Annotated in this window: 62 protein-coding genes and 1 other RNA gene (2 of these 63 only partly in view); 54 read left to right on the top strand and 9 right to left on the bottom strand. The window is 31.9% G+C overall.

Going from position 1 to position 57,671, the window contains the following annotated elements:
• The 24 genes from der to EP747_RS04620 form a co-directional block, all read left to right on the top strand.
• Positions 1–71 carry the end of a ribosome biogenesis GTPase Der gene (der, locus tag EP747_RS04505; RefSeq protein ID WP_129688705.1) on the top strand. It extends 1,240 nt beyond the left edge of the window, so 71 of the gene's 1,311 nt are visible here — the last part of the coding sequence; the start codon falls outside the window, past its left edge; its stop codon occupies positions 69–71.
• 42 nt (positions 72–113) lie between these two features.
• Positions 114–1,151 (top strand): NAD(P)H-dependent glycerol-3-phosphate dehydrogenase, encoded by a 1,038-nt coding sequence (locus EP747_RS04510; RefSeq protein WP_129688706.1) that lies wholly within the window; start codon positions 114–116, stop codon positions 1,149–1,151.
• Positions 1,152–1,297: 146 nt separating this feature from the next.
• Complete coding sequence (locus tag EP747_RS04515) at positions 1,298–1,564, top strand: stage VI sporulation protein F (protein ID WP_235832742.1); 267 nt, start codon at positions 1,298–1,300, stop codon at positions 1,562–1,564.
• A 443-nt stretch (positions 1,565–2,007) separates the two neighbouring features.
• Positions 2,008–2,205, top strand: coding sequence for a DUF2768 domain-containing protein (locus EP747_RS04520; RefSeq protein ID WP_056466707.1), 198 nt, complete (start codon positions 2,008–2,010; stop codon positions 2,203–2,205).
• A 20-nt stretch (positions 2,206–2,225) separates the two neighbouring features.
• Entirely contained in the window at positions 2,226–2,942 is a 717-nt protein-coding gene (locus tag EP747_RS04525) for a hypothetical protein (protein WP_129688707.1), read from the top strand.
• 196 nt (positions 2,943–3,138) lie between these two features.
• Complete coding sequence (spoIVA, locus tag EP747_RS04530) at positions 3,139–4,617, top strand: stage IV sporulation protein A (RefSeq protein ID WP_129688708.1); 1,479 nt, start codon at positions 3,139–3,141, stop codon at positions 4,615–4,617.
• Positions 4,618–5,087: 470 nt separating this feature from the next.
• Positions 5,088–5,360, top strand: a complete 273-nt coding sequence (locus tag EP747_RS04535; RefSeq protein WP_056466694.1) for an HU family DNA-binding protein — start codon at positions 5,088–5,090, stop codon at positions 5,358–5,360.
• Between the two features lie 244 nt (positions 5,361–5,604).
• The gene (folE, locus tag EP747_RS04540) at positions 5,605–6,177 is read left to right on the top strand and encodes a GTP cyclohydrolase I FolE (protein WP_088010688.1); all 573 of its coding nucleotides are present in this window, start codon (positions 5,605–5,607) and stop codon (positions 6,175–6,177) included.
• 172 nt (positions 6,178–6,349) lie between these two features.
• The gene (locus EP747_RS04545; RefSeq protein ID WP_165346842.1) at positions 6,350–7,021 is read left to right on the top strand and encodes a heptaprenyl diphosphate synthase component 1; all 672 of its coding nucleotides are present in this window, start codon (positions 6,350–6,352) and stop codon (positions 7,019–7,021) included.
• A 41-nt stretch (positions 7,022–7,062) separates the two neighbouring features.
• Complete coding sequence (locus tag EP747_RS04550; RefSeq protein WP_129688710.1) at positions 7,063–7,773, top strand: demethylmenaquinone methyltransferase; 711 nt, start codon at positions 7,063–7,065, stop codon at positions 7,771–7,773.
• Positions 7,774–7,817: 44 nt separating this feature from the next.
• Entirely contained in the window at positions 7,818–8,780 is a 963-nt protein-coding gene (gene hepT / locus EP747_RS04555; RefSeq protein WP_129688843.1) for a heptaprenyl diphosphate synthase component II, read from the top strand.
• A gap of 225 nt (positions 8,781–9,005) precedes the next feature.
• Positions 9,006–9,452, top strand: a complete 447-nt coding sequence (ndk, locus tag EP747_RS04560) for a nucleoside-diphosphate kinase (RefSeq protein WP_129688711.1) — start codon at positions 9,006–9,008, stop codon at positions 9,450–9,452.
• A gap of 249 nt (positions 9,453–9,701) precedes the next feature.
• Entirely contained in the window at positions 9,702–10,871 is a 1,170-nt protein-coding gene (aroC, locus tag EP747_RS04565; RefSeq protein ID WP_129688712.1) for a chorismate synthase, read from the top strand.
• Positions 10,871–11,956: a 3-dehydroquinate synthase gene (gene aroB, locus EP747_RS04570; RefSeq protein ID WP_129688713.1), complete on the top strand. Its 1,086-nt coding sequence runs from the start codon at positions 10,871–10,873 to the stop codon at positions 11,954–11,956. Before aroC ends, aroB begins: the two co-directional genes overlap by 1 nt.
• Positions 11,957–12,152: 196 nt before the next feature.
• Complete coding sequence (gene aroA, locus EP747_RS04575; RefSeq protein WP_205753801.1) at positions 12,153–13,436, top strand: 3-phosphoshikimate 1-carboxyvinyltransferase; 1,284 nt, start codon at positions 12,153–12,155, stop codon at positions 13,434–13,436.
• 17 nt (positions 13,437–13,453) lie between these two features.
• Positions 13,454–14,713 (top strand): tetratricopeptide repeat protein, encoded by a 1,260-nt coding sequence (locus tag EP747_RS04580; protein WP_129688715.1) that lies wholly within the window; start codon positions 13,454–13,456, stop codon positions 14,711–14,713.
• Positions 14,714–14,767: 54 nt separating this feature from the next.
• Positions 14,768–15,307 carry a ReoY family proteolytic degradation factor gene (locus EP747_RS04585; protein WP_069031873.1) on the top strand — a complete coding sequence of 180 codons (540 nt, stop codon included), beginning with the start codon at positions 14,768–14,770 and terminating at the stop codon, positions 15,305–15,307.
• A gap of 595 nt (positions 15,308–15,902) precedes the next feature.
• Entirely contained in the window at positions 15,903–16,352 is a 450-nt protein-coding gene (locus EP747_RS04590; protein WP_129688716.1) for a DUF2487 family protein, read from the top strand.
• Positions 16,353–16,495: 143 nt separating this feature from the next.
• On the top strand, positions 16,496–16,999 hold the full coding sequence (locus EP747_RS04595) for a ubiquinol-cytochrome c reductase iron-sulfur subunit (protein ID WP_129688717.1): 504 nt from the start codon (positions 16,496–16,498) through the stop codon (positions 16,997–16,999).
• Between the two features lie 2 nt (positions 17,000–17,001).
• A complete protein-coding gene (gene qcrB, locus EP747_RS04600; RefSeq protein ID WP_056466653.1) occupies positions 17,002–17,676 on the top strand; it encodes a menaquinol-cytochrome c reductase cytochrome b subunit in 675 nt (224 codons plus the stop codon).
• 63 nt (positions 17,677–17,739) lie between these two features.
• Positions 17,740–18,516 (top strand): menaquinol-cytochrome c reductase cytochrome b/c subunit, encoded by a 777-nt coding sequence (locus EP747_RS04605; RefSeq protein WP_088010677.1) that lies wholly within the window; start codon positions 17,740–17,742, stop codon positions 18,514–18,516.
• A 151-nt stretch (positions 18,517–18,667) separates the two neighbouring features.
• Positions 18,668–19,252 carry a DUF1405 domain-containing protein gene (locus tag EP747_RS04610; protein WP_235832743.1) on the top strand — a complete coding sequence of 195 codons (585 nt, stop codon included), beginning with the start codon at positions 18,668–18,670 and terminating at the stop codon, positions 19,250–19,252.
• A 59-nt stretch (positions 19,253–19,311) separates the two neighbouring features.
• Positions 19,312–20,094, top strand: coding sequence for a sporulation protein YpjB (locus EP747_RS04615; RefSeq protein ID WP_129688718.1), 783 nt, complete (start codon positions 19,312–19,314; stop codon positions 20,092–20,094).
• Positions 20,095–20,152: 58 nt separating this feature from the next.
• On the top strand, positions 20,153–20,833 hold the full coding sequence (locus tag EP747_RS04620; RefSeq protein ID WP_129688719.1) for a zinc metallopeptidase: 681 nt from the start codon (positions 20,153–20,155) through the stop codon (positions 20,831–20,833).
• Positions 20,834–20,902: 69 nt separating this feature from the next.
• Here the strand turns inward: EP747_RS04620 and EP747_RS04625 are convergent, their stop codons facing one another.
• Complete coding sequence (locus EP747_RS04625; RefSeq protein ID WP_088010674.1) at positions 20,903–21,775, bottom strand: YitT family protein; 873 nt, start codon at positions 21,773–21,775, stop codon at positions 20,903–20,905.
• Positions 21,776–21,911: 136 nt separating this feature from the next.
• Here EP747_RS04625 and EP747_RS04630 point away from each other — a divergent pair, with 136 nt between their 5' ends.
• From EP747_RS04630 to EP747_RS04710, 17 genes are all read left to right on the top strand, one after another.
• Positions 21,912–22,241, top strand: a complete 330-nt coding sequence (locus EP747_RS04630; RefSeq protein ID WP_056466635.1) for a nucleotide pyrophosphohydrolase — start codon at positions 21,912–21,914, stop codon at positions 22,239–22,241.
• A gap of 1 nt (position 22,242) precedes the next feature.
• Positions 22,243–23,046, top strand: coding sequence for a 4-hydroxy-tetrahydrodipicolinate reductase (gene dapB / locus EP747_RS04635; RefSeq protein WP_129688720.1), 804 nt, complete (start codon positions 22,243–22,245; stop codon positions 23,044–23,046).
• Positions 23,047–23,060: 14 nt separating this feature from the next.
• A complete protein-coding gene (mgsA, locus tag EP747_RS04640; protein WP_129688721.1) occupies positions 23,061–23,423 on the top strand; it encodes a methylglyoxal synthase in 363 nt (120 codons plus the stop codon).
• 20 nt (positions 23,424–23,443) lie between these two features.
• Positions 23,444–24,145, top strand: a complete 702-nt coding sequence (gene bshB1, locus EP747_RS04645; protein ID WP_129688722.1) for a bacillithiol biosynthesis deacetylase BshB1 — start codon at positions 23,444–23,446, stop codon at positions 24,143–24,145.
• A 30-nt stretch (positions 24,146–24,175) separates the two neighbouring features.
• Complete coding sequence (gene bshA / locus EP747_RS04650) at positions 24,176–25,306, top strand: N-acetyl-alpha-D-glucosaminyl L-malate synthase BshA (protein WP_129688723.1); 1,131 nt, start codon at positions 24,176–24,178, stop codon at positions 25,304–25,306.
• Between the two features lies 1 nt (position 25,307).
• The gene (locus EP747_RS04655) at positions 25,308–26,501 is read left to right on the top strand and encodes a CCA tRNA nucleotidyltransferase (protein WP_129688724.1); all 1,194 of its coding nucleotides are present in this window, start codon (positions 25,308–25,310) and stop codon (positions 26,499–26,501) included.
• Positions 26,486–27,469 carry a biotin--[acetyl-CoA-carboxylase] ligase gene (locus tag EP747_RS04660; protein WP_129688725.1) on the top strand — a complete coding sequence of 328 codons (984 nt, stop codon included), beginning with the start codon at positions 26,486–26,488 and terminating at the stop codon, positions 27,467–27,469. Before EP747_RS04655 ends, EP747_RS04660 begins: the two co-directional genes overlap by 16 nt.
• Positions 27,470–27,849: 380 nt before the next feature.
• Positions 27,850–28,692: a 3-methyl-2-oxobutanoate hydroxymethyltransferase gene (gene panB / locus EP747_RS04665; protein ID WP_025671413.1), complete on the top strand. Its 843-nt coding sequence runs from the start codon at positions 27,850–27,852 to the stop codon at positions 28,690–28,692.
• Entirely contained in the window at positions 28,689–29,534 is an 846-nt protein-coding gene (gene panC, locus EP747_RS04670; RefSeq protein WP_129688726.1) for a pantoate--beta-alanine ligase, read from the top strand. The genes panB and panC overlap by 4 nt, the downstream gene beginning before the upstream one ends.
• 26 nt (positions 29,535–29,560) lie before the next feature.
• On the top strand, positions 29,561–29,944 hold the full coding sequence (gene panD / locus EP747_RS04675; RefSeq protein ID WP_025671415.1) for an aspartate 1-decarboxylase: 384 nt from the start codon (positions 29,561–29,563) through the stop codon (positions 29,942–29,944).
• Between the two features lie 251 nt (positions 29,945–30,195).
• Positions 30,196–32,985, top strand: a complete 2,790-nt coding sequence (dinG, locus tag EP747_RS04680; RefSeq protein ID WP_129688727.1) for an ATP-dependent DNA helicase DinG — start codon at positions 30,196–30,198, stop codon at positions 32,983–32,985.
• 107 nt (positions 32,986–33,092) lie between these two features.
• Complete coding sequence (locus EP747_RS04685) at positions 33,093–33,263, top strand: YpmA family protein (RefSeq protein WP_129688728.1); 171 nt, start codon at positions 33,093–33,095, stop codon at positions 33,261–33,263.
• 11 nt (positions 33,264–33,274) lie between these two features.
• Positions 33,275–33,739 carry a DUF5590 domain-containing protein gene (locus tag EP747_RS04690; RefSeq protein WP_129688729.1) on the top strand — a complete coding sequence of 155 codons (465 nt, stop codon included), beginning with the start codon at positions 33,275–33,277 and terminating at the stop codon, positions 33,737–33,739.
• Between the two features lie 15 nt (positions 33,740–33,754).
• Positions 33,755–34,942, top strand: a complete 1,188-nt coding sequence (locus EP747_RS04695; protein WP_129688730.1) for a pyridoxal phosphate-dependent aminotransferase — start codon at positions 33,755–33,757, stop codon at positions 34,940–34,942.
• A gap of 286 nt (positions 34,943–35,228) precedes the next feature.
• Complete coding sequence (locus EP747_RS04700; protein WP_419179255.1) at positions 35,229–35,939, top strand: DnaD domain protein; 711 nt, start codon at positions 35,229–35,231, stop codon at positions 35,937–35,939.
• 134 nt (positions 35,940–36,073) lie between these two features.
• A complete protein-coding gene (gene nth, locus EP747_RS04705; RefSeq protein WP_129688732.1) occupies positions 36,074–36,736 on the top strand; it encodes an endonuclease III in 663 nt (220 codons plus the stop codon).
• The gene (locus EP747_RS04710) at positions 36,726–37,229 is read left to right on the top strand and encodes a YpoC family protein (protein ID WP_129688733.1); all 504 of its coding nucleotides are present in this window, start codon (positions 36,726–36,728) and stop codon (positions 37,227–37,229) included. The genes nth and EP747_RS04710 overlap by 11 nt, the downstream gene beginning before the upstream one ends.
• Positions 37,230–37,355: 126 nt before the next feature.
• Here the strand turns inward: EP747_RS04710 and EP747_RS04715 are convergent, their stop codons facing one another.
• Both EP747_RS04715 and recU read right to left on the bottom strand, forming a co-directional pair.
• Positions 37,356–40,070, bottom strand: a complete 2,715-nt coding sequence (locus EP747_RS04715; protein WP_129688734.1) for a transglycosylase domain-containing protein — start codon at positions 40,068–40,070, stop codon at positions 37,356–37,358.
• Positions 40,071–40,120: 50 nt separating this feature from the next.
• Positions 40,121–40,729 carry a Holliday junction resolvase RecU gene (gene recU, locus EP747_RS04720; RefSeq protein WP_129688735.1) on the bottom strand — a complete coding sequence of 203 codons (609 nt, stop codon included), beginning with the start codon at positions 40,727–40,729 and terminating at the stop codon, positions 40,121–40,123.
• A gap of 94 nt (positions 40,730–40,823) precedes the next feature.
• On the opposite strand from recU, the gene EP747_RS04725 reads away from it, so the two are divergent.
• Both EP747_RS04725 and EP747_RS04730 read left to right on the top strand, forming a co-directional pair.
• Positions 40,824–41,831 carry a DUF2515 family protein gene (locus EP747_RS04725; protein WP_129688736.1) on the top strand — a complete coding sequence of 336 codons (1,008 nt, stop codon included), beginning with the start codon at positions 40,824–40,826 and terminating at the stop codon, positions 41,829–41,831.
• A gap of 539 nt (positions 41,832–42,370) precedes the next feature.
• Complete coding sequence (locus EP747_RS04730; protein ID WP_098234187.1) at positions 42,371–42,622, top strand: hypothetical protein; 252 nt, start codon at positions 42,371–42,373, stop codon at positions 42,620–42,622.
• A 129-nt stretch (positions 42,623–42,751) separates the two neighbouring features.
• Here EP747_RS04730 and yppF read toward each other — a convergent pair whose 3' ends face one another.
• Complete coding sequence (gene yppF, locus EP747_RS04735) at positions 42,752–42,928, bottom strand: YppF family protein (RefSeq protein ID WP_088010656.1); 177 nt, start codon at positions 42,926–42,928, stop codon at positions 42,752–42,754.
• A gap of 200 nt (positions 42,929–43,128) precedes the next feature.
• Here yppF and EP747_RS25180 point away from each other — a divergent pair, with 200 nt between their 5' ends.
• Complete coding sequence (locus tag EP747_RS25180; RefSeq protein WP_328590703.1) at positions 43,129–43,920, top strand: YppG family protein; 792 nt, start codon at positions 43,129–43,131, stop codon at positions 43,918–43,920.
• Positions 43,921–43,974: 54 nt separating this feature from the next.
• Here EP747_RS25180 and EP747_RS04745 read toward each other — a convergent pair whose 3' ends face one another.
• Entirely contained in the window at positions 43,975–44,703 is a 729-nt protein-coding gene (locus tag EP747_RS04745) for a GntR family transcriptional regulator (RefSeq protein WP_129688737.1), read from the bottom strand.
• A 682-nt stretch (positions 44,704–45,385) separates the two neighbouring features.
• Between EP747_RS04745 and EP747_RS04750 the strand changes: the two genes are divergently transcribed.
• The 4 genes from EP747_RS04750 to EP747_RS04765 all read left to right on the top strand — a co-directional run bounded on the left by EP747_RS04750 (position 45,386) and on the right by EP747_RS04765 (position 48,101).
• The gene (locus tag EP747_RS04750; protein WP_129688738.1) at positions 45,386–45,952 is read left to right on the top strand and encodes a DUF1273 domain-containing protein; all 567 of its coding nucleotides are present in this window, start codon (positions 45,386–45,388) and stop codon (positions 45,950–45,952) included.
• A gap of 76 nt (positions 45,953–46,028) precedes the next feature.
• Complete coding sequence (gene gpsB / locus EP747_RS04755; RefSeq protein ID WP_088010652.1) at positions 46,029–46,334, top strand: cell division regulator GpsB; 306 nt, start codon at positions 46,029–46,031, stop codon at positions 46,332–46,334.
• A 78-nt stretch (positions 46,335–46,412) separates the two neighbouring features.
• Positions 46,413–46,798: RNase P RNA component class B (gene rnpB / locus EP747_RS04760), an RNA gene on the top strand.
• Positions 46,799–46,949: 151 nt separating this feature from the next.
• On the top strand, positions 46,950–48,101 hold the full coding sequence (locus tag EP747_RS04765; RefSeq protein WP_129688739.1) for a THUMP domain-containing class I SAM-dependent RNA methyltransferase: 1,152 nt from the start codon (positions 46,950–46,952) through the stop codon (positions 48,099–48,101).
• Between the two features lie 130 nt (positions 48,102–48,231).
• Here EP747_RS04765 and EP747_RS04770 read toward each other — a convergent pair whose 3' ends face one another.
• Positions 48,232–48,450 (bottom strand): hypothetical protein, encoded by a 219-nt coding sequence (locus EP747_RS04770; protein WP_129688740.1) that lies wholly within the window; start codon positions 48,448–48,450, stop codon positions 48,232–48,234.
• 168 nt (positions 48,451–48,618) lie between these two features.
• Here EP747_RS04770 and EP747_RS04775 point away from each other — a divergent pair, with 168 nt between their 5' ends.
• Positions 48,619–49,545 carry a Gfo/Idh/MocA family protein gene (locus EP747_RS04775; RefSeq protein WP_129688741.1) on the top strand — a complete coding sequence of 309 codons (927 nt, stop codon included), beginning with the start codon at positions 48,619–48,621 and terminating at the stop codon, positions 49,543–49,545.
• Between the two features lie 245 nt (positions 49,546–49,790).
• Positions 49,791–51,722: an ATP-dependent DNA helicase gene (locus tag EP747_RS04780; RefSeq protein ID WP_129688742.1), complete on the top strand. Its 1,932-nt coding sequence runs from the start codon at positions 49,791–49,793 to the stop codon at positions 51,720–51,722.
• Between the two features lie 27 nt (positions 51,723–51,749).
• Here EP747_RS04780 and EP747_RS04785 read toward each other — a convergent pair whose 3' ends face one another.
• Positions 51,750–52,370 carry an NAD(P)-dependent oxidoreductase gene (locus EP747_RS04785; RefSeq protein ID WP_129688743.1) on the bottom strand — a complete coding sequence of 207 codons (621 nt, stop codon included), beginning with the start codon at positions 52,368–52,370 and terminating at the stop codon, positions 51,750–51,752.
• Positions 52,371–52,538: 168 nt separating this feature from the next.
• Between EP747_RS04785 and EP747_RS04790 the strand changes: the two genes are divergently transcribed.
• The 3 genes from EP747_RS04790 (at position 52,539) to EP747_RS04800 (ending at position 55,617) form a co-directional block, all read left to right on the top strand.
• Positions 52,539–54,053 (top strand): carboxypeptidase M32, encoded by a 1,515-nt coding sequence (locus tag EP747_RS04790; RefSeq protein ID WP_129688744.1) that lies wholly within the window; start codon positions 52,539–52,541, stop codon positions 54,051–54,053.
• A 360-nt stretch (positions 54,054–54,413) separates the two neighbouring features.
• Entirely contained in the window at positions 54,414–54,617 is a 204-nt protein-coding gene (locus EP747_RS04795) for an aspartyl-phosphate phosphatase Spo0E family protein (protein ID WP_129688745.1), read from the top strand.
• A 538-nt stretch (positions 54,618–55,155) separates the two neighbouring features.
• The gene (locus EP747_RS04800; protein ID WP_129688746.1) at positions 55,156–55,617 is read left to right on the top strand and encodes an RDD family protein; all 462 of its coding nucleotides are present in this window, start codon (positions 55,156–55,158) and stop codon (positions 55,615–55,617) included.
• A gap of 64 nt (positions 55,618–55,681) precedes the next feature.
• On the opposite strand, the gene EP747_RS04805 is transcribed toward EP747_RS04800, so the two are convergent.
• Positions 55,682–56,200: an SRPBCC family protein gene (locus EP747_RS04805; protein ID WP_129688747.1), complete on the bottom strand. Its 519-nt coding sequence runs from the start codon at positions 56,198–56,200 to the stop codon at positions 55,682–55,684.
• Positions 56,201–56,389: 189 nt separating this feature from the next.
• Positions 56,390–56,701 (bottom strand): ArsR/SmtB family transcription factor, encoded by a 312-nt coding sequence (locus EP747_RS04810; RefSeq protein WP_129688748.1) that lies wholly within the window; start codon positions 56,699–56,701, stop codon positions 56,390–56,392.
• Between the two features lie 233 nt (positions 56,702–56,934).
• On the opposite strand from EP747_RS04810, the gene EP747_RS04815 reads away from it, so the two are divergent.
• A protein-coding gene (locus EP747_RS04815; RefSeq protein ID WP_129688749.1) for a carboxypeptidase M32 crosses the window boundary here: on the top strand, positions 56,935–57,671 show its beginning. 793 nt of this gene lie beyond the right edge of the window; only the first 737 of its 1,530 coding nucleotides appear in the window; its start codon is at positions 56,935–56,937; the stop codon falls past the right edge of the window.

Consider the following 57,671-nt stretch of genomic DNA (forward strand, 5'->3'; position numbering starts at 1 on the left):
AAAATCGTATTAGAGATGCTTTTGATTTTGAGGGATCTCCAATTAAAATTATCGGTCGTGCAAGAGCGTAATTCGATGTAAAATATGGATTCTTTATGAAGGGGAGTGTTGATTTGGAAAAAATCGCTGTTTTAGGTGCAGGTAGTTGGGGAACTGCTTTAGCCATGGTTTTATCAGATAATGGGCATACAGTTACTTTATGGGGAAATAAATCCGAACAAATAAATGAAATAAATGAACAGCATACTAATAAAAGATACTTGCCAGAAATTAATTTGCCTCAAAATTTAAAGGCATCGGTCAATTTAAAGGAAGCTATATATGGAGCTAACTATATTTTGCTTGTTGTACCGACCAAAGCAATAAGAGAGGTTTGTCAGCAATTAAATAAAGAATTAACGAATGAGGTTACGATAATCCATGCAAGTAAAGGGATTGAGCCAGACACTTCTAAGCGTGTTTCAGAAATGATCGCTGAAGAAATTGATTCGAAATTCTTAAAATCGGTAGTTGTATTATCAGGTCCAAGTCATGCTGAAGAAGTTGCTTTAAGACATCCAACGACTGTAACATCGGCATCAAAAAATATGGAAGATGCGGAAATCGTTCAAGAATTATTCTCAAATGGTTATTTCCGTGTGTACACAAACGAAGATGTAATTGGTGTAGAAATTGGTGGAGCATTAAAGAATATTATCGCACTTGCTGCTGGTATAACTGACGGACTTGGTTATGGCGACAATGCGAAGGCGGCTTTAATGACACGAGGACTTGCAGAAATAATTCGTTTAGGTAAGGCTATGGGAGCTAATACTCAAACTTTTGCTGGTTTAACAGGAATGGGCGACTTAATCGTAACTTGTACAAGTGTTCATAGCCGTAACTGGAGAGCGGGTAATTTATTAGGGAAAGGCAAATCTTTAGACGAAGTACTAGATAATATGGGTATGGTCGTTGAAGGAGTTCGCACGACTAAGGCTGCATATCAATTAGCAAAACAAGTAAATGTAGAAATGCCGATTGTTAATGAATTACACGCAGTATTATTTGAAAATAAAAATCCAAAATTAGCAGTTGATGCACTTATGTCTCGTGTAAAAAAACATGAAGGCGAAAGTACTTCAAATTATATTAGCGATCTTACTGATTAATTAATTTTATTAAAGTTTGTATATATAGATTAAAAGCATTAAAACTTTGTTTTAGTGCTTTTTCTATTGTGGACTAAAATAGGCGTTTCACCATTTCTCTTTTTTTGCATAGCATATGTTGTATAGAAAAGAAGGAGGTTTGAATGGTGACTAATAATAATCCAAATGGTTTCTTCGATAAGATTGAAAAGAAAGCAAATGTAAGTAAATCAGATATTTTTAAAGTCGCTGATTCAGTAAAAGATGCAAACTTTAAAGATGAAGCAACTGTTAGAAAACTAGTTCGTCAAATAGCATTGATGACAGGTCGTCAAGTTTCTAAGGAAAAAGAAGACAAAATCGTTCAAGCAATTGTTACAAATAATATGCCATTAGATTTTCAATCATTAACAAATATGTTTAAGCAAAAATAATTGGGCTTATTCTTCAGCGATGTATTTAGTGCATAATCATACATTTATGCATAATATAGAATGACTTATACCGGATGTATTCTGGTGGGTGTTAGTCGAAGAAGATGACGAAGCAATTGCCCCAGTTTGCTTCGAAGAAAGAAGGAGTATATTTTTACTTTTTCTTTCTTTTTATTTTGCATTATTAAATATGTGAATAGTCCTAAGGTCCTCCTTGATTGGTTTTTAACAAGGAGGTATTTTGATGGTGTTTGTTCGATTGTAACTAGTGAATATGTTCTAATGGATTTTTTAATGAAGCAGGAAATAAATTAATAACAGACAAGTATACTTAAGTATTAAATAAGTCGATAATGTCTTAATAGGATTAAAAAGATTTTAATTCAAATCATGTGATTATTTTGATACTATAATAAAGGTAGAAAATACATAGGGGGAACATAATGAACGCGGCACATATTAATGAAATTATTTCTTTTGTAGGAATCGGATTAATGCTTTTATCATTATTTTTAATTTTCTTGAGTAGAAACAAAATAAAAATAAAATTTTTAAAAATGATTACAGCCTTCATTGCATATATGTCTTTAATTATTTCAGGGATTTTAATTACATATATCGTATTAAGCTGGCCTAGTTAATGAGAATAAAGGGGACTAACATGAAAAAGCTATTTCTTTCCATTCTAATGTGCTTTGTAATAAGTGTATTAAGTGGCTGTTTATATCCACAAGATAAACTTGCACAAAATCAAGTACCATATGATGATCAATTGCAATCTGTTCAAACTGCAGTTAATAAATTTAAGGAAGACAATTCAGGTATGTTACCTATAAAAAACAAGGATATGAATACACCAATTTATATTAAATATCCAATTGATTTTACAAAACTAACACCTGGCTATTTAAGTGATGCACCTGGTAATTCTTATGAAAATGGTGGTATTTTTCAGTACGTATTAGTAGATGCAGAGAAGAATCCGACTGTTAAATTAGTCGATCTTAGAATTGCAGAAAAATTAAGAGATGTTTCATTAAGAGTACAAGTATATAAAGATAAACATACTTACCCACCTATCAAGAAAACATTGGCTAATGGTGTTTTTCTATTAAACTATAAAAAAATGGGTTTCAAGGAAGAACCGTTTGTAGTCAGTCCGTATAGCAATAAGAACTTACCAATCATAATGGGGAATGATGGGGAGTTTTATGTTGACTATTCAACTGATTTATATGCAAAAATTAAAGAAGCGAAAAATTATAAGTTCGGTGAAGATATTCGTTCTATTTTAGTAAAAGACTCACCAATCGTGCCTGCATACTCACTTCCATATACGATTAAAGATGGACAACCTGTGTTTTTAGAACAAAAATAAATAATATAAATCATAATCCTTTGATAAAAGAATACATTTTATCGAAGGATTTTTTTATTTGATCCCAAGTGAATAAAAAGAAAAAATAAAAAATCTTGTCATAACTCACTAGGACAACATCATAGAATGATATTGTCATAGGTATACTACTTCAAGTCAATTATTCCCATGTATTGATAAATCGGGAGGGGAACACATGGAAAAGATAGATATTTTTAAAGACATTGCCGAGCGCACAGGAGGAGATATCTACTTAGGTGTTGTAGGTGCTGTGCGTACTGGTAAATCAACATTTATTAAACGCTTTATGGAAGCAGTTGTAATCCCTAATATTCAAAATGAAGCGGATCGTGCTAGAGCACATGATGAATTACCTCAAAGCGCTGCAGGTAAAACAATAATGACTACTGAACCAAAATTCGTTCCGAATCAAGGAGTAAAAATTCATGTAGCGGATGGGTTAGATGTAAATATTCGATTAGTAGATTGCGTTGGTTATAGTGTGCCAGGCGCTAAAGGATATGAGGATGAAAATGGTCCTCGAATGATTAGCACTCCTTGGTATGAAGAACCGATTCCATTTAATGAAGCGGCAGAAATCGGTACAAGAAAAGTTATTCAAGAGCATTCTACAATTGGAGTTGTTGTAACAACTGATGGCACAATTGGAGAAATAGCTAGATATGATTATATCGAAGCAGAGGAACGAGTAGTTGCTGAATTAAAAGAAGTTGGAAAGCCTTTCATTATGGTGATCAACTCTTCTCAGCCATATCATCCTAATACAGAGGCACTTAGACAAGAACTATCTGAAAAGTACGATATTCCTGTCATCGCATTAAGTGTTGAAGCAATGCGCGAAGGAGATGTATTAAACGTACTTCGCGAAGCTTTATACGAATTCCCAGTCCTTGAAGTGAACGTAAACCTACCTAGCTGGGTATTAGTTTTAAAAGAAAATCACTGGCTACGCCAAAGCTACCAAGAAGCAATTCAAGAAACAGTTAAAGATATAAAGCGTTTAAGAGACGTAGACTATGTAGTTGGCCAATTTAGTGATTATGAATTTATTGAACATGCACAACTTGCTGGAATAGATATGGGGCAAGGGGTTGCAGAAATTGATTTATCTGCACCAGATGAGTTATATGATCAAGTCTTAAAAGAAGTTGTAGGAGTAGAAATTCGCGGTAAAGATCATTTATTAGAATTAATGCAAGATTTCGCTCATGCAAAACAAGAATATGATCAAGTAGCAGATGCTTTAAGAATGGTTAAACAAACCGGCTACGGTATTGCTGCACCTTCGCTTTTAGATATGAGCTTAGATGAGCCAGAAATTATACGCCATGGTTCAAGGTTTGGGGTCAAATTAAAAGCAGTAGCACCTTCTATTCATATGATTAAAGTTGATGTCGAGTCAACGTTTGAACCAATCATCGGAACTGAAAAACAAAGTGAAGAACTTGTTAAATACTTAATGCAAGATTTTGAAGATAATCCATTATCAATTTGGAACTCAGATATATTTGGACGTTCATTAAGTTCAATCGTGCGTGAAGGCATCCAAGCGAAACTTTCTCTAATGCCTGAAAATGCAAGATATAAATTGAAGGAAACTTTAGAAAGAATTATTAACGAAGGAAGTGGCGGATTAATTGCAATTATCCTTTAATTATTAATTGATCAGGTGGTAAAAACCATCTGATTTTTTTTGTGTTTGCTAAAAATAAAGATTAATCTATAAAAATCTATTAGTCATATTTTATATAAGGAAAAGAAATTTGAAAAAATCAAAGAAAATTAGTCAGATAAATTAAACGCCATTCGACAAAAAACAACAAAAATAAATTTATTAAAAATCATCAAAAAAATTAAAAAAATGCCGATTAATTCAGTAACCATCGTACTTTCACGAGTACTTATAGCAAAATTGAAGACGAAAAATGAATTTTTCAGAAAAATCACTACCTGTTTTCGAGTAATTCCAACATTTTCTTATAAAACATATTGAAAAAAGCCGTAGAATCGTATAATATAAGGCATGACAAAGAAATTAATTGGAATTTGTTGTATAAAATTTAAAATTTTGGTCACAAATGAAATTAAGAAACATTTCTAAAATTTTGGGAGGAGGTGAAAGACATGAACAAAACAGATTTAATCAATGCAGTTGCTGAAGCTGGTGAATTAACTAAAAAACAAGCTACTTTAGCAGTAGACGCTGTATTCGAATCAATTCTTGGTGCGTTACAAAACGGGGATAAAGTACAATTAATCGGATTTGGTAACTTTGAAGTTCGTGAGCGTGCAGCTCGTAAAGGACGTAATCCACAAACTGGCGAGGAAATCGAAATCGCAGCTAGTAAAGTTCCAGCTTTCAAACCTGGTAAAGCGCTTAAGGATGCAGTAAAATAATTACATAATTTAAGCGAAAAAGAAGGATGCTAAAAAAAGCATCCTTCTTTTTTTTCTAAAAAAAGTCCCATGATTTTTGGACCAATAATTAATTTTGGACAAAGAAAGCGTTGTTTCAGGTGGTCTAAAAGAAAGGAAAAAGAAAGTATCCTTCTTTTTTTTGCCTATAAAAAAAGAATTATGTTAAAATAAAACGAATCTGATAGTGAATATTAGAATTTTTTTTAGCATGGGGGATCAATTAATGAATGAAGTTAATTTAGAAAAAATTGAACAAGCGGTTCGTCTAATTCTCGAAGCTATCGGTGATGATCCAAATAGAGAAGGAATTTACGAAACGCCAAAGCGAGTTGCGAAAATGTATGCTGAAGTATTCTCTGGTATGCGCCAAGATGAAAAAGCTCATTTACATAAAGTATTTGGTGAAGATCATGAAGAGTTAGTTCTTGTAAAAGATATTCCATTCCATTCAATGTGCGAGCATCATCTATTACCTTTTTACGGAGTTGCACATGTAGCGTACATACCTAGAAATGGTAGAGTAACTGGTTTAAGTAAATTAGCACGTACTGTGGAAACAGTAGCTAAAAGACCTCAGTTACAAGAGCGTATTACTGCTTCAGTAGTAGATGCAATTATGGATGTACTACAGCCTCACGGAGCAATGGTAGTTGTAGAAGCAGAACATATGTGTATGTCTATGCGTGGAGTAAGAAAGCCAGGCTCAAAAACTGTTACGACTGCAGTGCGTGGTTCACTTAAAGAGGATGTGCAAGGAAGAAATGAAATTCTTGCAATGATTCATTCAACTAAATAGAATCAAATAAAAAAAAGCAGGGCGTTTGACAGGCAGTCTGAAAGCCAGAAGTCCTGCTTTTTTTAAAATATTCATTATAAATAATGCAAGTTGATTGAGCAATCAACTTATACCATCTAAAATACTTATGGTATAATGAAAAAATCAGTTATAAATGGAATGGATGGAAATAATGAATAGTATTCACGAGTTAAAAAATGAAGTAATCACTCAAATCTTACATACGATTAGACACCCATATTTAAATCAACAACTTCTAGCACCGACCATTGATGATGTAAAGGTTACTTTATTAATAAATTTATTAAAAGACCACAATTTTTCAAGTGATAAAATTGTACATTACTGTAAAGCCTTGATGATTCATCAAATTGCATTAGATACACACGAAAAGGTATCCACATTTGAAGGTACTCCAATGGATCGCGAAAAGAAACAATTAACCGTTTTAGAAGGGGACTTATATAGTGGACTATATTACGATGCATTGTCTAAAACTGGGGAAATTGGTTTAATTCGAGAACTTTCATATGCTGTTAAAGAAATGAATGAAGAGAAGATAAATCTAGTTCACGAACAATTTAGTTCTTTAGAAGATCTTTTCAACTGTATAACTGTAATCGAATCAACTATACTTGTACATTTTGCAAAATTTATATCAGCTGAAGAATCAATAAAGCATATAGAGCAAGAGTGTTTAATGTCAAGGCTGAAAAAAGAATTCGAACAATCATCAGTTGAAAACTGCTCTGATTTTATTTTGCAATTTCAAAGAATAATGGGGATTGTTGATTTAGCTAAAACAAAAGAAGAATTATCAAAAATAATACAATTACAAAATTAATCTACATAGAAGTAATCGTAATTAGTTTAGTGGGGGTTTATATGACTCAATCAAAAGAAGAACGCGTACATGACGTGTTTGAAAAGATTTACAATAAATATGATACAATGAATGGTATTATTAGTTTTAGACGACATATTGCTTGGCGTAAACAAACTATGAAAATTATGAATGTTCAAAAAGGTATGAAAGCGCTTGATGTATGCTGTGGTACTGGTGAATGGACAATTGCACTTGCAAATACAGTTGGAAAAGATGGAGAGGTAGTAGGATTAGACTTTAGTAAAAATATGCTATCAATTGGTGAAGAAAAAGTTAAAAATATGCATTTAGACCAAGTAAAATTAATTCATGGAAATGCTATGGAGTTACCATTTGAGGACAACTATTTTGATGTCGTAACAATTGGATTTGGTTTAAGAAATGTTCCAGATTATTTTCAAGTGTTGAAGGAAATGACAAGAGTCGTAAAGCCTGGAGGTATTGTTGTGTGTTTAGAAACATCACAACCGACTGCATTTGGTATTAGACATGTGTATAAAGCGTATTTTAAATACATCATGCCGATTTTTGGGAAAATATTTGCTAAAAGCTTTAAAGAATATTCTTGGTTACAAGAAAGTGCAAGCACGTTTCCAGGAATGAATGAACTTGCAAATCTTTTCAAAAAAGCAGGATTAGAAAAAATAAAAATTAAACCTTATACTTTTGGTGTAGCAGCAATGCATTTAGGTGTTAAACCAAAAATCTAGTTACAAAAAAGCGAGAAAATGGGATGAATAGTAAGGTGAACGGAATGAAGGTTAAATGGAAATATTCTTATTTAAAAAAGGACATTAATGAGATTGAAAGCACGCTTCATAAAGTAGTCAATTCTTCACAGCCAATTTTGAAAAACGCATCTGTACAGTTGCTTGAATCTGGTGGTAAAAGAATTAGACCAGTTTTTGTATTGCTTAGTGCTAAATTTGGACAATATAACCTTCAATCGATTAAAAATGTAGCAGCTACTTTGGAAATCATACATATGGCATCATTAGTTCATGATGATGTAATTGATGAAGCTAGTTTACGAAGAGGTAAACCGACAATCAATTCAACATACAATGATCGTGTTGCTATGTATGCAGGGGATTTTTTATTTGCAAAAGCATTGGAATGTATGTCAGAAATCGAAATCCCATTGGCCCATCAAAAATTATCTGAGACTATTTTAGAGATTTGTTTAGGTGAGATTGAACAAATAAAAGATAAATATAATTTTGACCAAAATTTAAAATGTTATTTAAGAAGAATTAAACGAAAAACTGCACTTTTAATTTCAGCAAGTTGTGAAATAGGTGCAATTGCATCAGGAGCCTCTCCAGCTTTTCAAAAGTGTTTAAAAGATTACGGATACTATTTAGGTATGTCCTTTCAAATTATGGACGATATTCTTGATTTTACGGCTTCTGAGAAAGAATTGGGGAAACCAGCAGGTAGCGACTTAATTCAAGGGAATATTACATTACCTGTCTTGTTTGCGATGAATGATTCAGCTCTTAAAGAGAAAATTGTATCTGTTTATGAAGGAATCGATCCGGAAACTGTTAGACCTCTTATAAATCAAATTCGTAAAAGTACATATATTAAAGCAGCAAGAAAAGTTAGTGAAGCATATTTACAAAAATCTTTAAACAGTATCGATAGCCTTCCTAATAGTGAAGCAAAGGATATGTTAATATTAATTGCTAAAAATATTGGAAATCGAAAAAACTAGAGGCGGGGAAAATGCTAGTGCATTTACAACTGCCTCTTTTGGCTTTTTAATACGTATAGAATTACCGTTTATCAGTTATATTTATAAAAGTTAATCAAAAAATCTGGAAGCGATTTCAATTTTTATAATATAACAAGATTTTAAACTATTGATAATTTTATAAATTGATGTTACTATTCTACTGTGTTGTTTATACATAATTGAGATCAAGTGAGGTAGAGCATAATGGAAAGAACTTATTTAATGGTAAAACCTGATGGTGTACAACGTAACTTAATTGGTGAAATCGTTTCACGTTTCGAAAAAAAGGGTTTCCAATTAGTTGGAGCTAAATTAATGCAAGTGAGTAAAGAACAAGCTGAAACTCACTATGCAGAGCACAAAGAGCGTCCTTTCTTTGGTGAATTAGTAGACTTCATCACTTCAAGCCCAGTATTCGCTATGGTTTGGGAAGGCGAAAATGTAATCGCTACCGCTCGTCAAATGATGGGAGCAACAAACCCAAAAGATTCAGCACCAGGAACAATCCGTGGTGAGTATGCTGCAACTGTAGGTAAGAACATTATTCATGGTTCAGATTCACCTACTAGTGCAGAACGTGAAATCGGTATTTTCTTCAATCAAAATGAATTAGTTGAATACTCTAAGCTTATTAAAGAGTGGGTATACTAATAAAATAGTTTTACACAAAAAGGTCAGCATAATTGCTGGCTTTTTGTTTTATTTGAAATAATGATCATGTGTAGAGTATTCACAAAAAACTGCGCAGAAAATTACTTTTTTCGTAGGGATATTTCATTTTTTTGCAAAAAATCAAAAAAAGAGCCAAATTATGGTTCTTTTTTTATGTTAAATTCAGATTAGGTTATGGTATAGTAGTAACTAAATAATTTTAAACTTACATAAAGAGAAGGTGTTGACATGCGTTATTTAACAGCTGGTGAATCACATGGTCCACAATTAACTACAATTATTGAAGGTGTTCCAGCAGGCCTACCAATTTTAGCAGAAGAAATAAATGTTGAACTTCGTAGACGTCAAGGTGGATATGGAAGAGGGCGAAGAATGCAGATAGAAAAGGATACTGCTCAAATTACTAGCGGTGTTCGACATGGTTATACATTAGGCTCTCCTATCGCATTGGTTGTTGAAAATAACGACTTTAAACATTGGACTAATATTATGGGTGCTGAACCTTTAGACAATCTAGAATACGAAGGAAAAAGAAGCATTACAAAACCAAGACCAGGGCATGCCGATTTAAATGGAGCTATAAAATATGGTTTTAGAGATGTACGAAATGTTTTAGAGCGATCTTCAGCCCGAGAAACAACTGTACGTGTTGCAGCTGGAGCGGTGGCGAAAAAATTGTTAAGTGAGCTAGGAATCACAATTGCTAGCCATGTAATTGAAATTGGTGGAGTTAAAGCAAAAAATTTAGACTATAAAAATGTAGAAGACTTACATAATAGAGCTGAAAACTCAGAAGTAAGATGTATAGACGCAGAAGCTACAGAAAATATGAAATCATTAATTGACGATGCAAAACAAAATGGAGATTCAGTTGGTGGGATTGTAGAAGTTGTCGTTGAAGGTATGCCAGCTGGTGTTGGTAGCTACGTTCATTATGACAGAAAGCTAGATTCTAAAATTGCAGGAGCAATCGTAAGTATTAATGCCTTTAAAGGTGTAGAATTCGGAATCGGGTTTCAAGCTGGATCCTTACCTGGTAGTGAAGTTCATGATGAGATTGCATATTCAGAAGAACAAGGCTACTACCGATTATCGAACCGTGCTGGCGGTTTTGAGGGCGGTATGACAACAGGTATGCCAATTGTCGTTCGAGCAGTAATGAAGCCTATCCCGACGCTATACAAGCCGTTAAAAAGCGTTGATATTGAAACAAAGGAAGTTTATGAAGCAAGTATCGAACGTTCTGATAGCTGTGCTGTTCCAGCAGCAAGTGTAGTAGCAGAACATATTGTTGCTTGGGAAGTTGCAAAAGCAATTATTGAACAATTTGAATCAGATCAACTTGAGCGTTTAAAGCGTAATATTGAAGATTTCCGTGAGTATGCGAGGAATTTTTAATGAATGTGATAACAGTAAAAACAAGCTCTAAACAATACGATGTTTGTATAGGGTTTGGAGTATTGAGTCAACTGCAGTCAAAGTTGGACAACTTAGTACCTAAAGTTTCAAAAATATTAATCATTACAGATGATCAAGTTGCTCCACGTTATTTAGAGGAAGTACTACTAAATTGTAGTAAATCTTATAAAGTTGAACAATTTATCATTCCACATGGTGAAAAAAGTAAGAGTTTTGCAATATACGAAAATTGTTTAACTTATTGTTTTGATGTCCAATTAGATCGTAATAGTTTAATAATTGCTTTAGGTGGGGGAGTAGTTGGTGATTTAGCAGGATTTGTTGCAGCTTCTTATATGCGTGGTATTCGTTTTATCCAATTACCAACTACTTTACTCGCCCACGATAGTGCTATAGGTGGTAAAGTAGCTATAAATCTTCCAAAAGCTAAAAATATAGTTGGCGCATTTTATCAGCCGGAACTAGTATTGTATGAATTAAGCTTTTTAACTACTTTGCCAATAGAGGAATGGAGATCAGGTTTTGCTGAAATTAGTAAGGAAGCTATGATTTCTTCTAATGACAATTTGAATTGGTTAATGGAAAATATTCTTTCACTTGAAGATTTAGATAATGAGTTAGTTCAAAAATGTGTGACAATGGGAATAAGTGTAAAAAATGAAATTGTATCCAAGGACGAAAGAGAAAATGGTGAAAGAGCATTTTTAAACTTAGGCCATACACTTGGGCATGCAATTGAAGCTTATTTAGGTTATGCTAAATCAACTCATGGTGAGGCAATTGCATTTGGAACTTTATTTTCAATCTATTTGAGTGAACAGTTCTTTGAAGTTGACTTAAAGTTTAATGAGATTTTAAATTGGTATAATCTATTGAATTATCCTGTTTATTCAAATTTAGAAGTAGAACCAATTGTAAATTTAATGAAACAAGATAAGAAAAATATAGATTTGAAAATAAACTATATATTATTAAAAAGTTTTGGGAATCCAGTGATTTGTGAATTAGAGGAAGACTTTATAAAAGAAAATTTAGATTGTTTTTTAAAACAAATAATTTCATAATACTTACCTGAAAATGGTGTTTTGATCAAATGTTAAATCAAAATATCATTTTCTTTTTCTAAATTAAGCCAACTTAATCATTGAAAATGAAAAACATAGGACAATTCGTCGAATAGAATTTCAGAGAAAAAAAAGGTTTGATTTAATAAAAAATGGAATGTAAATACATATAGAAAGGTTAGATAAGGTGACGATGATGAGAAATTCCCAGTTAGAAAAAATCCGTTTAGTTGGTGATGTGACAATTCCAGGAGATAAATCAATATCTCATAGAGCAATTATGTTTGGATCATTAGCGAAAGGGACTACAAAAATTACTAACTTTCTATTAGGTGAAGATTGTTTAAGTACGATTGCGTGTTTTAGAAAATTAGGTGTACAAATCGAAGTATCAGAAGATGAAGTAGTCGTTTATGGTAAAGGAATTGAAGGACTTAAAGAGGCACATGAAGTACTTGATGTAGGAAATTCGGGGACAACAGCAAGATTAATGATGGGAATATTAAGTGGTTTACCTTTCCATTCAGTTATTATTGGTGATGAATCTATTGGTAAAAGACCAATGAAACGTGTTACAAAACCATTAAAAATGATGGGAACTTCTATAGATGGACGTGAAGACGCTACATATACACCTATTTCTATTAGAGGAGGTTCACTGAATAGTATTTCTTATGCTTCTCCTGTTTCAAGTGCACAAGTTAAATCTTCAATTTTACTAGCTGGTTTATTCGCAAAAGGTACAACGACTGTGACTGAACCAGAAAAATCTCGTGACCATACTGAAAGAATGCTAAAGGCATTTGGGTGTGAGTTAGTAGTTGATGGAAACAAAGTCTCAATTAATGGAAACCAAGAATTATCTGCAACAGATGTTATTGTACCAGGGGACATTTCATCAGCAGCATTTTTCTTAGTAGCAGGTTCGATTGTTCCTAATAGCGAAATATTGTTGAAAAATGTAGGGGTCAACCCTACTAGAACAGGGATATTAACTGTTTTAGAAAGAATGGGCGCCAATATAACATTAGAGGATGAAAAAGTTGTAAACGGAGAACCAATTGCGAATATTCGAGTGAAATCATCAAATTTAAAATCTACTGTAATCGGTGGGGCTGAAATTCCTACATGTATCGATGAGTTACCTATCTTGGCATTAGCAGCAGCTTTAGCAGATGGAGAGACCATTATTAAAGATGCTGAAGAGTTAAGAGTAAAGGAAACAGATCGTATCCAGACTTGTGTAACAGAACTTACAAATCTTGGTGTAAGCATTGAAGCAACAAAAGATGGTATGATTATACAAGGAAATAGTTCTTTAATAGGTGCTAATGTAAATTCACATGGAGATCATCGAATGGGAATGATGCTTTCAATTGCTGCATTACTTGCTAAAGGTGATACAATTATTGAAAATACAGAATGTATAGCTGTATCTTTTCCGAACTTTAAAGAGCAATTAAATGATTTAATTAAGTAGTCATATGAGGTGTAAGAATGAGTTTATACGAAGCTGTTCAGTTAATAGAGAACGGTCATACAGAAAAGGGATTAGATTTATTAAGAAAGAATTTAAAAACTGCAAACGATGAAGAAAAATACGAAGCAGCACTTCTTTTTCAATCATTAGGATTTGTGGAAGATGCGAAAAATATCATTGAAGATTTAGTTTACTTATACGATGACGACGATGATCTTAAAATAATGTATGCAGAAATACTATTGGACCTTGATTTGGAAGACGACGCTTTAGAAATTTTACTTGCGATAAATGAAGATAGTGAGAGCCGAGTTCAAGCACTTTTATTAATGGCTGATCTATATCAAGTTCAAGGTCTTGATGAAGTAGCTGAACAAAAATTATTTGAAGCAAAAAGACTTTTACCTAATGAACCTGTAGTAGATTTTGCATTAGGGGAGTATTATTTTAGTAAATATGATTATAAAAAAGCAGTTCCATTTTACGAAAAACTTGCTAATCAAGAAATTGAAGTGAGTGGCGTAAATAAAGATTTAAGACTTGCTGAATGTTTAAGTGCTGAAGGTGAATGGGAAGATGCAATTTCCTATTATGAAAAAGGAATTCAGAAAACAAAAGACTTCCATACACTATTAGGATATGGCATTACGCTATTTCAAGCTGAACGATATGCAGCCTCTATTCCAGTATTCGAAGAAGCAATCTTCTTTGATCCTGAATATTTAGTAGCACATTTATGGCTAAGTAAAGCACATGACCTTGAAGGCCAAATTCAAGAAGGCTATGATATATTACAAAAAGCTTTACTTGTTGATGAAACAAATGTAGAATGCCTTTTATCAGCAGCAAAATTAGCTCGTAAAATGAAAAATTTAGAAGCAAGTAAAAAACATTTACAGGAAGCATTAATTTATGATCCTTCGCTTATCGAGGCAGTTCAGTTATTAGTCGGAATTCTTTTCGAAGAAGAAGATTTCGATGACATAATTAGTACAATTGAACTAGCAATTGAGCATGGTGCTTCAGATCCTCACTTTAATTGGGACATAGGCAAAGCATATTATGGAAATGAAAATTATGAATTGGCATTAAAACAATATCGTCTAGCATATAATGACTTTAACCAGGAAATTTCCTTCTTAAAGGAATACGGAGACCTATTGTTTGAAGAAGGCTTAGTACAAGAAGCAAAAGAAGTTTACAGTAAACTTGTAGACGATGAGTATCTACAGGAAGAAGTAAGAGAACGTCTTGAAAGAATAAATGAAATTCTGTAATTTTCTTTATTCAGAAAAGGGGACAAATTTTAAGGACAGAGGAGGGATTTAATAATGGCAACCCCTGTATCTGTGAATGAGAAGAAAGATTTTGTTAAGTGGTTTCTAAGTAATTTTCAGTTAAAGCAAAGAGAATGTGTTTGGATTTTAAATTACCTAATGAGCCATGATTATTTAATGAAAAAGGTTCATTTCGTAGAACAATCTAAATATTGTCCACGTGGATTAGTGATGTCGACAAACTGTGTTAAAGAAGTGCCATTTCATTTTTATAAACAAAATGTTATGACAACGGATGCAGAGAAATCATTTCACGATATTCGACTAAATAGGGATGAGGATATTTATATCCAGCTCAATTTTAAATCTTCTTTTCAATATCCGATGTTTGTTTCAGTTTTAGAAGAGAACCCACATATACCAAAAAACTTAAATAGTAACGAGAAAGACCGCGTAATTGCTGAAAAGCTATTGTCAGATTCAATTATTAATTTCCAAAAAGACAGATTGATGAAAATGATTGATGAAGCTTTAGATAAACAAGACAAAAAGCTTTTCCAAGAATTAACTAAGCAACTGAATTCATTAACTTAATGTAAACCTGAAAAAAGTCCTCATTTATGGGGGCTTTTTTACTGTTGAAAAGGTATTTGCTAATTGAACACAATTAATTTTTATTGTTAAATAAGATATGTGAGATTATTTTCCATTTTTAGGACCCTCGCTTTTAAGTGTGGCAAGATTCATGCTCTTTATCGTCATATGCGTTCCTTTTTGGTTTTTAGCTTTCTTATATATCCCACAGGAGTCGAGCGTTCAATCAACTTATACGAGTTAAAAATTACAGTATTAACTTAAGATTAGCTAATTACTCATAAAAAAATACTCATCTAAAAAAATTAGTAAAAAAGTCACTTAAATAGAAAGATTCTTGCATTATTGATTGATCTCATCGAAATATTTGCTTTGAAATGGAGTAGTTCAACTAAATTCGCAACTTTTTAATATTAATCAGTAAGCTGTAAAAGGGAGTTCTGAATGATCCTTTTAAACTCACTGGAAAATCCATTATTAGCGGACTTTTTTTCTTTCTTAAAATAGTAATGTATGGTTAAATGGAAAATAGAAATTTGTTCACAAAAATTTCACAATTATAAATAAATTATTTTAATAGAAAGAGGTAATTTTGATGAAATGGACAACTAATGAATTAAATCAAGTTATTGAGAATCTGGAGTACATCGATACGATCATTATTCCACTTTGTCCTGTGTCTTTTAAAAAAGAAAATATTGGTCTAGCCGAGCAAAGAGAGGACTTAATAATACTTACTTCGGAACTTGAACGTACATATAAAGGCAGAGTTGTAATTGCTCCGGAATTTACTTATTTACCTGAAGAATCTAATAAAATAAACCGATTAAAAGCTTGGTATGAAGAGTTTAAAGCTAATGGAATTAAGCATGTTTTTTATTTAACATGTGATTTTGATTGGAGACAGTCAGAAGCTGAAATGGATGAATCATTAATTTGGTTACCAAATTTAAATATCAATAGCTTAGATGAATCATCACAAAGAGTAATAGTAGATAAACAATTATCTCACATAAATGCATTATTTTCTAAAATATGGGGATAAAAATAAAAACAACATTATTACTATGATTATTATTAGGATATTATTGACCTTCTAAATTTGTTATTATATTATGAAAGTGTCCTAGTTTTATTATTATAGCTGTTGTCCGTACAGGAGTACTTGTGATAGAGGGGGGAATTTTCATGAGTGAAAAGGTTTCAAGACGCCAGTTTTTAAACTACACTTTAACAGGTGTAGGCGGCTTTATGGCGGCAGGAATGCTAATGCCATTGGCTCGTTTTGCCATTGACCCAGTTTTACAAAAAGAAGAAGCTGGAGCAATGGTGCAAGTTGGACTAGTTAAAGATTTAACGACTGACCCAAAACGCTTTGACTTTAAAGTTAAGCAGGTAGATGGTTGGGTTAAATCTGATGCGTCACACATTGCATGGGTGTACAAGAATTCAAATGGAGACATCGTTGCGTTATCACCTACTTGTAAGCATTTAGGCTGTACAGTTGGTTGGAACGACAATAAAGATTTTCCAAATCAATTCTTCTGTCCATGTCATGGCGGTCGTTACCATAAGGATGGTAAAAACATTAAAGGTACACCACCGCTTGGTCCACTAGACAACTATGCGGTAAAAGTGAAAGGTGATTCTTTCTATCTTGGTAAACTAGAACCAAATACAGGAGGTAAATAATCGTGCTTAACAAAATTTACGACTGGGTAGATGAGCGATTAGAAATTACGCCTCTTTGGAGAGATATCGCTGATCATGAAGTACCAGAACACGTTAATCCAGCACATCATTTTTCAGCATTCGTATATTGCTTCGGTGGATTAACATTTTTCGTTACAGTAATTCAAATTTTATCTGGAATGTTCTTAACAATGTACTATGTTCCAGATATCAAAAATGCATGGGAATCAGTTTATTACTTACAAAACAACGTTGCATACGGACAAATCGTTCGTGGTATGCATCACTGGGGTGCAAGTTTAGTAATTGTTATGATGTTTTTACATACTTTACGTGTATTCTTCCAAGGCGCATATAAAAAGCCTCGTGAGCTTAACTGGGTTGTAGGGGTTTTAATCTTCTTCGTAATGCTTGGATTAGGCTTTACAGGATATTTATTACCTTGGGATATGAAAGCGTTATTTGCGACTAAAGTAGGTCTGCAAATTGCTGAACAAACACCATTTATTGGTAAGCAAGTGAAAACGTTAATTGCAGGTAATCCGGAAATCATCGGTGCACAAACATTAACTCGTTTCTTCGCAATCCATGTATTCTTCTTACCTGGTGCTTTACTTGCTCTTATGGGTGCCCATTTCTTAATTATTCGTAAGCAAGGTATTTCAGGTCCACTATAAGATTTAGTGCATGGGGCTTTAGTAAAAAATGACTAAAGTGTGTCGAAATAAAGGAGGGAGAACATGCATCGCGGTAAAGGAATGAAATTTGTAGGTGACTCACGTGTACCTGCAATGGCAGGACGTAAACCTAATGTACCAAAGGATTATTCAGAATATCCTGGTAAAACTGAAGCATTCTGGCCAAACTTCTTATTAAAAGAATGGATGGTAGGAGCAGTTTTCTTAATTGGATACTTAACATTAACAATTGCACATCCATCTCCACTTGAGAGGGTTGCAGACCCAACTGATACTGGCTATACGCCATTACCAGACTGGTATTTCTTATTCTTATATCAATTCTTAAAATATAGCTATGCTTCTGGTGACTATAACGTAATTGGTGCTTTCGTAATTCCTGGATTAGCATTTGGTGGCCTATTATTAGCGCCATTCTTAGATCGTAGTCCACATAGAAAACCAATTAAACGTCCATTAGCTACAGGATTTATGCTATTAGCTTTATCTGGTGTAATTTATTTAACATGGGAAGCTGCGGCTCACCATGACTGGAAAAAACAAAAAGAACAAGGTAAAATCCGTACTTTTGTTGAATTAAATAAAGAAGATCCAGCATATAAACTATTGCAAAAAAATACTTGTGTATCTTGCCATGGCGATAATCTTGAAGGTGGCGCAGCAGCTCCAAGTCTTCAAAATAATGGTTTAAAACCTGAAGAAATCGCTCATATCGCAAGAAACGGTCGAAAAGCGATGCCAGCTGGTGTATTTAAAGGTACTGACGCAGAACTTAAAGTGCTAGCTGAATTCGTTTCAAAAGCAGGTAAAACAGAGTAATTAAAAGAGAGTCGAATTTTCGACTCTTTTTTTATGTTGTATTGTATACTGAAATAATAACATGTAAAAAATGTGATGATACATATAAATTGTGAACTTTGTGTTATAAATTTATTAAATCTCCTAAGTGAAAGCGAGATGAAGTGAAATAGTGAACATACTCTATAGTATGCTACGGCTTAAACCTAACTTAATTGCTTTATTTATAATAAATGTACTAGGAACAATCTATGGATACTATTGGTATCAATCTCAACTGAAGTATACTCCTGGTTGTTTAAAAATATTTGTACCTGATAGTCCAACTGCATCATTATTTTTTTGTATTGTATTGCTACTTTTCATTCTAAATAAACGGAATGGATTAATAGAGGCACTAGCATATGTAAGCTTGATGAAATATGGAATTTGGGCAGTTTTAATGAATGGAATGGTTCTTTATTTATCAGGTGGACTTGATGCGGTTGCATACTTATTAATTTTTTCGCATGGGGCTATGGCAATCCAGGCGGTTTTGTATGCACCAACATTTAAAGTTAAAAAATGGCACTTGACTGTTGCAAGTATTTGGATCTTACAGGATTTAATTTTTGACTATGTTTTTGGAACAATGCCAGAATATTATATGCTTTCTGATTACAGAATTTGGATTGCTTTAGTTACATTTTGGCTAACTATATTTGTTATTTTAATTGCTTATTACCACTTAATTTTAAAAAATAGAGCTCGTGTTTGAACAAGTTCTAATCTTGTCCTTTCTCTCATAATTATTAGTAGTTATGAGGGAGGGGTTTGATGAAAAAATTAATTGCGGGGATAAGCGTTTTTTTTATTTTCTTTTCATTTAATACGGTAAAAGGGTACGCTAAAATAGATCAAGAAACTTCACTAATCGAAAAATCGCTCTCTTTAGTACAAGATGGTGATTATGTTCATGGGGCTAATTTATTAGAACAATTAGAAACAAAGTATATGGCTTCAGCAAAAAAGAATAAGGATTTCACACCAAAGGAGTTAGAAACCATTTCAGTTACTTTTCAAAATGCGCTTGTATCTTTAACAAATGATGCAAGTGATCCACAAGAAAAAGTTGCCGATGTACTTGGTTTGAGATTATTGATTGATGCTGGAGAAACGACAATGCAGCCGATGTGGAAGGAAATGAAAAAGTCGGTTATGACTCCACTACTGAATATGGAGTCAGCATATAAACGAGGTAATTCTGAAGCATATGAAACGCAATTAAATCAATTCTTACACCAATTTGAGATTATTTATCCAAGTCTTATCATGGATCTTCCATATGATGAAGTAAAAAAATTAAATTCACTTGTTTCGTTTTTAGATGATTATCGAATTAATCAAGAATCCATTCCAGCTTTTCAACAAAAGTTGGATGAGACAAAAAGTGAATTATTATTCATTTTTGATCAAGGTAACTCAATTATTCCTCCTGTTTCCATTTGGACAATTTTTACAACTGGAGTAATTATTGTGGGTACATTAAGTTATGTCGGTTGGAGAAAATATATAGGTGATCGAAATAAAAACAAAAAAAGAAGAGAACATAATGATTGACAAATTTCTCTAAAAGTTATTACAATATCGTAAAATCACACTCCTTGGAGGAATTACAATGAGTTATTTAATTTACTTTTTTATTTTGTTGATTGTACCTATATATGCGCAAATGAGGGTTAAATCAACTTTTAAAAAGTATTCACAAGTTGGTTCTACATCACATTTAACGGGTGCAGAAGTAGCGAGAAAGATTTTAAATGAAAATGGATTATATAATGTGGCAGTAGAGGAAACTCGAGGATATTTATCTGACCATTATGATCCACGTGCAAAAGTTGTAAGATTATCAACTGAAAATTATCATGGATATTCAGTTGCGGGTACTGCAGTTGCTGCTCATGAAGTAGGACATGCAATTCAAGATGCAAATGACTATAGCTTTTTAAGATTCCGTCATTCATTAGTACCTGTTGCAAATTTCAGCTCCAATTTTTCTTATATTTTTATATTAATTGGCATGTTTTCTCAACTATCAGGTGCATTTTTAATAGGAATTGTTTTATTAGCATTAGGTGTACTGTTCCAAGTTGTTACACTTCCTGTTGAATTTAATGCCTCAAGTAGAGCCTTAAAACAAATTACAACTTTGGACATTATCAATTCGAATGAGCATGTTTATGCAAAACGTGTTTTAAACGCAGCTGCATTAACATATGTTGCAGCGGCTGCGGTAGCTGTCGCAGAATTATTAAGATTAATTTTGATTTATACGGGTATGACACGTAGTGATGATTAGTATTAAAATAAAATTAAAAGAGGTTCTGGCTATCAATGCCAAGAACCTCTTTTTGTTTTGAGTTAAATATTAAGGGTGAAGAGGGACTTTATTTTCATCTAATGTAAAGCCTTCACCAAGTACATCATGCACTTCTGTAACGGCTACAAAAGCGTGTGGATCGATATCCTGAATGATGTTTTTTAAATGAACTAATTCATTTTTCGGTACGACACAAAATAAAACGTCTTTACTTTCTCCAGTAAATGTTCCAGTTGCTTTTAAGTAAGTTGCGCCACGTTCCATTTCCTTCATAATTCGAGCTGCAATTAAATCATTTTTCTCAGAAATAATATTTGCTCCACGTGCAGCATATGCACCCTCTTGCATAAAATCAATTATTCTTGCTCCGACAAAAACTGCGACTAAAGTATACATAGCTTCATATGCTTTTAAGTAAGTCAAAAGAGAAAGTGTAATGACAACAAAGTCAAAAATAAACATCGTTTTTCCCATGTTAATACCTTTGTACTTATATGCTAAACGAGCGATGATATCGACACCACCAGTCGTTCCACCAAATCTAAAAATAATTCCTAATCCTACACCAATAAATACACCCGCAAATAGTGAGGCTAACATTAAATCGCCATGAACATCTATATTGAAAGTAAATTTCTCAAATAATTTCAAGAAAAAAGAGACTGCAACAGTTCCAATAATTGTATAAAGCATTGTCACTGTACCAAGTAATCTCCAACCAATAAAAAATAAAGGGACGTTTAAGGCTAAGTTTGAGATCCAAACCGGAATATTTAGTTCAGCTAAAAGAATTAAGTTAATTCCTGTAAAGCCACCTTCAGCAAGATTGTTTGGAATATTTATATTCATAATTCCAAAAGAAAAAATTGCAGAACCTAAAATAATAAATAAGATATTGCGTAACTTCAATTTAAAAATCATATACTTCCTCCATACTTTAAAAATTACCCTAAACTCTTATTTTTATCTTATCTTGTATTTTTTTCAAGTAAAATAATATATAATTTGTCAAAAAGTGGTCAATTCGATAAGATTTAATTGAGGAGTTGATATTAGTATGCACGAAAAAACGATGAAAGAAATGCAAAAAGAAGTCGATACATATATAGGTCAATTTAAAGAAGGATATTTTAGTCCTTTAGCAATGATGGCTAGGTTAACTGAAGAAATGGGTGAGTTAGCTAGAGAAATCAATCATACCTATGGTGAAAAGCCTAAGAAAAGCACTGAAAAAGAAAAGCTAATTGAAGAAGAATTAGGTGATGTATTATTTGTTATGATTTGTTTAGCAAATAGCCTAAATATAGACTTACAAGAAGCACATGATATGGTGATGAATAAGTTTAATACTCGAGATAAAGATCGTTGGACAAGGAAGGAAGTTTAAAATGGATAAAGTAATTAGAGTAGTATTAGCGGGACCAAGAGGTAAAATGGGAATTGAAGCTTTACAATTAATTGATCGAACTGAGCATTTTCACCTTGTAGCTGCAGTAGATTATAAATTAGGTGGAGAACAAATCCAAAAGGTTAACCCTGGGTTTAAAGGTGAAGCAAAAATATATGAAACATTAGAACAATGTATCGAAAATGAAAGCTTTGATGTACTTGTTGATTTAACAACACCTGAAATTGGAAAAAAACATGCATTTTTAGCTTTAAAAAATGGTATTCGACCTGTAATAGGTACAACTGGTTTTACAAAAGAGGAACTTGATGATTTAAAAGAGTTAGCTTTAAATAATGAGCTAGGTTGTATTATTGCGCCAAATTTTGCAATTGGTGCTATATTAATGATGAAGTTCTCTGCAATGGCAGCGAAATATTTTAAAGATATCGAAATCATTGAGCTACATCATGACCAAAAATTAGACGCGCCTTCAGGTACAGCTCTTAAAACAGTTCAAATGATTGAAGAAGTTCGTGAATCGAAAGTACAAGGACATCCTAATGAAGTAGAAACTGAAGCTGGTGCTAGAGGTGCTGATCTAAATGGAATGAGAGTTCATAGCGTAAGATTACCTGGTTTAGTTGCGCATCAACAAGTTTTATTCGGTGGTGATGGTCAACTATTAACAATCCGACATGATTCAATGAATCGAGCTTCTTTTATGTCTGGAGTTAAAGTAGCAGTTGAGGAAGTAATGAAACTTTCAGAGCTAGTCTATGGTTTAGAAAATATAATGGACTAAAGGTGGTGCAGGTAGTGAAAATAGCTCTAATTGCTCACGATAAGAGAAAAGACGCATTAGTAACTTTTGTTCAAGAAAATGAATCTTTTTTTCAGCAACATGAACTATTTTCAACAGGTACTACAGGACTACGTGTAATGGAAAATACAACTTTAAAAATTTATCGCTTTCAATCTGGTCCTCTCGGAGGAGATCAAGAAATAGGTGCATTAATAGCTAAAGGGAAAATGGACGCGATTTTCTTTTTTAGGGATCCATTAACTGCTCAACCGCATGAACCAGATGTAAATGCTTTATTAAGGCTATGCGATGTTTTTCATGTCCCGGTGGCAACGAATATTCAAACCGCTAAGGCAGTTGTGAAATTTTTTAGTTAGTTTGAAAGAGAGTGAGAAAAGTGGAATATTTTGATGTACTTGCATTTGGAGCGCATCCAGATGATGTTGAGATTGGTATGGCAGGCACGATTGCTAAATTTACTAAGTTAGGCTATAAGGTTGCTATTTGTGATTTAACTGAAGCGGAGCTCTCATCAAATGGGGATACTTTTATTAGAAGAAAAGAAGCTGAAGAAGCAGATAAGATTTTAGGGGTTTCAAAGCGTTTTAATTTATCATTACCAGATAGGGGGCTATACTTATCTGAGGAAGCGATTAAACAAGTAGCTGCTTTAATTCGAATGACGAAGCCTAGTATTATTTTCTCACCATATGAAGTGGATCGTCATCCTGATCATGGTAATTGTACAAAAATAGTAGAAGAAGCAGTATTTTCATCAGGGATTAGAAAATTTAATGTAAATACAAATCATGATGCTCACAAAGTTAAACATGTTTTTCAATATATGATTAATGGGTTTCATCGACCAAATTTTATTGTTGATGTTTCAGAAACGATTGAAGTCAAAAGGGCAGCTTTAGAAGCATATGAAAGTCAATTTACTCCCGGTCCAGATGGTGTAGTTACGCCTTTAACAAACGACTATGTAAATAGCGTAATTGCAAGAGAGAAAATTTTTGGGAAAGAAGCAGGAGTCCCATATGGGGAAGGGTTTATGACAAAGAGACCACTCCTTTTAAATGCAGATTGGTTAGTTTAAGAAGAAATGAAGAAGTTTAGGAGAGATAAAATGAAATTAAAAATTGGGATTACATGTTATCCTTCAGTAGGCGGTTCTGGTGTGATTGCGACTGAGCTAGGTAAGTTATTAGCAGAACTAGGACATGAAATTCATTTTATTTCATCAAGTATGCCGTTTCGTTTAAATAAAGTATATCCTAATATTTATTATCATGCAGTTGACGTAAATCAATATTCAGTTTTCCAATATCCACCATATGATTTAGCATTGGCGAGTAAGATGGCTGAAATTGCAAACCGTGAAAAATTAGATATTTTACATGTACATTATGCGATTCCGCATGCAGTATGTGCTGTTCTAGCAAAACAAATGATTCATCATGATATTAAAATTGTAACGACTTTACATGGAACAGATATAACAGTTCTTGGTTATGACCTATCTTTAACAGAGTTAATTAAGTTCGGGATTGAAAAATCGGATGTTGTAACAGCGGTCTCAAATGATTTAATACGTCAAACAGAGGAATTAGTTAACCCTGATAAAGAATTACAAACTGTATATAATTTTATTGATGAAAGAGTGTATTACAAAAGAAATTGTCGCGCATTAAAAGCAGAGTACGGGATTCAAGAACATGAAAAAGTCATTATACATATTTCAAATTTCCGTCAAGTTAAACGAACAAAAGATGTAGTCGATGTATTTAACTTAGTAAGAAAAGAAATTCCATCCAAGTTACTATTAGTCGGTGATGGTCCGGAGATCTCAAGTTTATGTAAATTAGTAAGAGAGCTTGGAATTGAGAATGATGTTTTATTTTTAGGAAAGCAAGAGAATGTTGAAGAGTTACTTTCAATGAGCGATATAAAATTACTACTTTCGTCAAAAGAAAGCTTTGGTTTAGTATTACTTGAGGCGATGGCTTGTGGAGTTCCATGTATCGGTACAAGAGTTGGTGGAATTCCAGAAGTAATTGAACATGGGGAAAATGGATATATTTGTGAACTAGGAGATATTGAACAAATCGCTTATTATACTCTTAACTTATTACAAGATGAAGAACTACATAAACGCATATCAAGTCGAGCGATTGAAATTGTGAAAGAAAGATTTCAATCAAATAAAATCGTTTCACAATATTTATCCATTTATAATGAGTTATTAGGAATGAAATAATATGGAAATTTTTGATAAAGCAAAGCCGATTTTAGATAATTTAATAAAAAATGGTTACGAGGCCTATTTTGTCGGTGGTTGTGTAAGAGATAAATTATTAAATAGAACAATTGGAGATATTGATATTGCAACTTCAGCTTTACCTGAAGAAGTTATGTCAATATTTCCAAAAACCGTTCCTACCGGGTTACAGCATGGTACGGTTTTAGTTATACAAAACAATGAACCTTATGAGATTACTACATTCCGAACAGAATCAACATATCATGATTATCGTAGACCATCGGAGGTTACATTTGTAAAATCAATCGAAGAAGATTTAAAACGAAGAGATTTTACTATGAATGCCATTGCTATGACAACAAAAAATGAAATAATAGATCCTTTTAATGGTACAATCGATCTTTATGATGGGTTAATTAGATGTGTCGGTGAAGCTACGGAAAGATTTCAAGAAGATGCTCTTAGAATGCTAAGAGGAATACGGTTTGTAAGTCAATTAAATTTTCGTTTACATAATGAAACGTTTAACGCAATTAAATCAAATAAACATTTAATTGAAAATATAGCAATTGAACGCATTTCGGTTGAAATAGAAAAAATGTTAATAGGAAAGTCACCTAAAAAAGGCATAGAACTATTAATACAAACAAATTTAGTAAATCATCTTCCAAGCTTAAAAAAATATACAAATCAGTTTAAAAATCTATTAAAACTTCCTATTCAATCATTAAAAACAATTGAAGAGATTTGGGCGCTAATCTTATATAAATGTAATTTTGACAACCCAGAACACGTTTTAAGAAGTTGGAAGATGTCGAATAATCGTATAAAACAAATACTGAAGGTTTATAATTTGTTAAATGAAACGAAAATTAAATGGAGCAATACAAAGTTATATCAAGTTGGATTACCGGATGCAATAAAATATGAGCGTTTACAGTGTGTCATTGACAATATCGATGCAAATGAATTTAATGAGCATTTATTAAAGGCTATATATAATCAATTACCGATTTATACAAAGTCAGATATATGTATTACAGGTAATGATTTATTAGAATGGTCAAAATTAAAAGGTGGTCCATGGTTAAAAGAAGTATTAAGTGAAATAGAATTTCAATTAGTAGAGAACCAACTTGAGAATAACCAACTTGCTGTTAAGGAGTGGTTCATAAATTGGCTTCAAAAGTAAAAGAAAGAATTATACAATTATTTACGGAAAATAGTAATGAATATTTATCAGGTCAATTTTTGAGTGATGAATTAGGAATTTCACGTACTGCAATTTGGAAATACATGAAAGAATTGCAAGATGAGGGAATTGAAGTTGAAGCAGTTAGGAAAGTTGGGTATAAAATAACAGGCAAATCTGATCGGTTAACCCCAACTGATATTCAACTTGGTTTAGAAACGAAAAAATTTGGAAGAAATGTCGTATACCAAGAAGAAACTAATTCAACCCAAACGATTGCAAATGAATTAGTGCTAAATGATGCCCCTGAAGGTACAATCGTTTTGGCTGAGCGTCAATTATTAGGTCGAGGCAGATTACAAAGAAACTGGTTAACTTCAGATGGAAAAGCAATAGCAATGAGTGTTATCCTTAGACCAGCTATTTCACCAAGAGTAGCACCTCAGCTAACATTATTAACAGCTGTAGTTATTGCTTCAGCGATCGAAAAAGTGACCGGCTTACAACCAAATATAAAATGGCCAAATGATATTTTAATTAATAATAAAAAAGTTTGTGGAATCTTAACTGAAATGCAAGGAGACGCTGATTGCATTAAAAGTGTTGTCATAGGTATCGGGATTAATGTAAATCAAGTAGAAGAAGATTACCCTTTAGAACTGTCAGATATCGCTACATCTTTACGTATTGAAAAAGGACAATCCTTTATGAGAGCGAATCTAATTCAAGCTATTTTAGCTGAATTTGAAAAGTACTATGAAATATTTTTAGAAAAAGGATTTAAACCGATAAAAATTTTATGGGAAAGCTATGCAATTTCGTTAGGGAAACAAATAAAAGCCACGACTTTAAACGAAGAAATTGTCGGTAATGCCATTGGAATTACTGATGAAGGTCAATTATTGATTGAAGATCACTTAGGTAATATTCATACAATCTATTCAGCGGATATTTCGATAAATAAATAAAGTAAAACGAAATAAAACAACTCTCTTTTTATAATTGAAAGAGAGTTATTTTATTTGATGAATAATTATCACGTATATTTGTAAATAATACCAAGTTTTTTCTTTACTTAATTGCTATTCTTACTATAAACTGTAGTGGAAGGGTCGCGACTTTCGCTGACGCTTCAAGGGTGGTATCTGAATAGGGTCAATCAAACTTTAGTATCCTAAGAAGAACTACACCAGGTTTTAAAAAATCAATTCTAAAAATGTGTCTGCCTTGATCCTATAAGGACTGGGACAGAGGAATGAGACGGTTTACAATTTTCCTTTGTTCTCTCTTGAGCAAAGGTTTTTTATTGTAGCCCCCATTTCCTCTTCATTTAAAAGGAGGAAAAAAGATGAAAACAACAAAAGATTTTTTAAACATGAAACAAAACAATGACCCAATCGTCATGATTACTGCTTATGACTACCCTTCAGCACTATTAGCTGAAGCAAGTGAAGTAGATATGATTTTAGTTGGTGACTCACTTGGGAATGTTGTCCTAGGATATGATTCTACAATTAAGGTTACTGTAGATGACATGATTCATCACTCAAAGGCTGTAAAACGAGGGGCAAAAAATACGTTTATTGTGACTGATATGCCATTCATGTCTTACCACTTTTCAAAAGAAGAAGCTTTACGTAGTGCATGTCGCATTATGCAAGAGGGTGATGCGCACGCTGTTAAGGTTGAAGGCGCAGATGAAAATGTTTTAGAAGTGATAAAAGCATTAACAATTGCGGGAGTACCAGTTGTAGCTCATTTAGGATTGACTCCTCAATCAGTAGGTGTATTAGGTGGGTATAAAGTTCAAGCACGTGACTCTGAAAGTGCGATGAAATTGTTTAACGATGCAAAAAAATGTGAAGAAGCAGGAGCTTTTGCAATAGTACTTGAATGTGTACCGAAGCAAATTGCAAAGGATATTACTAAGGATCTTTCAATTCCAACAATAGGAATAGGTGCAGGTGTTGATACAGATGGTCAAGTACTTGTTTACCATGATTTAATAACATATGGTGTTGGTCGAGTAGCTAAGTTTGTTAAACAGTATGCAAATGTATCTACAACAATTGAAAATGCAATTGCTTCATATGTACAAGAAGTTAAAACTAGACAATTTCCAGATACTAAACATTCGTTTACGATGAAAGAAGAGCAGTTAAAGGCATTATACGGGGGAAGTTCGCAATGAAAGTGTTTCACACGATAAATGATTTAAGAAATGAATTAAAAATTCACAGAAAAAATGAAAAATCGATTGGCTTTGTTCCAACGATGGGATTTTTACATGAAGGTCATGCATCATTATTAGAAGAAGCTAGAAAAAATAATGATATCGTCGTTTTAAGTATTTTTGTTAATCCAACTCAATTTGGCCCTAATGAAGATTTTGATCGATATCCAAGGGACTTTGAAAGAGATGAAAAAGTTGCCCTAAATGCTGGTGTAGATTGCCTCTTTTATCCAACAGTTGAAGAAATGTATCCAAATGAATTAAAATCAACAATGAAAGTAACAAAACGAGTAGATGTCCTTTGTGGTGAAAAAAGACCTGGACATTTTGATGGTGTTGCATTAGTTGTAACAAAATTATTTAATATTGTTCAACCAGATCAGGCTTATTTTGGATTAAAGGATGCTCAGCAAGTAGCTGTAATTGAAGGTTTAGTTGAAGACTTAAATATTCCTGTTAAAATTAATCCAGTTCCAACTATTAGAGAAGAAGATGGATTAGCTAAAAGTTCTAGAAATGTTTATTTATCAGACAAAGAAAGACAAGAAGCACCAGTTCTTTATAAAAGTTTACAAAAAGCAATTGAAGATATAAAAAATGGGAATTTAAATCCAGATCAACTTAAGCAAAATATTATTTCTACAATACAAAACGAAACATCTGGAACAGTAGATTACGTAAGTATTTATTCTTATCCAGATTTAGAGCCTTTAAATAAAATAAACGGAAAAGTAATTATTGCGTTAGCAGTAAAATTTTCTAATGCTCGCCTAATCGATAATATTATTATTTCTATATAGGGATTGAACAACTAGGGGGAAATGACATGATTCGCACAATGATGAGAGCAAAACTTCATAGAGCTACAGTTACAGAAGCTAATTTAAATTACGTTGGAAGTATTACAATTGATCAAGATTTAATGGATGCTGTTGATGTACTTGAAAACGAAAAAGTTCAAATTGTAAATAATAATAACGGTGCACGACTTGAGACATATGTCATTCCAGGAAAACGTGGAAGTGGTGTAATTTGTCTTAATGGTGCAGCGGCTAGATTGGTTCAAGAAGGCGACAAAGTAATTATTATTGCATATGGTCAAGTAGAGGAAGAGAAACTGGATCAACATGAACCAAAGATTGCTATATTAAATGATGCAAATGAAATTGTCGAAATGATTGGCAAAGAAATTGCAGGTACAGTTAAGTAAAGAAATGGGACTGTTTTAGGAAATAGCCCAAAAAATTTGATTTATAGACTGTCTGTCAACTATTGAATTTCGAATCATGAAATTACTTGATGAGGATCAAAATTATTTAACAGACAAGAGAAACAACAAAGAAAACAAGTGTTTGAGGGCAATTTGAAATCCCCTTCTTTAGGGGATTTTTTTGTTGGTTGTATTGTTTAATATGTTTATGCAAAATAATATCTATATAGAGAATTTGGAGGTGGCAAAATATGAATAAATTTGTGGTCGTTGACTTAGAAACAACCGGAAATAATAATAGGGGTCAAGATCGAATTATTCAAATTGCAGCCTTTTTATTGGAAAGTGGAGAAGTTATTGAACAGTTTTCAAGTTTTATTAATCCAAACATGAATATTCCAACATTTATTTCCGAATTAACAGGGATATCAGATGAAATGGTTCAATACGCTCCACAATTTGAACAAATAGTTGAAGAATTATACCCAATGTTTAATGACGCCTATTTTGTTGCACACAATGTGCATTTTGACTTAACATTTTTGCAAAAAGAATTTGAGCGGATTGGTTTACCAAAAATTTCACCGTTAGCTATTGATACAGTGGAGTTAACAAGAATTTTATATCCAACTTTAACCAGTTATAAATTATCTGATTTAGCAAAAGTATTTAATATACAACATGAAAACCCTCATCAAGCTGATAGTGATGCTGAAGTAACTGCCGAATTATTAACAATTTTATTAAAAAAACTTGAAAGCTTGCCATATGCATCATTAAAAATATTAGAAAAACTTAGCACTAGTTTTAAAAGTGACATTACATACTATATTTCGGAAATACTTCAAAAGCAATCTGAATCATTTTCAAATGAATCTGTTAATTATGAAGAATTTAGACGAATATCCCTTAAAAAAAGAAGCTTTAGTTTACCACAAGAGGAAGAAGATTTCGTAGAATTCGACGAGCATCTAAAACGTGAACTTGTAGATCAGATGGCTGTGGAAATTCCAAATTTTATAAAAAGAGAAGAACAGTTTGCCTATATGCATGATGTGTTCGATTCATTTCAACAGAATAATATTCTCTTAGCTGAGGCTGGAACAGGTGTTGGTAAGACATTTGGCTATCTAATTCCATCAGCATTTTTCTCAAAACAATTTGGCAAACAAGTTGTCATTAGTACAAGTACCATCTCGTTACAAAAACAATTACTTAAAAAACATATAAAAACGATTGAAAAAATAGTTCCTTTTCAGTTGAAAATAGCTTCTATACAAAGTAAAAGAAATTATCTATGTCTCCAAAAATTTGAATATATTGTTGGCGAACAATTTGATGATAATTACGATAGTATTTTATCTAAGGCTATGATAACAGTTTGGTTAACTGAAACTGAAAATGGAGAATTAGATGAATTATCCCTTCCTTCAGGTGGCTTACATTTATGGGATCGTGTTTGTTGTAACGAAGAAAGTGAAAATAAAAGAACAAATCCTTGGTTTCATAAATGTTTTTATCAAAGAGCTAAAAATCAATTAATGTTAGCCGATATAATTATTACAAACCATGCTTATTTATTATCGACTTTAAAAAATAAAGATCACTTAATTAATTCTGTCAAAACGATTGTAATTGATGAGGCACATGCGCTTGAAGAGACTGCATCAAAAACTTTTGGAATCACTTTTTCATGCTTAAAATATTATCAATATTTAAGTAGATTAAGTACTACTGATAGCAATGAACTTGTTCACCGATTATATAAATTTGATGAGGGAAAACCTAATCGTGAAAAATGGTGGAAAAAAGTTGATCATTTAGTAAAAGAAATAAAGTATGAATCAGATGAGTTATTTAGATTATTACGTGATTTTATTTTAAGTAAACAAAATGAACTTGATAAAGAAAATATTAGACAGTCAATTACACTAAGTGATAAAAATACTGCCAGCCAAAATTGGAAGGTTATTCAAGAATGTGCAAATAGATTAATTCATGTGAATAATACTTTATTCACAGGATGTGAGCAATATTTGAATTTAATTGAAGAGAAAAAAATATCAGCGTTTCATCGTTCTATCGTTTCGGAATTTAAAATGATTATTGAACAATTAAAAAGCATGAAAAATGGTCTTTATGAAATATTATTCGATAAAAATGATCATTATATTTGTTGGATGGAAACTGAAGCAAAAGGCTCATTTCATACAACGATGCTTTATTGTGAGAAAGTTGAAAATGCAGATTTAATACAAAATTATTTAATTAGTGGAAGAAATTCAATCATACTAACGTCCGCTACGATGTCGATTGATTCATCCTTCTCATTTATAAAGTCATCATTAGGAATTAGTGAAAATATCAATGTCATTGAAAAAATATACCCCGTTCCAGATGATTTTGCCCAAGGGATGAGAGTGTATATTCCTTCAGATTTAATGGGAATAAAAGAGATCACGCAAGAAGAGTATGCATTACAAACTTCGAATACAATTCGCAAAATTGTTACCGAAATAAAAGGTAGAACATTAGTTTTATTTACAGCTTTTGATTTATTAAAACAGACTTATGATCATTTAACACAAGATTTAGACTCAATGAATTCATCTGTATTAGCTCAAGGTGTTTCTCCTGGAGGAAAACAAAAGTTAATAAAACAGTTTTTACAATCTAAACAAACAATTTTATTAGGTACGAACACTTTTTGGGAAGGAATTGACCTACCTAATGAAGAATTAGATTGTTTAATCATTGTACGCTTACCGTTTACAAACCCTGAAAAGCCTATGTTCATTGCTAAATCAAATTTATTAAAAAAAGCTGGAGAAAATTCTTTCTCAAGTTTGGCTCTACCATTAGCAGTATTTAAGTTTCGACAAGGTTATGGTCGTCTAATTCGAAATGAAAAAGATCAAGGTTCATTATTTGTTTTAGATAATCGCATAATAAATACTAGTTATGGAGCAGAATTTTTAAAGTTAATCCCAAAAACTAAAATAAAAATAAATACAATTGATGAATTATTAAAAGATTTTTAGTAGTTTTTCAAAATTTAGCATGAGAATAGTAGGGGATTTAAGGCTAGACGTGTGGTATAATGACATAAATTGTAATGTATTTATAATACATTTTTAGGAGGAGCAACATGAATTCAAATATTGAAGTATTATCAACAACAAAAATTGAATATACTAGAGATTTATACAAAATTGTTGATAGTTTAAATCGTACTTTAAAAGAAAAAGATTTAATGTTTGGACTTGCACTTGATAAAGAAAATCAAGAATATGCGGTATTTACAATTTATCGAACATAAATGAGGTATATATGAAAAAATGGTTAGTCATCCTTGGATTAAGCATCATTTTTCTTTCATTATTTTTAATCGCCACATATCAATCATCAATTTCAAATCTAAATGATGATAAAAAACATGCCGAAGAGCTTGTTTTAAATCAAGGGTATTTAAAATCTGTGGAAACTTCTAATTATTTCCATGGAAAAGAACAAGCGATTGTTGTAAGTGGTAAAGATGATGCAAATAATGAAATGATTGCGTGGGTACAGGATGGAGAAGTTATTACACGAAAGAAAAGTGAAGGATTGACCCAAAAACAAATCATTGACAAAGTAGTCAGTGAGAGAAACCCAAAAAAAATACATAAAGTAAAGTTAGGAATAGAGAACAAAATACCACTTTGGGAAGTAGTATATATAGACCAAAACGGCCGATATAATTTTTACTACGCTGCTTTCGAAAATGGAGAGCTTTTAAAACGTTATAGTATTTAGGGGGAAATTAACAAGATGAAACTAGCAAAAAGAGTAAGTGCACTAACACCATCTACAACACTAGCTATTACAGCAAAAGCAAAAGAGATGAAAGATCAAGGAATTGATGTAATAGGATTAGGAGCTGGAGAACCTGATTTTAATACACCAGTTGAAATTATTGAAGAAGCTTATTCAGCAATGCTTAAAGGCCAAACAAAATATACTCCTTCAAACGGTTTGCCAGCTTTAAGAAAAACTATTTGTGATAAATTATTGAAAGATCAAGGATTAACTTATTCGCCAGGAGAAGTTGTTGTAACAAATGGTGCAAAACATGCACTTTACACACTTTTCCAAGCAATTTTAGATCCTGGTAACGAAGTAATTATTCCGACACCTTACTGGGTAAGTTATCCTGAGCAAGTTATATTAGCAGAAGGTGTGCCAGTATTTATTGAAGGATATGAACATCAACAATTTAAAGTAACACCTGAACAAATCGAAGAAGCAATTACAGAGAATACAAAAGCGATCATTATAAATTCACCAAGTAATCCAACTGGTATGATTTATGATGAGCAAGAATTAAAAGCAATCGGAGAAATTTGTTTAAAACATGATATATTAATCGTTTCTGACGAAATATATGAGAAATTAGTATATGATGGGGCAAAGCATGTTTCAATTGCTTCATTAAGCCCAGAGCTTAAAGAACAAACGATTATTATCAATGGTGTATCAAAATCTCATTCAATGACAGGATGGAGAATTGGATATGCTGTTGGTAATAAGGAAATAATTAATGCCATGACAAATCTTGCTAGTCATTCTACTTCAAATCCTACTACAATGGCCCAAATCGCTACGATTAAAGCATATGAGTTAGGCGATGGTCCTGTTGAAGAAATGAGAGTAGCGTTTGAAGATCGTTTAAATAAAACTTATGAGCGTTTAATTTCAATTCCAGGATTTAGCTGTGTTAAACCGAATGGTGCATTTTATTTATTCCCAAATGTGACTGAGGCAGCTAAAATGGCTGGATATCAAAATGTAGATGAATTCTCTACTGAATTACTTGAAAAAGCTAATGTTGCGGTAATACCTGGCTCAGGGTTTGGTTCACCTGACAATATTCGCTTATCATATGCAACATCTCAAGTACAGTTAGATAAAGCTTTAGAGCGCATTGAGCAATTTATGAAAGCAAGTATCTTAAATTAATTTCAATCAGTGAAAAACATATATTAAATACTGAAGCTAAGCATATGCTTAGCTTTTTTCATTAGACTTATTTTTTATGACTTATTAACCATAAAGCTAAACCATTCCCACTTTATTAAACAAACTATATCCTAAATTAAATAATTTATTAGTCGGTTTTTTAAATACTAAATAGATATACTAAAATAGAGGTGTGATTTCCATGCCTCTATTTATTTTTATTTCACGAGTTTCTTTTACTGTATAATTTATGTAATCATGCTATACTATGCTAGAGGTGTTCGAAGTGAATAATAATAGCATTCTAAACTGGATTCAATTTGGGAATATTAGTATTCCAAATATACTTCTCAGTCATTATTCTTCTTTAAACATAAATGAAGAAGAACTAGTCATGATTCTACAGCTTTACTCTTTTCAACAACAAGGTCATACGTTTCCAACACCTACTCAATTAGCAAAGATTATGTCAATAAATGAACAAAAATGTATGGAAGTTATTCGAGAACTTCTTAAAAAAGGTTTATTAGAAATTACAGAAGAAATTGATCATCATAATTTACGATGTGAGGCATATTCACTTTCTCCATTATGGTTAAAATTAGTTGATTTGACCCAGAATGGTCAACAATCAAATGAAACACATACTATTCCTTCAATTATTGAACAAGATGAGGAATCAATTTACTTAGTATTTGAAAAAGAATTTGGTAGATTATTGTCTCCTTTTGAGATTGAAACTCTAACAATGTGGATGGACCAAGATGATCATAATGAAAAACTAATAAAAACTGCACTTAAAGAAGCAGTAATAAGTGGGAAATTAAATTTTCGTTATATAGATCGTATTCTTTTTGAGTGGAAGAAAAATGGAATTAAGCAAGTAGACCAAGCAATGAATTATAGTAAGCATTTTAGAAAAAAAGAAACAAGAGAACCACAAAACGAAACAAAGTATACAGGATCAATTCCTTTTTATAATTGGCTTGAAAAATAAAGCGAGGACATGCTCCTCGCTTTATTGTGTAACAAAGTTACAAAAATTTGATTTATAGACTAATTATAAGCGCTTGAAGGGCAGTCTAAAGCGAGGATATGCGCTCGCTTTTGTTTAGTAAGGAGTGTTTTGAGATGTTAAATAAACAACAAATAAATGAAGTTCTTAATATAATTGGTGATATGTTCCCTGATGCACATTGTGAGTTAAACCATAAGAATCCGTTTGAATTAGTAGTAGCAGTCGCTTTATCTGCTCAATGTACTGATGTTTTAGTAAATAAAGTGACTAAAAATCTATTTGAAAAATATAAAGAACCTAAGGATTATTTAAATGTATCTTTAGAGGAATTACAAAATGATATTCGCTCAATTGGACTTTTCAGGAACAAAGCAAAAAATATCCAGAAACTAAGCGAAATGATTATTAATGAATTTAATGGAGAAGTTCCACGTACTAGGGAAGAGCTAGTAAAATTGCCTGGAGTTGGTAGAAAGACAGCTAATGTAGTAATGTCAGTTGCATTTAATATTCCAGCTATCGCTGTAGATACTCATGTTGAGAGGGTTTCAAAAAGATTAGCTATATGTCGTTGGAAAGATTCTGTATTAGAAGTAGAAGAGACATTAATGAAAAAAGTTCCAATCGAAGACTGGGGAGTAACTCACCATCGTTTAATATTTTTTGGTAGATACCATTGTAAAGCTCAAAGGCCGAGTTGTGAGGTATGTCCTTTACTTGATATGTGTAGAGAAGGAAAAAAACGAATGAAAGTGAAGAAAGTAAATGACAAATAGTATTTATAAGGATTTTATCGTTACGCCATTTTATAAAGACAATTCTAATGAACAAATAATGAATGAAGAAATTAAAATTAAAAATAAACCGTTTTTCTATGAAAGCAATCAGATTCTAGTTAATAAGAGCTCTAGCATACCGAATGAAAGTGATGAAATTATTAAAGAAATGATTAATGAGTGGAAAGAGGAATCTGGACATATTTCTACCTACTTTAAACAACGGAATCGAAAACTTGCGTGTGAGCCGATGATAAGAGGCTTAGCTAATTTTATATCAATTCTTACATGGATAAATGGCCAAATGCTACTTAATTTAAATAATTTATTATTTGAGTTAGATAAATTAAAGATTAAGCCAATCAATTTAGACGAGCGTATTAGTTTTGTATTAAATCAACCTGATCACTATCACTCATTTATTCAACTTTCTGGCTTATATACGGAGTTAGAAAAGCTTTATTATAAGCAAAAAATAACCTCCTCAAGATGAGGAGGCTTATTTTAGATTTAGAGTAAATTAGCAATTCCAAAACTTTATGTTAAGTAAAGCAAAGGAATTCATACAGAATATCAATTACATAGCAAAACCTCCTCAAAAAACGAGGAGGTTTTTAATTTATGCAATAATATTACGTTCCAACTTATTAAATCGATTATTAGAGTATGAATCTGAGTTATACGAAGTTGGATTCGTATTAGTTGGTTTTGATGGCTTTGATGGATCTGGTGTAGTAGGAGGTGTAGTTGGATTTGTATTACCATCACCAGTACCAGTACCGTCACCAGTACCAGTACCAGTACCGTCACCAGTACCAGTACCAGTACCGTCACCATTGCCAGTACCGTCACCAGTACCAGTACCGTCACCATTGCCAGTACCGTCACCAGTACCAGTACCGTCACCATTGCCAGTACCGTCACCAGTACCGTTGCCGTTACCATTACCGTTACCATTGCCGTTATCATTGCCGTTACCGTTACCGTTGCCATTACCATTGCCGTTACCATTGTTATCAGCTGGTGGGGTAGTTGGCTCTTGGGTTGTAGTTAAATCGACTGTAACAGTAACCGCAGCACTCTTAGTATCGCCATTAGTTGCCACAATCGTAATTTTTACTTTGTTTCCAGCTACGATACCATTAATTTTTGCTGATGTTCCATTTACTTTTTGAGTTTGGCCTTTAACACCGTTTATATCATAGTTTACTTCAAAAGTAGTAGAAGCAAGTAACTCAGCAGGATACTGCCAATTTAACGAAACACTGCTCGTTTTTTCATCATATTTCGCTGTAACACTTTTAGCTGGATCTAATGTATCTGGTGTAGGAAGATCATCCATTTTTTCACCTTTAATATATAATTCGTCTTGAACTCTTACAACTGAACTTGGTTTATGAAACTCAGATGAACGATCAGCTGTTGCTGCTAACATATCTCTTGCAATATATTTAGCTAAATTTGTTGATGTTTTACTTAAATAATGACCTTCTTTATTTGTCTCATATCCAGTCCATACCGAAACAGTAACATCTGGTGTATAACCAACAAACCAACTATCTCGAGTTGCGTTTGAAGGGAAGCCATACTTGTCTTTTACTTCTTGTGGGTAGTTTGTAGTACCAGTTTTACCTGCCATATCAAGACCAGGTACATTAGCTCTACCACCCGTACCGCCTGGAGCCTTAACAACGTCACGTAGCATATCTGTAATCATATATGCAGTGTAATCGCTCATTGCTTGTTTTGGTTCAGGAGATAATACTTTTTCAGTTTTATCTTGATAGATTATTTTCGTTACAGCATGTGGTTTTATATAAACACCGCCATTACCGAAGGCTGCATATGCACCTGCCATTTCCATTGCAGATACACCTGTAAATCCACCGATTGCATGAGACTCGTAAAAACTGTCTTTTTGGAAGTTAAACCCAAGTCCGTTACCAAATTCACGTGATTTATCTAATCCAACTTCCTGCATTGTTTTTAAAGCAGGAATATTTCTTGAACCGATTAACGCCTTACGAATCGATAATTTACCTTTATATGATTTATCAGCGTTTCGAATAGGTGTCCCATCAGAATATTGATATGGCTCATCAACAAGTTGATGGTTAGTAGACCATTTTAAATATTGAATCGCAGGACCGTAGTCAAGGATTGGCTTAATCGTTGAACCAGGTTGTCTTTTTATATCTGTTGCAAAATTTAGACCGCCACTAGTTGTATTTCTGCCAGCACCTACAGCTTTAATTTCACCTGTTTTAGTGTCAGTTAATACAAAACCAGTTTGGAAATCATCACTTGGATAAAATTCAGACCCACGATTAATAATTTCATCTGCTTTAGCTTGTGATTTTGGATCTAAAGTTGTTTCAATTGTTAATCCATCTGTATTTATATCTGCATCACCGTATTTTTTAACCTCATCCATAACTACATCAATGAATGCTTGATACTTTGTTTGGCCACTTTCATGAACTTTAACTAATGATTTCTCTGGAATTGCTTTTGCTTTAGCATATTGTTCATTGGTAATATAACCATATTTTTTCATTTGGCTTAATACAACATTTCTTCTAGCTTCTGATTCAGCTGGATGTTTTGCTGGATTGAAGTTATTTGGACTTTGTACCATACCAGCAAGTGTAGCTGCTTCAGGTAATGTAATTTTCGATAAATCTTTACTAAAATATGTTTCACTTGCTTTTGCTACACCATAAACTCCTCGGCCTTTTAAACCATTTGAGAAGTAAACTTTATTTAAATACATTTCTAAAATTTGTTGTTTAGAATATTTTTGTTCAAGTTGGAATGATAAATACCATTCTTGTACTTTACGTTTAATTGTTTTTTGTGGAGACAAGAATGAGTTTTTGACAACTTGTTGAGTAATCGTACTACCACCTTGTGATCCAAATCCACCAGTAATATTAGCTAAAACTGCTCCAAGTACACGGCGGATATCAACACCTTTATGCTTATAAAAACGTACGTCTTCAGTAGCAATAAATGCATCTTCTACTACTTTAGGAATCTCGTTATATGAAACTTTCGTTCTTTGTTCAGTTCCTAGCTCAGCAATAACATTCCCATTTTTATCTAGAATCGTAGATGATAAAGGTACTTTTAACTTTGATTCATCTAGTTTAGGTGCATCACTTACTAAATAATAGAAAGTTCCAACTCCCCCAAGAATACAAAGTACCGCTAAAGTCAATATTGTTAATGTAATCTTTTTCCATAAACCTTCACGTTTTTTTGGTTTTACATTTGAAGGCTTTTCCATTTCCATTTGTTTTCGTTCTTGTCGTGAACTATACTCTTTTGCCATTTTTTTGTTTCTCCTGCCTTTCAAATGAACTTAATGAAATTATTAAAATATTAAATTACAAAAAGTTCATCAATACATTTTAAGTATGGAACAATGATTGGATAACTTGGTTTAAGTAACGTTCCATACTCTTTGCATTCTTCTCTAGATATTGATTTTCTTCCACCATCTGTTTGCCTTTTCCAAAAGGTAAGAATATCAGTAGCTTTCATAAAATAAATTTCATTATATAATGAAAATTTTAATATGACAAACGAAATTCCACCGTGATTCAGTACATTTTCCATATGCTCTATTTGGTGTAAATGGAAATTTTGTAAAGGAAAACTAGTCTTATTATTGGTTTCCTTAGCTTCAAAATCAATATACTTCCCTTTATAGATGCCATTATAGTCGGTTGTTGAAGGTTGTTTAAAATAGGCCTCTCTAATGACTGCAGCGCTTCTTTTTGGATAGTCTACTTTTACGATTTGTACAGGTGTTGGTTTTTTATGTATGTTTGCGATGTTATTTGATAAATAATACGTATTAGTAGCATTTAAATCATCTTCAAGAGACATTCCGCGATTACTATAAGTATTATTTGATTTTACTTGTGTTTCGTTATTTTGACTTTTTTGAACTACATTATTTCTTCGATTTGGGTAACTTATTGTCATAAAACCAACTCCACCTTAATTTACATACAACTTGTATTATAGCACTAAAACAGATGTTCGTGTAAAAAAATACCAGATTGCTTGGGGTGAGTCAATGAATGCAAACCATGAAAGCTGGAAAGGTTTTATAAAAAAAAGAAGAGAAAATCACAATTTATCACAGGAAGAATCAAAACTTATTGAATTAATAAAGAAAGAAACAGTTAAATATAATGCTGATAATATTTCCAGAACGATTGCATACCAAGAATATTTTTTAAGACAAAGTGAAATAGAATGGTCATTTCTTGCAAGTATGGTATCACGTAATGCAGGCTATAACATGACTGATTTGGAAAACCAAATATTCGTTAATGGACTAAGTGTAAAACAAAGGAAACAACTTTTTATGACGTATGAACGTGCAAATTGGATTATTTTTTTAGATGCTTTTCCACAGTTACTTCTCTTTGAATATTCAAAAGTAAAAAATAAGCCATTATTTTATTTATTGAAGTATTTTTCAGTATCTAGTTTTATGGAAATTGAATGGGAGAAATATTGGACGGATCGAGATAAGAAAAGACTAGTCTATTCATTGATCATTAACGAACAAAATATGATCGAAAGACCAGTCATTCAAAATAAATTTTTTAAAAGTGAAGTTTTTAATTCTTTAGCATTTAAACTTCAGGAACAATTAAAACTAAGTTATGTTGTATTTCCATCAAGTAAAGGGGAATTATATGGACTTGTTGTTTTCCAATTTGAAGATTTAACGAAAAGGATTCAAATTGGGAAACAATTATATTCAATTTTATTTCATAAGAATTTACACAATGAATTTATCGATTTTGCTATGCAAACTATTCACACAGGCAGTAGGAATGATTATGAAGCGTTAGTTGGAATTACAAGCTCAAATAATCCGAAATTAAGAGACGTCTATCCAATCATTCCTCACACACGAACTGTTGAGGAAGATTGGTATACAAATAGTAAAATTTTAAATGATTGGTATGAAGATGAAGTAGTTACTAATGGAGATAGTTTTAAGCAATCTTTTTTAATAAAGCAAGAGCTACTTGGTTCTTTGTTAAAATTGAAATCGATCTTTCAATAAAAATGCTAGTTCGTAATGCTAGCTTTTTTTGTTTTGAAAAAGGGCTATCATTTCCAAATTTAACACGATAAAGAAAGCACACGTAAGGTTGAATTGCACTACAGGATGCTTATTTTCCAATAGGGCTTCTATTTTAGCTGAAAAAAGCTAGCAAACAAATGCTAGCTTTTTTCTTAATTTAGCGATTTTTCAATAGAAAGAATGTCAATCAAATCGAGTGTTTCCAAATATTTATGTAGCAGGGAAATTAGGGCCATCTAATTTAGGATTACCAGTTTGTTGATTTTTACTTTTTTCTTGTTTTTTCTTTTTTTCATTTTTGTTTTTTGCCATTTTGAAACACCTCCATGTAATATACCTTTCCCAATTCTGTTCCACGTTACAAGTTTTTTTTGTCGAAATTATAGATGGAAATACCTTTATTCACTTTGTTTAGCGAAATAGTTCTAGTTTTGTCAATGGAGAAGGAGGTAGATGAACTGCTGTTGAATTTATTTTGTAAAGTAAATTTAGTAAATTAGGAAGAGGAGTTGAACTGTATGGAGTTAATTCAAAGAGATGATTTTTTTCGAGCAATTGATGAATTTTTAAATGAGGTTGAATTTATTGAGCACTCCTTAGCGTTAAGAATTGATCAAAAATGTGATGAAGAAAAGAATTTACTTTTAAATAAGATCCAGTCAACAACAGTGCATCTTCATCATTTTGAAAAGAAAGTAAGTCAAGCAAAAGAGGGTGGTAGTTGGATCTCAACACCATTTTTAGGAAGACAATTAGCATTTAATATTTGATATATAGTAGAAGACGTTTGATTTGAATGATGGGATTGGTAGATAAATGGAATTAAATAAAGCGATACACTTTTACAATTTAGTAAATGTGTATCGCTTTATTTATTATAATATTAATATTCCCGATTACTAAATTGGCTTACAAGCGCCAAAAAGTTCAAGTTCTTTAATTAATTCTCTGTAATGTTGAATAGTAACCTCACCATTTAGGTAATTTTGTTGTAAAAAGTCCATTAATTGATTAAAGTCAGTTGGTTCGAAACTTTTTGATGAAATAAACTTGCTCTTTAATTCTTGTAAAGTCATTATTACCCCTCCAACATTAAAATTTAATTAACAACTTGTATAACTAAATAAAATGTACCATAAATATTTAAAATTTAAATTTTTTTAAAAATTTAAACTTCCGACATATTATGACAAATAGCGCATAAGATAATAGAAGTAACAGAATAGGCATTTGTAACATATTTATAAATGAGAAAACTTATAATGGATGTGAGAAAATGAAATCTCAAATGTTTCCTCCAAATCATTCAGATAACAGCTTTGATTGGTTTAGAAAGCAAAATCAAATGATTGATGAGAATTTTAATTATCCAGAAATGAATCAATTATCGAATGAAAATCAGCGTTACTATGGAAATACAATTCAACCTTTTTCCCAAAATCCTACAATTAATACACAACAACCACCAGTTCAGTCGCAACAGACACAACATGCACAGACAACTCAACTAACACAACCAACTCAACAAATCCAACAATCACAGATGATTGAACCATCTCCTTACGGGGGACCATCAATACAAACTGGTAGTTATGGTCAATTAAGTCAAGTCCAGTATGCTGTGCCACAGCAATATTCCATGCAACTTCCTACAGTTTCGTATAACCAAGGGTACCAATACGATCCTAATTTTTACGGAATGATGCAAAACCAATATCCATATATGCCAATGAACCCTTCACAATTCGGTAATCAAACGAACTATTTAACTAGCCCTCAAAATCACCAATATTCAATGCAACCTCAAAATGCTCAAATGTTACAACAAGGTCCATTTACAACTCCACCAATGTTTGCGCCAAGTACACCTTATCCAACTCAACCCAAAAAATTAAACCAGCAAAATAATAATGGTCAATCTTTTCAGTTTTCATCAATATTAAATCAATTTAAAAATGGTTCAGGATCATACGATGTCCCCAAAATGATGTCTACTGCGGGTCAAATGATGAATACCATGAATCAAGTAGGTGGACTATTTAAACAGATTGGGGTTTTATTCAAATAAAAAAAGCCAGGAATCCCTGGCTTTTTTTATGTTCTATACCATTCTTAATCCCTATTAATCATTTCTAGATAAAGAATGTACAAGCTTGTATCGGTCTGCTCTGTATACAGTTAATTCGTATTCTAAAACTTTGCCACTTCTTAAATATGTTGTACGATAAATTGCTAAAACGGGACAATTCGGCGGGATTTCTAATAATTGCGCTTCTTCTTCAGAAGGCATTCTAGCCTGAATCGATTGATCAGCATATTGAATAGGATCAGGAATATTGGCATTAACATAATCAAAGAAAGATTTTTCTAGAACACTTTGATTTAGGTTTGGTGCTATATCACATGAAACGTGGATACTTTCTATCGACATAGGAATTGAGTCTGCTAAACGAATCCGTTTAATAAAATAAATAGGATCGTTTTCTTTTATCTTTAGAATATTGGATAATGCTTTATCAGAATTTAAGATATCAAATTGAACTAATCTACTACTTGGTTTTAAGCCTCTTTCAATCATTTCTTCTGTGTAACTATTTAATCTACTTATTTTTTTTTCAACTTTTTGACGACTAACAAATGTACCTTTACCTTTTTGTCTATAAACAATTCCTTCTTGAACTAAATTATTTAATGCTTGTCGAACGGTCATACGAGATATTTGGAATTTCTCTGAAAACTCTCTTTCTGATGGAATCAATTCATCAGCGGGGTATTCACCTGATGCGATTTTACATTTTATGTATTCTAATAATTGATGATAAATTGGTATTGGGGAATTTTTGTTAATCATTTTTTACTCCTTGTATTGCATTTATCTATATTTTATCTATATTTAAAACGGTTTCATAACTCATTTTAAAGGAATAAAATGCTTTCGGCAATCATTGTGTATACTCACAAAAATCAGAATATTTAAACTTTTAAACATTATTAATTTTATTGTTGTGAAATATGTTCAAACCTAATAAAATAAAAAAGTTGACATTAAAGTATATTTAGGATATTGGAGAGGATAACTTTGAACAAAATACTTTTTTTATTTTTTTTCACAATTACATTAACATTAATTATTTTTACGAGTTTTAAACAAGCTTTATATGTAATTTTATCATAAGTAAAAATTTCGACGAAAAAATTTTCACAATAATATTCCTATCATAATAACTAATCTAAAAGGGAATAAAATATCCTCTATGAGCAGCAATCAAATATTGAAATATTGATCTTAAATTGTCTTAATAGTTGATTTCCACTAAGCTTGTGACTACTATAGTAAAGTTAAATATTAGATTCCCTCAATATAAATTTCTACATTTGAATATTATTAAAATTAATGATTTTTGCGAGATAAATTTATACTTACAATTTTTATTTGTTACTAAATATTTGAAATAAAGCAGAGTATTTAATAAAATAAAATTTAATTTATGGAAGAACTTTTAGTTCTTCCTAATTTATTATTGTGAGGTAATATGAAGATACTACTAATATCTGGCTATAAATCATTTGAATTAGGAATTTTTTCGAATAAACATGATGCAGTTAAATACATAAAAAAAGCAATAAAAAATAAAATACTTTTATTTATAGATCAATTAGAATGGATAATTATTTCAGGGCAAATGGGTACTGAATTATGGGCCGCAGAAGTAGTATTCGAACTTCAGCTTGACTATCCCGAATTAAAGTTGGGTATTTTTACACCCTACGAAGATCAAGAGAAAAATTGGAATGAGGCAAATAAGGAATATTATAATGAAATCTTAATTGGGGCGGATCACGTCGACTCAATTTCAAGAAAACCATACGAATCTCCAATTCAGTTAAAAGCAAAAAATGAATTTTTAGTTAGTAAAAGTGACGGATGTATTTTATTTTACGATAATGAAAAAGAAGGTAGTCCTAGATATTTATATGATTTAGCATACAAGAAAAATGAACTATTTAATTATCCTGTAGAAATCATCACTTTTGACGATTTACAAGTGATTGCAGAAGAGTCATTTGAGAATGATGAGAATAAATATAGGGAAATATAGAATAGATAATTGACAATTTATGAAGACTTTGAAAAAATAGAAGGTAAATATTTCTAAATGTTTTGGGGTGACACACATGGAATCAACAAAAATAAAACTAAGTATAAAAGATATCCTAAATAAAGAGTTTAAAGTTTCAATGCGAGGATATAATCAAGAGGAAGTGGATCAATACTTAGACACTATCATTAAAGATTATGAATCGTTTCAAAATCAAATCGTAGCCCTACAACAAGAAAATGCAAAGTATAAAAAATTGTTGGAGGATCAAAAGAACACAGCTACACCTCCACCATCACCTTTTAATAATACGAATACTGATGTTCTTAAAAGATTATCAAATTTAGAGAAGCATGTTTTCGGAAGTAAACTATTCGAATAATTTTAACTAAATTTATATTTTAAGAAAGCATTGCAAACTTGAGTATAATTTACTATACTAATAAATGTTCGTTTCAATATGTTCGGGTAATCGCTGCAACGCTTGACGTTGTTGAGGAAAGTCCATGCTCGCACAGTCCTGCGATGGCTGTAGTGTTCGTGCCTATCGAAGTCATAAGATAGGGTAGCTGTGTAATCAGCTAACGGCAGGGAACGGACCTAAGTCCTTTAAGGATATGGTTCTACTACCTTTAAAGTGCCACAGTGACGTAGTCCTCGAAGAAATGAGAGGAGTGGAACGCGGTAAACCCCACGAGCGAGAAACCCAAATTATGGTAGGGGAATCCTTTCAAAGGAATTGAACTGAGAAAGGGACAGATTATTCTGTAGATAGATGATTACCACCTTGTAGTACGAGGCGAGAGCCGCTTGAAGTACGAATGGTACAGAACATGGCTTACAGAACATATGAAATGATGAAACTGTTTAAAAACTCTTCATTATATGGAGAGTTTTTTGTAATTTAGACGTAAATTGTTCATAATGAAAATAGGGATCAAAATGAAAATATGAAAAGAAAAATTCATTCTTAATTTGAATGAGATAGGTGGTTAAATTGGCGAAATATACATTAATTGCTACTGCTGCAATGGGTATCGAAGCTCTAGTCGCTAGAGAAATAAAAAGCCTAGGTTTTGAAGATGTAGTAGTTGAAAATGGTCGAGTATTATTTAAAGCAGACGAAGATGGAATTGTGAAAGCAAATTTGTGGCTTCGAACAGCTGACCGAGTGAAACTTCGTGTTGGTGAATTTAAGGCAACCTCATTTGATGAATTATTTGAAAAAACAAAAGCCTTACCTTGGCATATGTTTATACCAAGAAACGGTCAATTTCCTGTGTCAGGAAAATCTCATAAATCAAAATTATTTTCAGTATCAGATTGCCAAGCAATCGTCAAAAAAGCAATTGTAGATAAATTAAAAACAATCCAAAATATTCAAGGTATGTTAATTGAAGATGGTCCGTTATTTCGAGTGGAAGTCTCTATTTTAAAAGATATCGTAACATTAACGATTGATACTACTGGTCGTGAAGGCTTACATAAAAGGGGATATCGTGTAGATCAAGGTGAAGCACCATTAAAAGAAACACTTGCGGCATCATTAGTATTATTAACGAATTGGAATGCTGATTTACCTTTTGTTGATCCATTTTGTGGATCTGGTACTATTCCAATTGAAGCTGCATTAATTGGACATAATATCGCTCCAGGATCGTTTAGAAGATTTGCGTCTGAAGATTGGCACTGGATTGGCAAAAAAAGATGGAATGAAGCAAGACAAGAAGCAGAAGATTTAGCAAATTATGATCAAAAACTTGAAATAATCGGATCAGATATTGATCATCGAATGATTAATGTTTCAAAAGCAAATGCTGATGAAGTTGGATTATCAGATTCAATTGCTTTTAAACAAATGCAAGTAAAAGACTTTACTACTAAATCTGAGTATGGGTATGTAGTTACCAACCCACCATATGGTGAGCGATTAAACGATCGACCTTACGTTGAAAAGTTATATTCAGATATGGGGAATGTTTTTACAAAATTAGATACATGGTCGGTGTATGTACTAACTAGTCATGAGGGATTTGAACAATTTTACGGTAAACCAGCAACAAAAAAACGTAAATTATTTAATGGTTTCATTAAAACTGACTACTATCAATACTTTGGAAAAAGACCTCCAAGAAGAATCGAAGAATAAAAAAGTAAGTTAAAAGGGTGTTCCCAATTGTCCATACAGACGATTGGGGCACCTTTTTATTTATAATAACTTATTTCATTACAGATTTAACGAACAAAATTGAACAAATATTGTATTAGTTTTGTTAACATCATAAATTTATTGAAGGTACAATTCTAAATCCGTGATTTTTTTCAAGTAAGTGTGCAACATGCCAATTCGTTTCTGCAGTACTTTTATATTGAGTGACTAGATCATGGAATTCATCACTGGAGAAACTCTTTTCATGCTGAAGTAAATAAAGGTCTCTTACAACACTTATATCATCATTCGTATCAAAATTAGTCTGAATTAAAGAATATAAGTACAAATAAACACCTCCAAACTACTATTTTATCATTATTTTATAGATTTCCCGATAATTCGAATGTTATTGCCATTAGATATATTAGAAATATAATCATTTTCTTTTAAAAGAAGAATGATAATTTGTTACAATAAATTTAGAAAAATAAGCCAATTTAAAGGACTGATTAAAATGAAAAAACCTCGTATCGGGATGGTAGGATTAGGCAATATTGCACAAAAAGCATATCTACCAATTCTTACAAAAGAAGAAAACTGGGATTTTATCGGTGCATTTTCACCAAATAAAGAAAAACGTAAGAGAATATGTTCACAATACCGTATTCAAGATTTTGAAAGTTTGGAGTTGCTTGCAGAACAAAGTGATGCAGTATTTGTACATAGTTCAACTAGTTCACATTTTGAGGTTGTATCGTATTTATTAAATAAAGGTAAAGATGTTTATGTTGACAAACCACTAGCAGCTACATTGCCAGAGTCAGAAAAATTAACTGAATTAAGTATTAAACTAAATCGTAAACTTATGGTGGGATTCAACCGCCGATTCTGCCCAATGTATGTGCAGGCAAAAGAACAGGCAAAGAATATAGCGTTAATTAGATTTGAAAAACATCGAGAGAATAAAATTGGGTCTAATTCATTCGAGTTTACGATGCTGGATGATTATTTACATTTAGTTGATACTATTAGATGGTTTGCAGATGGAGAGGTTAACTTGATTAATGGAAGAGTTCAACTTACTCATACTAATCAATTAGAGTATGCTACTCACCAATATGAATCGATTGAAGGAACTACTATTAATACAGTAATGCACCGAAAGTCAGGAACAAATCTTGAGCGCCTAGAATTAATTACTGAAGGTTCGATTATAAGGGTAAAAAATATGAACAACTTTGAAGTAGAAAAAAATAACTCAATAAATAATTCATTTTCATCATCATGGGACACAACACTAAAACAAAGAGGTTTTGAGGATTGTATTAACCATTTTATCAATTGCATATACTCTGATGAAACTCCAACGATCAATGGAGAAGAAGCATTAAAATCTCAAATGATTGTTGAAGAAATGATCAAGCAAGCAAAAGGTTGGTAAAGAGAACTAGAGGGAGATAAAGGACATTAAGAATTTAAAGCAATGAACATTTAATTAGTTCCTAATTCACCTATCCCATAGTCTTTAGGTGATCATGCCTTATTTCCCTTGCCTTTCCCTCACATTTTTTGTATGATAGCGGGTAGAGACAATTTTTAAAATAACATAATGGATCGAATAAATTTGCAAAATTAAAGTTCTCACAAGAGGACTTTTTCTTTTTAATTTACATTTTGGGGGTAGCAATGAGTCATTCAACTAAATTACCTTTTGAGGTAGGAAAGCAAGACCAATTCATTGAAAAGTTAGGGGAATGGATTGGGGACGTTTTTTACGATTTATTACCAGATGCAGGCTATGAATTAAGAGATGAGCAAATCTTTATGGCTTATCAGGTTGAAAGAGCGTTTAAAGAAAAGAAAGTTATTTTTGCTGAAGCAGGTGTTGGTACAGGTAAAACGTTTGTCTATTTACTATATTGTTTATGCTATGCAAGATATACTGGTAAGCCAGCTATTATCGCATGTGCTGATGAATCTTTAATCGAACAGCTAGTAAAGAAAAATGGGGACATTGAAAAATTATCGAATGCATTAAATTTGTCAATTGATGTTAGATTAGCTAAATCAACTACAAATTATTTATGTTTAAAAAAATTAGATTTACAACGTTCAGAAATTGATGTATCGGATGCCGTTTTAGGGGTTTATGAAAATTTACCAGGCTTTGTAAATGATTATGGAACACTCCAAAAATTTACTCCATATGGAGACCGTACTGAATATAAGGATCTAACAGATGAAGAGTGGGATACAATTTCATATGATTATTTCCAGGATTGTTCTACTTGTGAACAAAGACATAGATGTGGACAAACTATATCAAGAGAACATTATCGAAAAGCAACTGACCTAATTGTATGCTCACAAGAATTTTATATGGAGCATATTTGGACGGTAGAATCTAGAAAACGTGAAGGTCAATTGCCATTACTACCTAATCCAAGTTGTGTAGTATTTGATGAAGGACACTTACTTGAATTTGCAAGTCAAAAATCGTTAACTTATCGACTGCAACAAGAGACATTAAATACATTTTTATCATTTTTAATGCAATCAGGTACACGTGAAAGCTTCCAACAGTTACTAGAAGATACATTAGAAACGTATGATCAATTCTTTTTTGAATTAGATAATAATACTGAAGAAGTTGAAGGATCTAGACGTTTTAAACTGAATATGAATGAAAGATTAATTAAGTTAGCAAGGAGATTAAAATCTCAAATTAGTATTATAGGTGATGAATTAGTCTTTGAAAGTGAAATGTATACGATTGATGAATATCAGTTAAATATTGTTGATGAGCATTTAGATGATGTTGAGCGTTGCTTAAATTTATTTATTAATGAAATTACAGCGATTCAATGGATTGAATATAATCAAAATGAATTAACACTAGTCATCATGCCAAAGGCTGTAAATGAGCTTTTACAAGAAAAAGTATTTAATCACAAAATGCCGATTGTATTTTCATCTGCAACTCTTTCTCAAAATAGTTCTTTTGATTATATCGCAGGTAGTTTAGGTATAAAAGATTACCTATCATTTTCAGTCGATTCTCCGTTTGATTACGATAAACAAATGAAAATAGAGCTAAATCAAGTTGACCCAACCAAAATTGCGGAAAAAAATGAAAAAATAATTGAGAAGTTAAAGGATAATAACGGAAGTACATTGATTCTCTTCAATTCAACCCAAGAAATGAAAAAATTTAAACTGCAAGTTGAAAAAGAAAAATTAAACTTCAATTTATACTTTGAGGGTGAAGAGGAAATTAGTTCAATTGTACAAAAATTCCAAGAAGATATTAACGCGTCTTTATGTGCTGTTCATTTATGGGAAGGATTAGATATTCAAGGAATGTCACTAAGTCAAGTGATTATTCATGCGTTACCATTCCCGCCAAATGATCCAGTTTTCCAATCAAAACGTCAAAATTCACAAAACCCTTACTTCGAGATCGACGAGCCGTATATGTTATTAAGATTACGACAAGGAATTGGACGACTAATCCGTAGTCATGAAGATAAAGGAAAAATCGTTTTATTTATCGAAAATGATCTAAACAATGAAACCAAAGAAAAAATCTTAAACAGTTTACCTGTTGAACCATCATAAAAAAAAGCTAGCTTATCGCTAGCTTTTTTAATTACATATTCCAACTCTAGACTTACTGAAATTACATTCAAAAAATTCCTTAAATGCGAAAAAAGCTGTATCTCCAGTCGTAATACGATGGCCATCAATCGGTAAATAATTCTTTTCAACACGAAAATTTTTAGTAATTGGACCATCTGGTAAGTATGTAGGGCAAACAATCGTCCAATTTAACTGACTTTCATTTAATAAGTTAAAAGCTTTTTCATGATCGGTTGCTGCAGTTGTTGATTTTCGTTTTGATTCAGAGCTTAAATAACGAAGAATTGTTGGATCAACTCTTGATTGTAAAATACCTGCAGTTCCAATTGTAACGATCCTACCTATTTTTTTCATTTCAAGAAGAGGGATTAGTAGTTCCATTGTTTTAGATAAAATATTATCACCTCCCGTATTTAAGGCAGAAATTACTCCATCTACGTTTTCTAAAGCTAAATTTAAATCTTTTTCATTTAGCGTATTTCCTTTTAAAACTGTAAGAGCTTCATGATTAATCGTTATTTTTTGTTCATCTCTTACTAAAGCAAATACTTCACACTTAGCTTCTAATAATAAATCCACTAAAAAAGAACCAACTCTTCCAGTTGCTCCTAATATTAATATTTTCATAACATCACCTTGCTGTATTGTACAATATTTTTATTAATTATGTCTTTTATATAAACTTAATGATTGGAATTCTGTTAATGAAAGTGCTTTTTAAGCTTAATATTAATTCAATTTAAAAGTTATGATAGAATGAAATTAACTGCTAAAATTTAGAAATGAGGGGTAAAAATGGAAATTAATAAGATACAAGAAGAATTTATTGACTATTTAAAGAAGATCGAAAATTATAATGAAGCAATTAATGTTATGTATTGGGACCTAAGAACTGGAGCTCCTAAAAATGGAGCTGAGCAAAGATCAAATGTCATTAGTCAACTTTCTGCAGAAGTATTTGAAATGACAACATCAAGTACTATGGAAAACTATTTAAATTTATTAGAAAAAGAAATAGGCACTGGGAACTTAAATGAAATCATTGAAAAGTCTGTTAAGGAATGTAGAAAAAATTATGATTTAAACTGTAAAATCCCTAAAAATGAATATGCAGAGTATGTAAAGCTTTGTTCATTAAGTGAAAATGCTTGGGAAGATGCTAAAAATGAAGGTGACTTTAGTAAGTTCCAACCATATTTAGAAAAAATTGTAGCAATGAAAAAGCAATTCATTGAATATTGGGGCTACAAAGAAAAGAAATATGATACCTTATTAAGCTTTTATGAGCCTGGTATGAAAACCAGCAAGCTTGATGAAGTTTTTGGTAAAGTAAGAGAAAGTCTTGTACCATTAGTAGCGAAAATTTCAAAATCGCAAACTAAACTAATTCGCGAAGAATTGTCACAACCTATCTCAATTGATCTTCAAAAAGAAGTAAGTGAAGATATACTTGAAAAATTAGGTTATAATTTCGATTCTGGTCGTTTAGATGAAACAGTTCATCCATTTCAGATTACTTTAAATCCTGGTGATGTTCGTGTAACAACGAAGTATATAGAAGATAACTTTATGAGTGCGCTTTTTGGAACCATTCACGAATGTGGTCATGCACTTTATGAGCAAAATTTATCATCGAATTTAATTGGGACACCATTATGTGAAGGTGCATCGATGGGAATTCACGAGTCTCAATCTCTATTCTTTGAAAATATGATTGGAAGAAGTAAAGAGTTTTGGGAAACACAGTATGAAAATTTAATTGCGAAAACTGGTGATTATTTTAAAAATTTATCAGTAGAAGAATTTTATAAAGCAATAAACCATAGTGAGCCTTCGTTAATTCGAATTGAAGCGGACGAATGTACATACCCATTGCATATAATGGTTCGATATGAAATTGAAAAAGAACTGTTTGATGGTGATTTACAGGTAAAGGATTTGCCAAAAGTATGGAATGATAAAATGGAAGAATACTTAGGAATTGTTCCATCAAACGATAAAGAAGGTGTTCTTCAAGATGTTCACTGGGCAGGTGGAGATTTTGGTTATTTTCCTTCGTATGCTTTAGGTGCAATGTACGCAGCGCAGTTTAAGCATAAAATGAAACAGGATTTAAGCGATTATGAAACGATCTTAAAAAGCGGCGAGATTCATCAAATTGTTAATTGGCTAACACTTAATATTCATCAATATGGAAAACTAAAAGAACCGAAAGAACTTTTAGTAGATGTTACAGGTGAAGATTTAAATGTTAAATACTTTATTGAGTACTTAGAAAATAAATACTCAAAATTGTATAATTTAGCATAATCTAATTCGTGTGGACGGAGGTTGTTAACAACCTCCCCATACTCATCATTCAAGCAAACATTAATAAATGATTAATTCCCAGTTATTATTTTTTAAGTTTTTTTAATAAGTTCAAAGAATAGACATATTTAGATATTTAAAAAATTACTTTTTTATAGTATAGTAGATAAAAATGAAAGCGTGTTCACAGTTGCTTAATAAGAAGAGTTGAATTTAAAAAGGGGAAATACTGAAGATTTAAATTAACCGAAATTAAATTCAAAAAATATTCACATTTAGAAAGACTTAAGATATTTTTTTATAGTATTATAAATAAAAATGAAAGCGTGTTCATACTTTTTTGAAAAGGAGGTAATTTGAATGTTTTTTAGGACAGCCAGATATTTAGAACGAAATATTGAAGAAAAACGAATCAAGTTGCAAGAAGCTCAAAATCAAAATAATGACAATCATCAAGAAGTAGTAAAGATTCGTCATCAGTTGGACACTGATTTAAGAGAACTACAGAAATTGTTGAAAACGGTTGCAGGAAAACAATCGAAAATTAACATTAAACCAATATGAAAAAATAGTAATAAGACCACAAATTATTTTTTTGTGGTCTTATTTTTTTCGTAGTAGAAAGCTATTCGTAAAAAGAATTTGATAACAAATAGCTAAATTTTTTTTTTATTAATAAGTTTTAAAATTCTTTGATGAAAAATATTATTTATAGATTCTATAATAAAGTTTGTTAGAACAAGGGTAGTTAGTACATCAGAAGGAAGTTCATTAATTGTATAATGAATTAATATTAAGATTAACAAAATAATTATTTTAACTATTCTTGAAATGAAAAATTCTTATTTTTTATTGAATAAACAGCATTCAAAAAATCACAGTTTTGAGACGATTTAAGAAGTCGAGAAGTTTATCGTTTGTATGTCAACTGACCTCAAAAAAATATTATACGATTTGTAGTGATAAATGCTAACTATGCTGCTTGTATAAAAAAATTAAAACAAATAGTTAAAAATCACTAATCAAAAACGAAATTACCTAAGTATAATAGAGTATATCGATTAATATCCATTTTTTATAAAAATGTGGAATGAGGTTCTAGATGGATTTCGAACTGGCAAGTCGTATTAGAAGATTGTTTGCAGCTTGGATCGATGGCTCATTAAATCTTTTATTTTCTAAACTGGGGTTACTAATACTTGGGTTAGAAAGTAAAGACATTTTAGATTTATTTATGTTTAGTAGTAAGCAACTGTTTCTATATTCAATTTGGTCGTTATTATTTATTTTCCTTTTTTACGTCATAGTACCTACTTATATTTGGAACGGACAAACAATAGGAAAAAGATTATTAAGTATTATGGTTGTAAGGGATACAGAAGACTTAGTTGATTTCAAAACAATGACATTACGCTCGATATTTGCTTTTAGTTGTCAGCTATATTTGCCAATATTTATTGAAGTAATCGGAATTTTGTATCTAATTGATCTATTTTTTATCTTCCGAAAAGATCGGAAAACATTGCATGATTTAATCGCTAAAACGAAAGTTGTTTATTATTAATAAAGCACTAAAAAATACCCTTTAAAGCTATTTTCAAGCTTTAAAGGGTATTTATATATTTATCTTATATTGAAGTTTTAGCTAAATATTCATCTAGTTGGTCAAAAGTACCAGTAAAGCCTTGTTGCATTGAATCTTTATTTGCAATAAATGCTGCAACTTCTTCATCAGTAGCATTGATTGGAAAACCTTTTAATGTGATAGTTGTTTTACCGTCATTTTCTTCTAAAGTTAATGTATTTTGAATTTCCAATGGCCAAACTTCAAAGAATGGAGCGCGAACCATATTCCCTTCTTGATCAGAAAATGAATTAACAAATACAATTTTCTCAGGTTCAATAATTTCACCGAAAACGAATAATCCCCACATTACGAATCCTTCTGGTGATTCCATTTTATAGTGGAATTTACCTCCTGGTTTAAATTCTAACGTTGCTACATCCATTTCAAAACCTTTTGGACCCCACCAGTTTTTAAGATGTTCTGCTTCTGACCAAACCTTGAATACTAATTCACGTGGCGCATCAACAACCCTTGTTAAAACTAATCCTTTTTCATCTACATTAAACGTATTTTTACTCATTATTAATTCCTCCATTTATATTATATTTTTCTAAATAATCTGCTAGGCGGCTTAATGTCTGTTTTCCACCTTCAATAGCGCCGTATTCTTCTACAACTTTATTGCGCTTTTCAAAAAAATAAAACTAGGTACTTCTCCTTTCATTAATAGTTAATACTAATCAAATTGTGTGCTTTGAATAAGCTATGATTATTTGCCTTGTAATTTTTTTAAATAATCGTCCAATTGATCGAATCTCTGTTCCCAGACGTGTCGGAATGACTTAATCCACGAATCAATTTCTTTTAGCGGCTGGGGTCTTAGTTTATAAATTCTTTTATTGGCGATTGGTTGAACTTCGACAAGCCCAGCTTCACTTAGAACGCGAAGATGTTTTGAAACCTGTGGTTGCTTAAGTCCTAAGCTTTCAGCAATTTCACCGACTGATAGAGGACCGTCACGTAAGAGTTCGACAATCTGTAACCGGTTCGGCTCTGCAAGAGCAATTAAAGTCAAATTCATAAATTGAATATACCTAAAGAGGAATATTCCTGTCAAGGAATATTCAGGATGCAAATTTTGTGTTGATCTAAAAAATGGTTCAAAGACTTGAGTAGTATTTACGAAGTGATTAGACAATATCCATTTTGTCGAGAAATATTGTTTAAAAAAAAGATAATTCCTCTTAATCCGTATATTTTTTATGATACTATTTAGCTGACTCAAAAATTTGATTTTAAAAGGTGGGTGTTTTGATGAGCCTAAAAGATTATGAGGCTTCGTTTTTAGAGTATGTTAGAAAAATGTTAAACATTGAAGAAGCAATTAGTGTTTTATATTGGGATCTTCGAACAGGTGCACCTAAAAATGCTGTTAGTCAGCGTTCAAATGTAATTAGTCAATTATCAGCCGATGTTTTTAAAATGAGTACTTCAAAAGATATGGCTCACTATTTAATTACAATGGAAGAAGCCATTAGTGCAGGTAAATGTTCATTAGAAGTTGAAAAAACTGTAAAATACTTAAGAAAGCAATACGATCGAAATACGAAAATACCAGTTGATGAGTTTGAAGCCTTTGTTAAATGCCAAGCAATTTCTGAAAGTGTTTGGGCAGAAGCGAAGGAAGAAAATAATTTCGCTAAATTTGAACCTTATTTAACTGAAATAATTGAGTATAAACGTAAATTCGTTGAATATTTAGGATATAAAGACTGTAAATATGATACATATTTAGATCAATATGAACCTGGAATGACTGTAAATAAACTGGACGAAGTATTTTCAGAAGTTAGAAAAAAATTAGTACCGATTGTTAAAGCTGTATCGACTAGTGGGAAAAACTTTGAAAAAGAAGAGATGAAAGCATTCGTTTCGATGCAAAAACAAAAAGAAATATGTGAACAACTATTATCTTCTCTTGGTTATAATTTTGATGCCGGAAGATTAGATCCTACTCCACATCCTTTTGCTACTTCTCTTAATTTAGGTGA

It is taken from the genome of Gottfriedia acidiceleris (assembly GCF_004138285.1).
In the GTDB taxonomy this organism is placed as follows: domain Bacteria; phylum Bacillota; class Bacilli; order Bacillales; family Bacillaceae_G; genus Gottfriedia; species Gottfriedia acidiceleris_A.

What these genes read in the sequence shown, in the direction of transcription:
- EP747_RS04725 (WP_129688736.1), top strand. Translation starts at nt 40,824, where the DNA reads ATGAATGCAAACCATGAAAGCTGGAAAGGTTTTATAAAAAAAAGAAGA.
- EP747_RS04550 (WP_129688710.1), top strand. Translation starts at nt 7,063, where the DNA reads ATGACTCAATCAAAAGAAGAACGCGTACATGACGTGTTTGAAAAGATT.
- EP747_RS04730 (WP_098234187.1), top strand. Translation starts at nt 42,371, where the DNA reads ATGGAGTTAATTCAAAGAGATGATTTTTTTCGAGCAATTGATGAATTT.
- aroB (WP_129688713.1), top strand. Translation starts at nt 10,871, where the DNA reads ATGAATGTGATAACAGTAAAAACAAGCTCTAAACAATACGATGTTTGT.
- EP747_RS04690 (WP_129688729.1), top strand. Translation starts at nt 33,275, where the DNA reads ATGAAAAAATGGTTAGTCATCCTTGGATTAAGCATCATTTTTCTTTCA.
- gpsB (WP_088010652.1), top strand. Translation starts at nt 46,029, where the DNA reads ATGGAATCAACAAAAATAAAACTAAGTATAAAAGATATCCTAAATAAA.
- EP747_RS04775 (WP_129688741.1), top strand. Translation starts at nt 48,619, where the DNA reads ATGAAAAAACCTCGTATCGGGATGGTAGGATTAGGCAATATTGCACAA.
- EP747_RS04685 (WP_129688728.1), top strand. Translation starts at nt 33,093, where the DNA reads ATGAATTCAAATATTGAAGTATTATCAACAACAAAAATTGAATATACT.
- EP747_RS04615 (WP_129688718.1), top strand. Translation starts at nt 19,312, where the DNA reads ATGAAAAAATTAATTGCGGGGATAAGCGTTTTTTTTATTTTCTTTTCA.
- spoIVA (WP_129688708.1), top strand. Translation starts at nt 3,139, where the DNA reads ATGGAAAAGATAGATATTTTTAAAGACATTGCCGAGCGCACAGGAGGA.
- aroA (WP_205753801.1), top strand. Translation starts at nt 12,153, where the DNA reads ATGAGAAATTCCCAGTTAGAAAAAATCCGTTTAGTTGGTGATGTGACA.
- EP747_RS04785 (WP_129688743.1), bottom strand. Translation starts at nt 52,370, where the DNA reads ATGAAAATATTAATATTAGGAGCAACTGGAAGAGTTGGTTCTTTTTTA.
- panC (WP_129688726.1), top strand. Translation starts at nt 28,689, where the DNA reads ATGAAAGTGTTTCACACGATAAATGATTTAAGAAATGAATTAAAAATT.
- EP747_RS04745 (WP_129688737.1), bottom strand. Translation starts at nt 44,703, where the DNA reads ATGATTAACAAAAATTCCCCAATACCAATTTATCATCAATTATTAGAA.
- EP747_RS04590 (WP_129688716.1), top strand. Translation starts at nt 15,903, where the DNA reads ATGAAATGGACAACTAATGAATTAAATCAAGTTATTGAGAATCTGGAG.
- EP747_RS04520 (WP_056466707.1), top strand. Translation starts at nt 2,008, where the DNA reads ATGAACGCGGCACATATTAATGAAATTATTTCTTTTGTAGGAATCGGA.
- hepT (WP_129688843.1), top strand. Translation starts at nt 7,818, where the DNA reads ATGAAGGTTAAATGGAAATATTCTTATTTAAAAAAGGACATTAATGAG.
- dapB (WP_129688720.1), top strand. Translation starts at nt 22,243, where the DNA reads ATGGATAAAGTAATTAGAGTAGTATTAGCGGGACCAAGAGGTAAAATG.
- EP747_RS04525 (WP_129688707.1), top strand. Translation starts at nt 2,226, where the DNA reads ATGAAAAAGCTATTTCTTTCCATTCTAATGTGCTTTGTAATAAGTGTA.
- EP747_RS04620 (WP_129688719.1), top strand. Translation starts at nt 20,153, where the DNA reads ATGAGTTATTTAATTTACTTTTTTATTTTGTTGATTGTACCTATATAT.
- panD (WP_025671415.1), top strand. Translation starts at nt 29,561, where the DNA reads ATGATTCGCACAATGATGAGAGCAAAACTTCATAGAGCTACAGTTACA.
- folE (WP_088010688.1), top strand. Translation starts at nt 5,605, where the DNA reads ATGAATGAAGTTAATTTAGAAAAAATTGAACAAGCGGTTCGTCTAATT.
- EP747_RS04585 (WP_069031873.1), top strand. Translation starts at nt 14,768, where the DNA reads ATGGCAACCCCTGTATCTGTGAATGAGAAGAAAGATTTTGTTAAGTGG.
- EP747_RS04625 (WP_088010674.1), bottom strand. Translation starts at nt 21,775, where the DNA reads ATGATTTTTAAATTGAAGTTACGCAATATCTTATTTATTATTTTAGGT.
- EP747_RS04715 (WP_129688734.1), bottom strand. Translation starts at nt 40,070, where the DNA reads ATGGCAAAAGAGTATAGTTCACGACAAGAACGAAAACAAATGGAAATG.
- EP747_RS04535 (WP_056466694.1), top strand. Translation starts at nt 5,088, where the DNA reads ATGAACAAAACAGATTTAATCAATGCAGTTGCTGAAGCTGGTGAATTA.
- dinG (WP_129688727.1), top strand. Translation starts at nt 30,196, where the DNA reads ATGAATAAATTTGTGGTCGTTGACTTAGAAACAACCGGAAATAATAAT.
- EP747_RS04655 (WP_129688724.1), top strand. Translation starts at nt 25,308, where the DNA reads ATGGAAATTTTTGATAAAGCAAAGCCGATTTTAGATAATTTAATAAAA.
- nth (WP_129688732.1), top strand. Translation starts at nt 36,074, where the DNA reads ATGTTAAATAAACAACAAATAAATGAAGTTCTTAATATAATTGGTGAT.
- yppF (WP_088010656.1), bottom strand. Translation starts at nt 42,928, where the DNA reads ATGACTTTACAAGAATTAAAGAGCAAGTTTATTTCATCAAAAAGTTTC.
- ndk (WP_129688711.1), top strand. Translation starts at nt 9,006, where the DNA reads ATGGAAAGAACTTATTTAATGGTAAAACCTGATGGTGTACAACGTAAC.
- EP747_RS04805 (WP_129688747.1), bottom strand. Translation starts at nt 56,200, where the DNA reads ATGAGTAAAAATACGTTTAATGTAGATGAAAAAGGATTAGTTTTAACA.
- aroC (WP_129688712.1), top strand. Translation starts at nt 9,702, where the DNA reads ATGCGTTATTTAACAGCTGGTGAATCACATGGTCCACAATTAACTACA.
- recU (WP_129688735.1), bottom strand. Translation starts at nt 40,729, where the DNA reads ATGACAATAAGTTACCCAAATCGAAGAAATAATGTAGTTCAAAAAAGT.
- EP747_RS04750 (WP_129688738.1), top strand. Translation starts at nt 45,386, where the DNA reads ATGAAGATACTACTAATATCTGGCTATAAATCATTTGAATTAGGAATT.
- EP747_RS04790 (WP_129688744.1), top strand. Translation starts at nt 52,539, where the DNA reads ATGGAAATTAATAAGATACAAGAAGAATTTATTGACTATTTAAAGAAG.
- EP747_RS04605 (WP_088010677.1), top strand. Translation starts at nt 17,740, where the DNA reads ATGCATCGCGGTAAAGGAATGAAATTTGTAGGTGACTCACGTGTACCT.
- panB (WP_025671413.1), top strand. Translation starts at nt 27,850, where the DNA reads ATGAAAACAACAAAAGATTTTTTAAACATGAAACAAAACAATGACCCA.
- EP747_RS04780 (WP_129688742.1), top strand. Translation starts at nt 49,791, where the DNA reads ATGAGTCATTCAACTAAATTACCTTTTGAGGTAGGAAAGCAAGACCAA.
- EP747_RS04795 (WP_129688745.1), top strand. Translation starts at nt 54,414, where the DNA reads ATGTTTTTTAGGACAGCCAGATATTTAGAACGAAATATTGAAGAAAAA.
- EP747_RS04630 (WP_056466635.1), top strand. Translation starts at nt 21,912, where the DNA reads ATGCACGAAAAAACGATGAAAGAAATGCAAAAAGAAGTCGATACATAT.
- EP747_RS25180 (WP_328590703.1), top strand. Translation starts at nt 43,129, where the DNA reads ATGAAATCTCAAATGTTTCCTCCAAATCATTCAGATAACAGCTTTGAT.
- bshA (WP_129688723.1), top strand. Translation starts at nt 24,176, where the DNA reads ATGAAATTAAAAATTGGGATTACATGTTATCCTTCAGTAGGCGGTTCT.
- EP747_RS04800 (WP_129688746.1), top strand. Translation starts at nt 55,156, where the DNA reads ATGGATTTCGAACTGGCAAGTCGTATTAGAAGATTGTTTGCAGCTTGG.
- EP747_RS04710 (WP_129688733.1), top strand. Translation starts at nt 36,726, where the DNA reads ATGACAAATAGTATTTATAAGGATTTTATCGTTACGCCATTTTATAAA.
- EP747_RS04545 (WP_165346842.1), top strand. Translation starts at nt 6,350, where the DNA reads ATGAATAGTATTCACGAGTTAAAAAATGAAGTAATCACTCAAATCTTA.
- EP747_RS04695 (WP_129688730.1), top strand. Translation starts at nt 33,755, where the DNA reads ATGAAACTAGCAAAAAGAGTAAGTGCACTAACACCATCTACAACACTA.
- EP747_RS04580 (WP_129688715.1), top strand. Translation starts at nt 13,454, where the DNA reads ATGAGTTTATACGAAGCTGTTCAGTTAATAGAGAACGGTCATACAGAA.
- EP747_RS04810 (WP_129688748.1), bottom strand. Translation starts at nt 56,701, where the DNA reads ATGAATTTGACTTTAATTGCTCTTGCAGAGCCGAACCGGTTACAGATT.
- EP747_RS04595 (WP_129688717.1), top strand. Translation starts at nt 16,496, where the DNA reads ATGAGTGAAAAGGTTTCAAGACGCCAGTTTTTAAACTACACTTTAACA.